The 48,655-nt window shown below is 66.5% G+C and carries 54 protein-coding genes and 1 pseudogene; 28 read left to right on the top strand and 27 right to left on the bottom strand.

All coding sequences use genetic code 11. The annotated features are described in order from the left end of the window. Positions 1 to 91: 91 nt before the first annotated feature. From ACIQCY_RS09060 to ACIQCY_RS09035, 6 genes are all read right to left on the bottom strand, one after another. Complete coding sequence (locus tag ACIQCY_RS09060) at positions 92 to 427, bottom strand: hypothetical protein (RefSeq protein ID WP_400483561.1); 336 nt, start codon at positions 425 to 427, stop codon at positions 92 to 94. A gap of 122 nt (positions 428 to 549) precedes the next feature. After that, positions 550 to 831 carry a hypothetical protein gene (locus ACIQCY_RS09055; protein WP_400483560.1) on the bottom strand — a complete coding sequence of 94 codons (282 nt, stop codon included), beginning with the start codon at positions 829 to 831 and terminating at the stop codon, positions 550 to 552. Positions 832 to 1,365: 534 nt separating this feature from the next. Continuing rightward, positions 1,366 to 3,120 (bottom strand): putative bifunctional diguanylate cyclase/phosphodiesterase, encoded by a 1,755-nt coding sequence (locus tag ACIQCY_RS09050; protein ID WP_400483559.1) that lies wholly within the window; start codon positions 3,118 to 3,120, stop codon positions 1,366 to 1,368. Further along, a complete protein-coding gene (locus ACIQCY_RS09045) occupies positions 3,117 to 3,944 on the bottom strand; it encodes an alpha/beta fold hydrolase (RefSeq protein WP_400483558.1) in 828 nt (275 codons plus the stop codon). Before ACIQCY_RS09045 ends, ACIQCY_RS09050 begins: the two co-directional genes overlap by 4 nt. 527 nt (positions 3,945 to 4,471) lie before the next feature. Then, the gene (locus tag ACIQCY_RS09040; protein WP_400483557.1) at positions 4,472 to 5,326 is read right to left on the bottom strand and encodes a DUF2382 domain-containing protein; all 855 of its coding nucleotides are present in this window, start codon (positions 5,324 to 5,326) and stop codon (positions 4,472 to 4,474) included. Positions 5,327 to 5,512: 186 nt separating this feature from the next. After that, positions 5,513 to 6,139, bottom strand: a complete 627-nt coding sequence (locus ACIQCY_RS09035) for a hypothetical protein (RefSeq protein WP_400483556.1) — start codon at positions 6,137 to 6,139, stop codon at positions 5,513 to 5,515. A gap of 238 nt (positions 6,140 to 6,377) precedes the next feature. Between ACIQCY_RS09035 and ACIQCY_RS09030 the strand changes: the two genes are divergently transcribed. The 3 genes from ACIQCY_RS09030 to ACIQCY_RS09020 all read left to right on the top strand — a co-directional run bounded on the left by ACIQCY_RS09030 (position 6,378) and on the right by ACIQCY_RS09020 (position 8,046). Beyond that, positions 6,378 to 7,145: a hypothetical protein gene (locus ACIQCY_RS09030; RefSeq protein ID WP_400483555.1), complete on the top strand. Its 768-nt coding sequence runs from the start codon at positions 6,378 to 6,380 to the stop codon at positions 7,143 to 7,145. A gap of 179 nt (positions 7,146 to 7,324) precedes the next feature. After that, positions 7,325 to 7,633 carry a DUF3040 domain-containing protein gene (locus tag ACIQCY_RS09025; protein ID WP_400483554.1) on the top strand — a complete coding sequence of 103 codons (309 nt, stop codon included), beginning with the start codon at positions 7,325 to 7,327 and terminating at the stop codon, positions 7,631 to 7,633. Next, positions 7,633 to 8,046 carry a MarR family winged helix-turn-helix transcriptional regulator gene (locus ACIQCY_RS09020; protein WP_400483576.1) on the top strand — a complete coding sequence of 138 codons (414 nt, stop codon included), beginning with the start codon at positions 7,633 to 7,635 and terminating at the stop codon, positions 8,044 to 8,046. Before ACIQCY_RS09025 ends, ACIQCY_RS09020 begins: the two co-directional genes overlap by 1 nt. Before the next feature lie 130 nt (positions 8,047 to 8,176). Here ACIQCY_RS09020 and ACIQCY_RS09015 read toward each other — a convergent pair whose 3' ends face one another. Beyond that, positions 8,177 to 8,365 carry a hypothetical protein gene (locus ACIQCY_RS09015; RefSeq protein WP_400483553.1) on the bottom strand — a complete coding sequence of 63 codons (189 nt, stop codon included), beginning with the start codon at positions 8,363 to 8,365 and terminating at the stop codon, positions 8,177 to 8,179. A 184-nt stretch (positions 8,366 to 8,549) separates the two neighbouring features. After that, the gene (locus ACIQCY_RS09010; protein WP_400483552.1) at positions 8,550 to 9,008 is read right to left on the bottom strand and encodes a hypothetical protein; all 459 of its coding nucleotides are present in this window, start codon (positions 9,006 to 9,008) and stop codon (positions 8,550 to 8,552) included. Between the two features lie 731 nt (positions 9,009 to 9,739). On the opposite strand from ACIQCY_RS09010, the gene ACIQCY_RS09005 reads away from it, so the two are divergent. After that, entirely contained in the window at positions 9,740 to 10,495 is a 756-nt protein-coding gene (locus ACIQCY_RS09005) for a GAF and ANTAR domain-containing protein (RefSeq protein ID WP_400483551.1), read from the top strand. Positions 10,496 to 10,564: 69 nt separating this feature from the next. Here ACIQCY_RS09005 and ACIQCY_RS09000 read toward each other — a convergent pair whose 3' ends face one another. Then, entirely contained in the window at positions 10,565 to 11,314 is a 750-nt protein-coding gene (locus ACIQCY_RS09000) for a GAF domain-containing protein (RefSeq protein ID WP_400483550.1), read from the bottom strand. A gap of 415 nt (positions 11,315 to 11,729) precedes the next feature. Here ACIQCY_RS09000 and ACIQCY_RS08995 point away from each other — a divergent pair, with 415 nt between their 5' ends. From ACIQCY_RS08995 to ACIQCY_RS08980, 4 genes are all read left to right on the top strand, one after another. Next, complete coding sequence (locus ACIQCY_RS08995; protein WP_400483549.1) at positions 11,730 to 11,921, top strand: helix-turn-helix transcriptional regulator; 192 nt, start codon at positions 11,730 to 11,732, stop codon at positions 11,919 to 11,921. Between the two features lie 22 nt (positions 11,922 to 11,943). Next, entirely contained in the window at positions 11,944 to 12,486 is a 543-nt protein-coding gene (locus ACIQCY_RS08990) for a hypothetical protein (protein ID WP_400483548.1), read from the top strand. A 90-nt stretch (positions 12,487 to 12,576) separates the two neighbouring features. Beyond that, positions 12,577 to 13,038 carry a MerR family transcriptional regulator gene (locus ACIQCY_RS08985; RefSeq protein WP_400483547.1) on the top strand — a complete coding sequence of 154 codons (462 nt, stop codon included), beginning with the start codon at positions 12,577 to 12,579 and terminating at the stop codon, positions 13,036 to 13,038. Between the two features lie 88 nt (positions 13,039 to 13,126). Beyond that, entirely contained in the window at positions 13,127 to 14,173 is a 1,047-nt protein-coding gene (locus ACIQCY_RS08980) for an NAD(P)-dependent alcohol dehydrogenase (RefSeq protein WP_400483546.1), read from the top strand. 32 nt (positions 14,174 to 14,205) lie between these two features. Here ACIQCY_RS08980 and ACIQCY_RS08975 read toward each other — a convergent pair whose 3' ends face one another. After that, positions 14,206 to 14,928, bottom strand: coding sequence for a LysR substrate-binding domain-containing protein (locus ACIQCY_RS08975; protein ID WP_400483575.1), 723 nt, complete (start codon positions 14,926 to 14,928; stop codon positions 14,206 to 14,208). Between the two features lie 48 nt (positions 14,929 to 14,976). Then, positions 14,977 to 15,150: pseudogene (locus ACIQCY_RS08970) on the bottom strand (LysR family transcriptional regulator); the annotation flags it as partial. A 72-nt stretch (positions 15,151 to 15,222) separates the two neighbouring features. Here ACIQCY_RS08970 and ACIQCY_RS08965 point away from each other — a divergent pair. From ACIQCY_RS08965 to ACIQCY_RS08955, 3 genes are all read left to right on the top strand, one after another. Further along, entirely contained in the window at positions 15,223 to 16,206 is a 984-nt protein-coding gene (locus tag ACIQCY_RS08965; RefSeq protein ID WP_400483545.1) for a DMT family transporter, read from the top strand. 158 nt (positions 16,207 to 16,364) lie between these two features. After that, the gene (locus ACIQCY_RS08960) at positions 16,365 to 17,597 is read left to right on the top strand and encodes a saccharopine dehydrogenase family protein (protein ID WP_400483544.1); all 1,233 of its coding nucleotides are present in this window, start codon (positions 16,365 to 16,367) and stop codon (positions 17,595 to 17,597) included. A 507-nt stretch (positions 17,598 to 18,104) separates the two neighbouring features. Further along, positions 18,105 to 18,761: a PAS and ANTAR domain-containing protein gene (locus ACIQCY_RS08955; protein ID WP_400483543.1), complete on the top strand. Its 657-nt coding sequence runs from the start codon at positions 18,105 to 18,107 to the stop codon at positions 18,759 to 18,761. Between the two features lie 17 nt (positions 18,762 to 18,778). On the opposite strand, the gene ACIQCY_RS08950 is transcribed toward ACIQCY_RS08955, so the two are convergent. The 3 genes from ACIQCY_RS08950 to ACIQCY_RS08940 form a co-directional block, all read right to left on the bottom strand. Then, a complete protein-coding gene (locus tag ACIQCY_RS08950; protein WP_400483542.1) occupies positions 18,779 to 20,086 on the bottom strand; it encodes a hemolysin family protein in 1,308 nt (435 codons plus the stop codon). A 225-nt stretch (positions 20,087 to 20,311) separates the two neighbouring features. After that, positions 20,312 to 21,250, bottom strand: a complete 939-nt coding sequence (locus ACIQCY_RS08945) for an NmrA family NAD(P)-binding protein (protein WP_400483541.1) — start codon at positions 21,248 to 21,250, stop codon at positions 20,312 to 20,314. Next, the gene (locus ACIQCY_RS08940) at positions 21,247 to 21,852 is read right to left on the bottom strand and encodes a MarR family winged helix-turn-helix transcriptional regulator (RefSeq protein ID WP_400483540.1); all 606 of its coding nucleotides are present in this window, start codon (positions 21,850 to 21,852) and stop codon (positions 21,247 to 21,249) included. The genes ACIQCY_RS08945 and ACIQCY_RS08940 overlap by 4 nt, the downstream gene beginning before the upstream one ends. Positions 21,853 to 21,930: 78 nt before the next feature. Between ACIQCY_RS08940 and ACIQCY_RS08935 the strand changes: the two genes are divergently transcribed. After that, entirely contained in the window at positions 21,931 to 23,175 is a 1,245-nt protein-coding gene (locus ACIQCY_RS08935) for an epoxide hydrolase family protein (protein ID WP_400483539.1), read from the top strand. 15 nt (positions 23,176 to 23,190) lie between these two features. Here the strand turns inward: ACIQCY_RS08935 and ACIQCY_RS08930 are convergent, their stop codons facing one another. After that, positions 23,191 to 24,552, bottom strand: a complete 1,362-nt coding sequence (locus ACIQCY_RS08930) for an MATE family efflux transporter (protein WP_400483538.1) — start codon at positions 24,550 to 24,552, stop codon at positions 23,191 to 23,193. Between the two features lie 80 nt (positions 24,553 to 24,632). Between ACIQCY_RS08930 and ACIQCY_RS08925 the strand changes: the two genes are divergently transcribed. Both ACIQCY_RS08925 and ACIQCY_RS08920 read left to right on the top strand, forming a co-directional pair. After that, positions 24,633 to 24,986, top strand: coding sequence for a hypothetical protein (locus ACIQCY_RS08925; protein WP_400483537.1), 354 nt, complete (start codon positions 24,633 to 24,635; stop codon positions 24,984 to 24,986). Between the two features lie 161 nt (positions 24,987 to 25,147). Next, positions 25,148 to 26,260 carry a S1C family serine protease gene (locus ACIQCY_RS08920; RefSeq protein WP_400483536.1) on the top strand — a complete coding sequence of 371 codons (1,113 nt, stop codon included), beginning with the start codon at positions 25,148 to 25,150 and terminating at the stop codon, positions 26,258 to 26,260. Positions 26,261 to 26,317: 57 nt separating this feature from the next. On the opposite strand, the gene ACIQCY_RS08915 is transcribed toward ACIQCY_RS08920, so the two are convergent. The 4 genes from ACIQCY_RS08915 to ACIQCY_RS08900 form a co-directional block, all read right to left on the bottom strand. Next, positions 26,318 to 26,833: a peroxiredoxin-like family protein gene (locus ACIQCY_RS08915; RefSeq protein ID WP_400483535.1), complete on the bottom strand. Its 516-nt coding sequence runs from the start codon at positions 26,831 to 26,833 to the stop codon at positions 26,318 to 26,320. 66 nt (positions 26,834 to 26,899) lie between these two features. Then, the gene (locus ACIQCY_RS08910) at positions 26,900 to 27,691 is read right to left on the bottom strand and encodes a GAF domain-containing protein (protein ID WP_400483534.1); all 792 of its coding nucleotides are present in this window, start codon (positions 27,689 to 27,691) and stop codon (positions 26,900 to 26,902) included. A gap of 38 nt (positions 27,692 to 27,729) precedes the next feature. Then, positions 27,730 to 28,467 carry an ANTAR domain-containing protein gene (locus ACIQCY_RS08905; RefSeq protein WP_400483533.1) on the bottom strand — a complete coding sequence of 246 codons (738 nt, stop codon included), beginning with the start codon at positions 28,465 to 28,467 and terminating at the stop codon, positions 27,730 to 27,732. A 434-nt stretch (positions 28,468 to 28,901) separates the two neighbouring features. Continuing rightward, positions 28,902 to 29,672 (bottom strand): metallophosphoesterase family protein, encoded by a 771-nt coding sequence (locus tag ACIQCY_RS08900; protein WP_400483532.1) that lies wholly within the window; start codon positions 29,670 to 29,672, stop codon positions 28,902 to 28,904. Between the two features lie 187 nt (positions 29,673 to 29,859). Here ACIQCY_RS08900 and ACIQCY_RS08895 point away from each other — a divergent pair, with 187 nt between their 5' ends. After that, positions 29,860 to 30,135 carry a DUF6766 family protein gene (locus ACIQCY_RS08895; RefSeq protein WP_400483531.1) on the top strand — a complete coding sequence of 92 codons (276 nt, stop codon included), beginning with the start codon at positions 29,860 to 29,862 and terminating at the stop codon, positions 30,133 to 30,135. 84 nt (positions 30,136 to 30,219) lie between these two features. Here the strand turns inward: ACIQCY_RS08895 and ACIQCY_RS08890 are convergent, their stop codons facing one another. The 3 genes from ACIQCY_RS08890 to ACIQCY_RS08880 all read right to left on the bottom strand — a co-directional run bounded on the left by ACIQCY_RS08890 (position 30,220) and on the right by ACIQCY_RS08880 (position 32,659). Next, complete coding sequence (locus ACIQCY_RS08890) at positions 30,220 to 30,564, bottom strand: hypothetical protein (protein ID WP_400483530.1); 345 nt, start codon at positions 30,562 to 30,564, stop codon at positions 30,220 to 30,222. Between the two features lie 294 nt (positions 30,565 to 30,858). Beyond that, positions 30,859 to 31,509 (bottom strand): hypothetical protein, encoded by a 651-nt coding sequence (locus ACIQCY_RS08885; RefSeq protein WP_400483529.1) that lies wholly within the window; start codon positions 31,507 to 31,509, stop codon positions 30,859 to 30,861. A gap of 127 nt (positions 31,510 to 31,636) precedes the next feature. Continuing rightward, complete coding sequence (locus ACIQCY_RS08880; protein WP_400483528.1) at positions 31,637 to 32,659, bottom strand: DUF808 domain-containing protein; 1,023 nt, start codon at positions 32,657 to 32,659, stop codon at positions 31,637 to 31,639. A 247-nt stretch (positions 32,660 to 32,906) separates the two neighbouring features. Between ACIQCY_RS08880 and ACIQCY_RS08875 the strand changes: the two genes are divergently transcribed. Then, positions 32,907 to 33,746 (top strand): SRPBCC family protein, encoded by an 840-nt coding sequence (locus ACIQCY_RS08875; protein WP_400483527.1) that lies wholly within the window; start codon positions 32,907 to 32,909, stop codon positions 33,744 to 33,746. A gap of 181 nt (positions 33,747 to 33,927) precedes the next feature. After that, complete coding sequence (locus ACIQCY_RS08870) at positions 33,928 to 34,605, top strand: histidine phosphatase family protein (protein WP_400483526.1); 678 nt, start codon at positions 33,928 to 33,930, stop codon at positions 34,603 to 34,605. Positions 34,606 to 34,649: 44 nt separating this feature from the next. Here the strand turns inward: ACIQCY_RS08870 and aztA are convergent, their stop codons facing one another. Beyond that, positions 34,650 to 35,339, bottom strand: coding sequence for a zinc ABC transporter ATP-binding protein AztA (aztA, locus tag ACIQCY_RS08865; protein ID WP_400483525.1), 690 nt, complete (start codon positions 35,337 to 35,339; stop codon positions 34,650 to 34,652). Positions 35,340 to 35,392: 53 nt separating this feature from the next. Here aztA and aztB point away from each other — a divergent pair, with 53 nt between their 5' ends. From aztB to aztD, 4 genes are read left to right on the top strand one after another with little or no spacing between them, the layout of a single operon-like run. Next, entirely contained in the window at positions 35,393 to 36,280 is an 888-nt protein-coding gene (aztB, locus tag ACIQCY_RS08860) for a zinc ABC transporter permease AztB (RefSeq protein WP_400483524.1), read from the top strand. Then, the gene (locus tag ACIQCY_RS08855; protein ID WP_400483523.1) at positions 36,267 to 37,529 is read left to right on the top strand and encodes an ABC transporter; all 1,263 of its coding nucleotides are present in this window, start codon (positions 36,267 to 36,269) and stop codon (positions 37,527 to 37,529) included. The genes aztB and ACIQCY_RS08855 overlap by 14 nt, the downstream gene beginning before the upstream one ends. Next, positions 37,526 to 38,440, top strand: a complete 915-nt coding sequence (gene aztC / locus ACIQCY_RS08850) for a zinc ABC transporter substrate-binding protein AztC (RefSeq protein WP_400483522.1) — start codon at positions 37,526 to 37,528, stop codon at positions 38,438 to 38,440. Before ACIQCY_RS08855 ends, aztC begins: the two co-directional genes overlap by 4 nt. A gap of 23 nt (positions 38,441 to 38,463) precedes the next feature. After that, positions 38,464 to 39,720 carry a zinc metallochaperone AztD gene (gene aztD, locus ACIQCY_RS08845; protein ID WP_400483521.1) on the top strand — a complete coding sequence of 419 codons (1,257 nt, stop codon included), beginning with the start codon at positions 38,464 to 38,466 and terminating at the stop codon, positions 39,718 to 39,720. 54 nt (positions 39,721 to 39,774) lie between these two features. Here aztD and ACIQCY_RS08840 read toward each other — a convergent pair whose 3' ends face one another. After that, the gene (locus tag ACIQCY_RS08840) at positions 39,775 to 40,656 is read right to left on the bottom strand and encodes a DUF4031 domain-containing protein (RefSeq protein WP_400483520.1); all 882 of its coding nucleotides are present in this window, start codon (positions 40,654 to 40,656) and stop codon (positions 39,775 to 39,777) included. 10 nt (positions 40,657 to 40,666) lie between these two features. After that, positions 40,667 to 41,224, bottom strand: coding sequence for a dihydrofolate reductase family protein (locus ACIQCY_RS08835; protein ID WP_400483519.1), 558 nt, complete (start codon positions 41,222 to 41,224; stop codon positions 40,667 to 40,669). Positions 41,225 to 41,358: 134 nt separating this feature from the next. Between ACIQCY_RS08835 and ACIQCY_RS08830 the strand changes: the two genes are divergently transcribed. The 3 genes from ACIQCY_RS08830 to ACIQCY_RS08820 all read left to right on the top strand — a co-directional run bounded on the left by ACIQCY_RS08830 (position 41,359) and on the right by ACIQCY_RS08820 (position 43,235). Further along, positions 41,359 to 42,387 carry a sigma-70 family RNA polymerase sigma factor gene (locus ACIQCY_RS08830; protein WP_400483518.1) on the top strand — a complete coding sequence of 343 codons (1,029 nt, stop codon included), beginning with the start codon at positions 41,359 to 41,361 and terminating at the stop codon, positions 42,385 to 42,387. Positions 42,388 to 42,526: 139 nt separating this feature from the next. Continuing rightward, positions 42,527 to 42,862 (top strand): Lsr2 family protein, encoded by a 336-nt coding sequence (locus ACIQCY_RS08825; RefSeq protein WP_400483517.1) that lies wholly within the window; start codon positions 42,527 to 42,529, stop codon positions 42,860 to 42,862. 67 nt (positions 42,863 to 42,929) lie between these two features. Continuing rightward, positions 42,930 to 43,235, top strand: coding sequence for an NIPSNAP family protein (locus ACIQCY_RS08820; RefSeq protein WP_400483516.1), 306 nt, complete (start codon positions 42,930 to 42,932; stop codon positions 43,233 to 43,235). A 13-nt stretch (positions 43,236 to 43,248) separates the two neighbouring features. On the opposite strand, the gene ACIQCY_RS08815 is transcribed toward ACIQCY_RS08820, so the two are convergent. Then, positions 43,249 to 43,677, bottom strand: a complete 429-nt coding sequence (locus tag ACIQCY_RS08815; protein WP_400483515.1) for a hypothetical protein — start codon at positions 43,675 to 43,677, stop codon at positions 43,249 to 43,251. Between the two features lie 199 nt (positions 43,678 to 43,876). On the opposite strand from ACIQCY_RS08815, the gene ACIQCY_RS08810 reads away from it, so the two are divergent. The 4 genes from ACIQCY_RS08810 (at position 43,877) to ACIQCY_RS08795 (ending at position 48,052) form a co-directional block, all read left to right on the top strand. After that, a complete protein-coding gene (locus ACIQCY_RS08810) occupies positions 43,877 to 44,971 on the top strand; it encodes a WD40/YVTN/BNR-like repeat-containing protein (protein ID WP_400483514.1) in 1,095 nt (364 codons plus the stop codon). A gap of 12 nt (positions 44,972 to 44,983) precedes the next feature. After that, positions 44,984 to 45,280, top strand: coding sequence for a MoaD/ThiS family protein (locus ACIQCY_RS08805; protein WP_400483513.1), 297 nt, complete (start codon positions 44,984 to 44,986; stop codon positions 45,278 to 45,280). A 173-nt stretch (positions 45,281 to 45,453) separates the two neighbouring features. Beyond that, the gene (locus tag ACIQCY_RS08800) at positions 45,454 to 46,749 is read left to right on the top strand and encodes an ammonium transporter (RefSeq protein WP_400483512.1); all 1,296 of its coding nucleotides are present in this window, start codon (positions 45,454 to 45,456) and stop codon (positions 46,747 to 46,749) included. Between the two features lie 79 nt (positions 46,750 to 46,828). Continuing rightward, positions 46,829 to 48,052, top strand: a complete 1,224-nt coding sequence (locus ACIQCY_RS08795) for an NRAMP family divalent metal transporter (protein ID WP_400483511.1) — start codon at positions 46,829 to 46,831, stop codon at positions 48,050 to 48,052. Between the two features lie 73 nt (positions 48,053 to 48,125). On the opposite strand, the gene ACIQCY_RS08790 is transcribed toward ACIQCY_RS08795, so the two are convergent. After that, the gene (locus ACIQCY_RS08790) at positions 48,126 to 48,500 is read right to left on the bottom strand and encodes a GNAT family N-acetyltransferase (protein ID WP_400483510.1); all 375 of its coding nucleotides are present in this window, start codon (positions 48,498 to 48,500) and stop codon (positions 48,126 to 48,128) included. Between the last annotated feature and the right edge of the window lie 155 nt (positions 48,501 to 48,655).

The raw sequence follows: 48,655 nt of genomic DNA, 5'->3' as shown, positions 1-48,655 counted from the left end.
AATCCGAGCCCACTGGGCGTCGGTTAGAACAGCATCACGTGACACTCAAATATCGTCCCGCACACCGCCCCACGCTATTAGGAGACACGCCCTAGTGGCGACGGTGGCCGTCGTCGCCGCCGCAATCGTCGTGGTTCTGGTTACGGTCGCCGCCGTGGTCCTCGAGCTGCCGGAGGAACGGCTCGAGCCTGAGGTGGAATGCAACGCCGATGTTCTGCGCGGATTCCTGTGCAGCCAGCGCCAGCAGGTCACGCTGGGCCTCGGACAGCATCACCATCTCAACCGCGTAGAGAGCCACGTCCTCCTCGGACGCGCTACCGGACATCGCGAAATACTCCAGCCACACATCCTGCAGGTCGAGATCCTCCTGCAGAATCATCCGCACAAACTCCCGCCGCTGCTCCTCAGCGTTCAACACCTGAACCACCCTCATCCTCGCCCGGTCCCATCAACCTTCTCGAAAACCACGGGCGAGGTACAGGAGCTGGCTTACTCAAAACGAGGTTGCAGACGGTCACCAAAACCCCTACCCCTCAACCTTCTTGAACCTCAGGCTTTTTCAACCTCAGCCTCAGCCTCAGCCACTTTCTCAGCTTCGGGCAAGCTGGTGGTATGAGCTGGTCTATCGCGGATTGCCTGACGGCGATCGAGCTCTTCTCGTAGCTCGTGGTGCTGACCGTCCGTTTCCGCCTCTACCTCGCCGTCACGGATGTACTGCAGGTCCCGTGCCCGGTGATTCCTGCTGTTGAGGATGTCCAGATCATCTCGGTCTATCACTGTCAGATCCTCCGGGAACTCCTTACCCGGGTCCAACCTGCTGCTGTCGCTCACGAAATACCTCAATCACGTGCTGGCCGAAAAAGCCCCGCTTCTAGAGGCGAAACCGACGATACCGCAGCAACCCCAGAACCGCTCGACCGTCCAGGAATACCATTGTCACAGCCAATTGAATGCCTATACGAATGCCGCCGCATCGGCAAGTAGATAGCTATAGGGACTGCTGAAGGTTTAGTTTCCAGTGACGCAAGGCTTCCTGCAGGACAACCCGCGATACCGCCAACTGATGCACGCCTCCTAATGCCTCGTATCCCCCATCGGATAGACCAGCGCGTACAACGGTTCTACCCGAGCTGTACCGGCCACGTAGCGGCCGCGCGGTCTGGTGCCCTGGACGCTAGGCGGTGGATATCTCCGCCCCTCGAGGTGCTGCGTTGTCGTGAACGTCCGTTTTCCGTCTTTTAGCTGCCCACCACGTCGAGGCATTCCCGGTCAATGATGCCGAGGCCCAGGGACCTGCACAGCATGGCGTTGGCTGCGCAATGCTCTTACTTGACGGAACGCAGGAATCGCGACGACTGATGCGCGTCAGTTGAGGTCGGGCGTGGCACGGGTATGGCTGGTGATCCAGTTTGTAAGGTGTTCCGGACTGAGGGGTCTGCTGTAGTGGTATCCCTGTGCGAGGTCGCAGCCCATGCTGAGCAGGGTGGAACGTTGCCCGTCTGTTTCGACTCCCTCGGCGACGGCTCGGATTCCTACGGCGTGAGCGAGTTGGATGCAGCTCGCAACGATCGCGCTGTCACCGTCATTGCTCCCGAGCCCGCTAACGAAAGACCTGTCGATCTTGAGTTCATCAATGGGGAAGTCTTTGAGGTAAGTCAGGCTTGCGTAGCCGGTACCGAAGTCATCGATTGCCAGTCCCACACCCAGTGCTTTGAGAGCGGTGAGCACCGTGAATGCTTCCGCAGGGTTGTCCATGAGCGCCGTTTCGGTAATTTCCAGTGTCAGCAAATTTGGCTCGAAGTCGTACCGGGCGAGAGCGGCTTCGACCATCCCTATGAGTTGAGGATCGATGAGTTGCCGGGCGGAGAGATTGACGGCGATCTCGACGGGTGTGTGCACCGCGGCCAGCCTGCTCCATTGAGTGCCCTGTCTGATGGCTTCATCAAGCACCCGCGCTCCCAGGTCCCGGATGAGTCCGGACTCCTCTGCGAGGTCGATGAAGTCGATCGGTTGCAAGAGGCCTCGAGTCGGATGTTCCCAGCGCACCAGTGCTTCGACTCCACTGATGACGCCCGTCGCAACGTTGATTCGGGGTTGGTAGTGCACACGCAGCTGACCAGCTTCGATGCCGTGGCGGAGTTCTCCCAGGAGCCGCATCCGATTCACTGCTGGGTCGGACTCGGCGGGGTCGTGGACCTCCCAGGTGTTACGACCCCGTGCTTTCGCACGGTACATCGCAATATCGGCTCGACGCAGCAGCACGTCGGGGTCGACACCTCGGTCATCAGCGAGGGCGATACCGATACTTGCCGAGCAGATGACTTCCAGACCCTCAATGATCATCGAGCTGTTCAGTGTCTCGAGCAGACGTTGGGCCAGTACTGTCGCATCGGACAGGGCGCTGACGTGTTCAACTACCACGAACTCGTCTCCGGCGGACCGCGCGACGATACCTGTATGTCGCACAGCTGAGGTGAGCCGCCGTGACACGATGCTTAGAAGCTCATCTCCCGCCTTATGTCCGAGGCTGTCATTGACCGACTTGAAGTGATCGAGGTCTACGAATAGGACGGCGACCTTCATATCGGGCAGTGTCTCGGAAATGTTTTTTTCGAGGATAGCGGCCAGACCCGCCCGATTCGGCAAACCGGTAAGGGAGTCGTGCAGAGCGAGGTGTTGCAGTCCGGCCTCGGCCCGCAGGCTTCGGGCTTCGGACTCTTCCGCGCGCCTCAGTGCCGCGACGAGTTCGAGCTCATACTGGCGACGTTCGTGAGCGCTGAAGATGATCACCCAGATCTCCGCTCCCCCGTCGGCTCGAACTGACCGGACAGCTGTAAGCAGGGCAGCCCGTCGCTGTCCTTCCACGTCGATGATCTCCAGTGACACCTCGGACACTGTCCCGATCAACTGCATTCGAGGGGCAGTGTGGGTCGAATGCAGAAGGCGATCACCTATCGGCATGAGCCGGGGAAGAGACGTGCCAACGATGTCTTCGCTGCCATACCCGGTCCAGGTCAGGAAGGTCGTGTTCGCGGCGGTAACGGTCCAGTTTTCGTCGGTGATCAGGTAGCTGGACGGTGCCTGCTGGAAAAGCTGCTCGTAGTTCGTGCCCGACGTCATCCCAGACCTTGCCTCAGGTACTGCAGGATCGCCTGTGCTGTTTCCTCTGGGGCACTGGCCTGGGGCACGTGACCGGTCGCTGCGAGTTCAACAAGTCTGCTGCCTGTCAGCTTGTCATGCAGGTAACGTCCCACTTCGGGGGGCGCAAGCATGTCATCGGTGCACTGAAGGATCAGCGCCGGAACGACCAGATCCTCCAGATCAGAGCGAATATCCGAGAGAAAAGTGACTCTCGCGAAATTACGTGCGGTGTCGGGGTTGGTGCGGCAAAAACTCGCCTCAAGTTCATTTGTTAGCTCGGGTACGTCAGGGTTTCCCATGACGATAGGGGCTAGCGAGGCTGACCAGGCGAAGTAGTTGCTGTCCAAAGATTCCAGAAGACCATCAATGTCCTGCTGCGTGAATCCACCGACATAATCCTCGAAAGGGTCATCAATGTATGAGGGCGATGGAGCTACCAACACCAGTGCGCTGAACCTACCCACATCTGCGATACCAGCCTTGATGGCCATCATGGTCGCCACACTGTGCGCTATAAGGACAACATCGTGAAGCTCCAGCTCGCGACACAACCCGAGCAGATCCTCGACATACCCTTCGAGGGTCGAATACTTCTCGGAATCATACTGATCGAGGTCGGACAGCCCTGAGCCCATATGGTCGAACGATACGATGCGGTACTGGTCTTCGAAGAACGGGATGATCCGCTGCCACATGCTCTGATCACAGCCGAACCCATGGGCGAACAACAGCACCGGACCATCGGGCGGACCACTGATTCTCACGTGATGACGTTCAATGAGATCTGAGGTGCCAAAGTGCAAGGCCAATCCGCTTTCTAGTGAGGTAAGGCAAACAGGTAATGACGAAGGGTTCACGTCCGACTGGCATCACGGATGCCCCGGCGGTTCCCCAGCGATGAATCGCACGCGTCTCCGGCTCCATCCCAGCAGCGCTGAGCATGCGCGCAAATTCACACCGACTGAAGCGACATGCGCCCGGCTAGATCAACTTGAGCGCCCCATCAGCAAGTGGACAGCACGCTTCCCACCCGAGCCTAGGACGATCACTTGTACAGCATCAAAGAACTGGGCAGAACCTGCCTCAACATTGAGCATTCGAGGTGCTTGGGACTGCCTCGTAACCCTAAAGCTCTTTTAGACAGCTGCAGCTTGGATAGCTGACCAACCGCGCCGAGCAATCGCTGAACAAGACAGAACCCCGCTCACATGCTTCATGTGTGCCACGTAACCGTGTGCCTCAACGAGTAATAAAAAATGGCAGGCACCCCCGTCCAGGGTGCCTGCCACTCCCGCTCACTTTATCGCTACGGTCTTTTGCCCTCTCGACTTTAGTGGCGGCGGCCGGTGGTGTCGGTTCCGTCGTTGGTGGTTCCGTCAATGCTGTCGTCGAGAAGTTCGATGCGCTCCTTGCGGACGTCGCTGGTGACGGTTTCCTGGGAGGTGACGGTTTCCTTGTCGAGGCGGACGCGTTCGACAGGAACGGCTTCCTTCTCGACGACGGGGCGCTCTGCGTGGAGGACTACTTCATGCTCCTCTTCGCTGATAGTGGGGCCGGCAAGGGCATCACCGCGGTTGGCGTTGGTGATGGGCTCCCGCTCGATCCGTACTTCTTCGCGGGACACGGGAACGGTCTTGGTGACATTCTCCGTGACGATGTACTTCCGCAGCCGGGCCTTGCCGACCTCGCGGCGCTCGGTGCCTACGTGGAGTTCCTCCTCGGAACGGGTCATCGCGTCATCAGTGGTCGGACCGGATGTGTCCTGACCAACCGCCCTGCGTGACCGGTCATAGTTTGTTGTGGTTCCGGTCGTGGTGGTGTCTGAGTCGAGAAAGTCCCGGCCAGTAGTCCCCGTGGTGCCAGCGTGGCCGGCGAGTCCGTAGTGGCGGTACAAGGTGTCTTCCTCTTCGGGGCTGAGGGCGCCGTCCGATTCGATGCGGGGTGCATCCTTGACTTGGTCCTTGGTGTACCCGATGGTCACGTCGTCACCGGTGACGTTCGCGCCTTGCAGGGGAGCGAAGGACTCGGAGGTGCCGAACAGGCCTGTCTTGACGGTCACCCAGCTCGGGTCACCGGTCTGGTCATCCAGGTACACCTGGCCGACGGAGCCGATCTTGGATCCATCGGATGCGAGGACCTGGCCGCGGCCGGAGAGGAGGGTGTCGATGTCATTCTGCGAGATCATGTTGAACTCCTTGTAGATGTAGGACCTATATCCAAGACAGTCAGTGCTGGTCGGTCCCCGGTAGTGATTATCAGTTGGTAGTGAGTATCAGTTCGTGCAGCGCTGTCCTCGTTGGAAAACCACCGCTGGTCATAGCTACGGTCCGGTGTTATTGAGCTGTGGAAGCGTCAGTAGCACTAGCGAGCATCAGTGGCCGGTGAGGCCTGACTGGTGGTCGATGCCGACCTGGTCGACTTTGCGATGGAAGTGCATGCCTGCCTTGCCGCCGAGGATCGCCCCGATCAGGGGAACGAGGACGGCGATGGCCAGGCCGATCAGGCCGGAGGCGGTGAGCAGGCTCCCGTCGACGGGGATGCGGGGTGCGCCGCCAATGCTGGAGAGAATGTTGAACTGGTCGCCGGCGATCGCACCAAGGATCGCGACGACAATGGCGATCACGATCCCCCACAGCCACACAGCGATACCCTGCTTCACACCGTCAAAGCGCGCCATGCGGCCTGCGACGTACCCGCCGCAGTAGTACGCAAGAAACAGGACGATGGCGAGCACGATCCCGCTGACGATTCCGATAGTGTCAGCGTTCTGGGTGACCTGGTTCGCGGCATCCTGGGCACCGGTGGTGTTCGCGGCCCCGACTCCGACGCCGATGGCTGTTGCCAGGGCTCCGAGGATGACGGTCATGCCGATGGCGGTCAGCCATCCAAAGAAGGCAGCGCCCAGCTTGATCCCACCAAAGGCTTCCTTCTCCGCGGCCACCACGTCGTGGCGCCGCTGCTTCGGGGTGCTGGCCCCGGAGGTGTTCTTGTCTGCCATGTTGTGTCCTATTCAGAAGGTATTGCGAGTCTGGTTTACCGCTGGCGTTCATACCTCGGGTAGGTGAGCCTGTGACTACCCGAGGGGAACGCCCCACAAAAACGATACCTAAGGAGGCTGATCATCAGCACCCTTGCATTCTCCTTGACAGCACCCTACGGTGAGGTTGACACGAGCTGCTGGTGCGAGATGGGGCGCCCATAACTGGCTTCTCTTCACTCATATCTAGGAGTCCTCCATGGAAGAAACACTCAGAAGCGGTCTGGCGACCGTGGTCGAGTTCGTCCCGAAACTCGTCCTGTTCCTCGTTATCCTCATCGTCGGCCTGATCATCGCAAAGGTGATTTCCAAGGCCCTCGACAAGCTCCTCGAGAAGGTCGGCTTCGACCGCGCCGTCGAACGCGGTGGCGTGAAGAAAGCACTCTCGCAGTCCAAGCTCGACGCCAGTGACATCGTGTCGAAGATCGTCTACTACTTCCTGGTCCTGTTCGTCCTGCAGTTCGCCTTCGGTGTCTTCGGACCGAACCCGGTCAGTGACCTGCTCGCCGGGATCATCGCGTTCCTGCCCAAGATCATCGTCGCGATCGTCATAGTCGTCATCGCAGCGGCCATCGCTGCAGCAGTGAAGTCGCTGATCCAGAACGCCCTCGGAGGCCTGTCCTACGGCAACATCCTCGCGAACATCGCCAGTATCTTCATCCTCGGCATCGGCATCATCGCCGCCCTGAACCAGGTCGAGATCGCCACCACGGTCACCACGCCGATCCTCATTGCCGTCCTGACATCGATCGTCGGCGTTATCGTCGTCGGCGTCGGTGGCGGCCTCATCGCACCTATGTCCCGCCGGTGGGAGACCTACCTGAACAAGGCCGAGCAGGAAGCACCCAAGATCGCCGCCCAAGCCAGCACTGCACCCTCAGCCCAACAGCAGCTCCAAGACAAGGTCCGCCAGGCCAAGTCAGGGGAGACCACCACCTGGCCCAACGACGGCGCTCACCGCATCTAGCCGTCGCACCTCTCTGCCGTCACGGACGCTCCGTGATCGTGAGGGTGAAGTCCTCCCGATACGACGGAAGAGGTACCGCCCACTCGGGGTGGTACCCCTTCCGTACCTCAAAGGCACTCGGTGACATCCACAAACATGAAGAGATCGCAGCAGAACCAAAGGTCCGGAGGGAGCACGAGGTGACTTTAGCCGCGGAGGAACGCCGTCAGTGGAGGGAGCTCGAGCGGCAACTGGCAGCCGAGGAGCCCCTCTTGGTTCAGCTCACCGGAGGTCGCGGGACGAAGCACCGTACGGCTGGTTCAACTGGAGCGTTGGTCATGGTGCTGGTCGCGTTCGTGGTCCTGATCCTCGCCGTCATGACGGAGATCCCGCTGATCGGCGTCCTCGGACTCGTCCTCATGATCGTGGGTGGATCCCGTGTCCACCTGTCCGGACACAAGGATCAGCTCGCTGAGGGCCAGCCCAAGGATTCGGGGGGCGTGGTGTGATGAAGCAAGATTACTGGTCCTCCCTGCAGCTGCTGTCTGTAGCGGCCCGGGCCCTCCAGCGGGAGTCAGCGGCCCACCTCAAAGCGCTCGGGCTGCCTCAACTGGGTTATTACATCCTGGAGTACCTTGATGAGCGAAGTCCCATGCTGCAGTCCGAACTCGCCCGCCTGGTGCGCGTCCGCCCTCAGACCATAGGCGCCGTCCTGACGACACTTGAGACCAACCAATGGATCACCCGTCAGCGCGGCCTCCCTCGAAATCAGATAGCCGTGAGCATTACCGAGCGAGGCCGGGCCCTCTTCGAGGCCGCGCGAGAACGCCTCCGGGCGCTCCACTTACCCGCTGATGTCGAAGCCCTCCGGCCTATCCTCGCCGCAATCATCAACCGCACCGCGCACTGTCCCGGGTCATAACGCAGTCTGCCAAGGCTCGAGGCACTTCTGGACACCATCGGACTGTTATGCGTGGTTACGCGGGTTCTTTCCAGCCACGGCCCTGGCAACCCAGGTCAGCTGTCGCTGCTTGTCCGGTGGGATGCGTCCATCAGGGCGCCTCGCGGGCTTCGTCGCGGTCCAAGTCGTGGCGTTCCATCAGCATCCCGCGGGCGATGACGTCCCGAACCACGTCCACCACGGCGTCGACAACCTCATGGGCGGTTCGGTCCGAGAGCAGGAAGCCCTTGGTCCTGCCGATCATCACACCGATCTCATCGACCCAGGAAGTGTCGCTCATAAGCGGAAGCCTTTTCTGAGTCTTACGGATTCCCTGGCTGCCGCGTTCGGGGCTTTCGGGGCATCGACCCACCATGGACGGTAATTCCGACAGGAAACTGCATCATGACCTTTGGCTTCGTTACCGTCCGAGCCCACCTCTCGATGGGGTGCTGCAAGCCGTACCTCTGCCTTATCTCCTGAGGTCATACGGTTCGTTCAGCTCCGGGTCTGGTCGCGAAGGGGTCGAGGTCGACGGTCAGGCTCATCGTGTGCTCGATCGGGTCCTCGCACACCAGGTCATGAATGAGGTTCAACCATTTCATAGCGGCTCCCTGGTCGGTGAAGAACTCCGAGGGGTAGACCGCGCCCTCGTACGGGGCTGACAGCATCCGGTCCATCGGGCCCCTGCCGAGCATTGCAGCAGCCAAGACATGCCTGGCCGCCATGAAGATCCTGCGGGCTTCTGGGGACACATCGTCGACCATCCTTACGTCGACCAGCACCACGTACTGCCGGTGCTCGGTGAGCTCGAAACTCTGCTCCAGGATAGCCAGGGCGTGATCAGCGGTGACGGAGACGTTGGCCAGCGGGGATACAGCGACTGCGCACCTGTCGATCCGCCGGATGCTGAACTCAGGGACGACGGTAATGTGGCTACTCACGAACAAGACTCCCGGGCACGAGGACTGGCAATACACCTGCGGCTGCAACCCGAAAAACGCCTGAGACCGGCGGGGCCGACAAGAACTATCCATCCTAAGCAGCTGCTGCCTTTTCAGGCGCCACGGAGGAGTGCACCTGACGATACGTCCGATGTCCCTGCCAGGCCGATCACCGGCGGACCCAGGGTCCTCAGCATCCACCCCCCTCCCGGACGCCGCTCGATGGAGGACACAGGTGGGCATTCAGATACACGTGCTTTAGATGACGTCCTGCTGATATGGTCAACGGTGGTTCAGAAGAGAGCCGACGTTTCATCATGCTCTCTTCACCCGGACAGGCGGCGCCATGCACACCAGACTTACTCCGTCGGAAGCGTTCCCCTAAGACCTCGCCTCGCTCCCCCTCCCCGACGTCGAGTTCCTCAACAGCAAGATCGAGCGCGAACTGTCATACGAATACGCGAACGAGGTTAAACCTGATTCGGAAACGGAATTCCTCAATGAGGAACTCATTGAGGAACTCGATCGCCGCGACACCGCCGAAACCCCGCAACCCCGCAACCACTACGTGATCCACCCAAATCCTCGAGTCCTGCACCTGGCATAGCTAGCCCCTTGTGAAGAGTCTGTAGGCCCCCCGTCGGTGGTTCTGCGTCCGCCTTTGCTCTGCCTGGCTCGATGCCGATCTGTGCTGTGATGACTCGTCCTAGAGTCGGTAAGGAATACCAGCTGTGCCCGATGAACGAGAACTTGCCGCAGAGGCTGCGGACAATGAAACGGTTGCTTTGTTACAGGACATTGTCCTGGACAGCCAGGACGTGCAGGAGTTCCTCGACGGCCTGGTCACCATCGCCTCCACTGCCTTCACCGGCGCATACGGTGAAGTGTTCTGCGGGGTTACCCTGCTGCGTCCCGGGTCGATGACAACGGTTGCCAGCAGCAGCGAACGGGCTCGGGTGATGGATGAGGTGCAGTATGGGTTCAACGACGGACCGTGTCTCCGGGCTGCCCGGGAAGGTCACACCGTGCACATACCCGATTTCCTGACCGAACCCCGGTTCCCTGAGTACCGTGAAGCCATCGCCGGCCATGGGATCCGCTCAGCGCTCGGTATTCCCATCCGCCTCGATGCCGGCGCCAGCGCGGGCCTGGACTTCTACTCCACGCAACCGAACGCTTTTACCGGCACCAGCATCGCTGTCGCCGAGGGCTTCGCCCGCGACGCATCCAAATCCCTGCGCCTTGCCGTGCGCATCGCGACCCTCAGCGACAACGCCAACAACATGAAAGCAGCCATGGAATCCCGCACAACCATTGATCTGGCCGTGGGAGCGATCATGGGCCAAAACCGGTGCAGCCAGGACGATGCAATCACGATCCTCCGCACTGCCTCCCAAGGCCGCAACCTGAAACTGCGGGACCTCGCAGCCGACCTCTTGGCGTCCCTCGGACAGACAGGGCCGGTCCGCACCCACTTCGACGGCTGACTTCCGCCCCGGCTACCGTTATGTACCCCAAGCTCGCTGAGTACGAGGAACATCAGCCTGCCCGGAGCCTTACTGCTGGTCAGGGTCCTCTGGCTCGTCGGGCAGTATTCGTGGCCCATCGATCTCGTCCTCGACCTGTCGGGCGAGCGTGCGCAGCTTCTTCCCATCGCGCATGGAGTATTCCCGTGGTTCCTGGTCGATCACGCACAACGTGCCGATCGTCCAGCCTCCGGGACCCCGCAGCGGATAGCCGGCGTAGAACCTGATGTAGGGCTCGCCCAGAACCAGCGGGTTGTGCTTGAAGCGATCATCCTTCCGGGCGTCCCGGACGATCAGCGGACCGGCATTGCGGATCGTGGCATTGCAGAAGGAGATCTCCCGCGGCATGTCCTGCCGGACCGGCCCGATCACGGACTTGAGGAACTGGCGGCGGTCATCGATGAGCGCGACGATGACGGAGCTGACCTGGAAGTAGTCCTTCGCTTCCCGGGTGATCCGGTCGAATCGCTCCTCCTGCGCGGTGTCCAGCAACCCGGTCCGGGTCACCGCGTGCAGGCGTTCCTGTTCCTGTTCCTCAGCGGTGAACAGGAAAGCTCCCGCCAGGCCCAGCGCCCGCCGGGAGTCCGCCGATGAACCCGACGGTGCATCATCGGAGCAACGGTTGATCCGGTTCTTGGCCCCCACTCCGGACAACAGCTCGTTGGTCGCATCGGCCAGGATGTCGCACTCCTGGTCCTGCAGCACCAGCAAGCCTCCCAGGTACGCCTCGAGCTCGAAGAGTGAGACCGCCCCGCCCAGGCCGTAGTAACTGACCCACACATCCTGAAGGGAGAATCCTGTCGCTGACAGGGCCTCCCTCAACTGCTGAACCTGCGCTTGTGTGCCCAAGATCTAAACCCTCCGTGTCGACAGCCCCACCCAAGCCGTTGGATCGTCGTCGCAAGACCGACCGCTAATCCCCACACTATTCATCAGCAGGCTTACTCTCCTAAGGCTAGCAACACCCTGGTGCACCCTTCATCCGTTATTGGACCTAGAAGAGATGAACCATCCAGGGCAAACAGCAAGGATGCCCTCCATCTACAGACAGCGGAAACATCCCCACACAAGCGACGAGGAACAGCGGCACGCTGGAGACCTCGTTCATCGGTACCTCGAGCGTGCAAAGGATTGACAACCACCCACGCGTAAAGGACCCTTGTCAGGACAAGCGTGTTTTACATCAAGGGGTGGCGTGGAAAACAGGATCCGCGATCTTCGCGCCGAGACCGGCATGTCGCAGCGGGAGCTGGCCGAGACCCTCGGGGTCTCCAGGCAGACCGTGAACTCGATCGAAACGGGCCGGTACGATCCGTCCCTGCCCCTGGCTATCGCCATTGCCCGCTACTTCCACCGCCCAGTAGAGGAAATCTTCCATACAGACTGACAAGCGTCTTCACCGCAACGTAGTGGCCCTCGGGATCCTGGGAGTGATCCTCGGCCTGGTGGCCATCGCCCTGGTGCTGCTCCGCGAGCACGCCCCGGGCCACATGATCCCCGGGTTCCTCGTCGGACTCGGCATCGGTATCGCAGGAGCCCTCGTCATGGCATGGAGAGTACTTCGCCGGCCAGAACGTGCCACGACCTTCGAGCGTGCGTGGACCCAGACCGGGGATGAACGCGAGGACACACTCCTGACCCGCGCACTAGCCGTCGTCGGCCTGGCATCCCTCCCCCTGATCGGCATCGCCACCCTCGCCATCGGATTCGGCGCCGAACCACCCATGGTCATGACCCTGCTCATGGGGACCCTGTTCGTCACCGGCGCTGGCTCCTTCGCCATCATCAACCACCGAAGCTGGACCCCCCCAAACATCCACCTTGTGCGTCTCGAACTGCTGCAGGGCAGTCCCGTCGCGCAATTCGGTGTCCCGCGTCGACGCTCGACCAGGTTGCTCAGATGCCGGTCTCATAGCCCGTCCAGTCAAAGCATCCTTCGCCGAGGCCAGTAGCGCTGGAGGCGGACTGTGGCGCCTCATAAGGTCGCCTCGCTGCCGAGGGCGGCTTGTCTTCAAGTACTTGAAGTTCCTATCGTTGAAGATGTGAGCGTACCGACCATCCGGAGAACCTACACGATCAAGGAAGCGGCGGCCCTGACGGGACTGCCGGCCAGTACGCTGCGCTACTACGAATCGATCGGCGTGATCGCGCCGATTTCTCGTGGCGCCAGCAGCAAGCACAGGGTCTACACGCCGGAGGATCTGGATCTGTTGACCTGGGTTTCCTGCCTGAGCGCGACGGGAATGTCCGTGAGTGACATGCGTCGCTACATCGGGAACGGGGCGCTTGGTGCTGACGCGGCCGAGCAGCAGATCGAGCTGTTGAAGGCCCAGCAGGAACAGCTGGCCGTAGAAGCGAGGTCCATCGCGCTGCGGAAACGCTACGTCGCACTGAAGATCGACTACTGGCAGGCCGTCCAGGCCGGCGACGAGTCCAGGGCCGCACAACTGTCGGATGAAGCACGCTCCCTGGCCGACGACCTCAAGAAGACCAAGAAGCAGTAGGCACCACGCGCCCCTGCCAGCGGACCGGACCGTCCGCGTACTCGGCGCGCCCGCACTGCCTGGCACACCCACCCCTAGGAGAAAACACATGACCACCACCGTTCACGCCTACGCCTCCCCCTCCCCCGACGGCGACCTCGCCCCCACCACCATCGAACGCCGGGACGTCGGTCCCCACGACGTCCTGATCGACATCAAGTACGCCGGCATCTGCCACTCCGACATCCACACCGTGCAGGGTGACTGGGGACCGCAGCCCTACCCGCTGGTGCCCGGCCACGAGATCGCGGGCATCGTCGCTGAAGTCGGCTCCGAAGTGACCAGGCACGCGGTCGGCGATCGGGTCGGCGTCGGTTGCATGGTCAACTCCTGCGGGCAGTGCAAAAACTGCACGGCGGGCGACGAGCAGTACTGCGTCAACGGGATGGTCGGCACCTACGGCGCCACCGACCGTGACGGGACCATCACCCAGGGCGGCTACTCCACCCACGTCGTCGTCACCGAGGACTTCGTCCTGAGGATCCCCGAGGGCATCGGACTCGATGCCGCCGCCCCCCTGCTCTGCGCCGGCATCACCACCTACTCACCCCTGCACCGCTGGGGAGCCGGCCCCGGTAAGAAGATCGCCGTGATCGGCCTCGGCGGGCTCGGTCACATGGCCGTCAAGATCGCGCACGCCATGGGCGCCGACGTCACCGTCCTCTCACAATCCCTCAAGAAGCAGGAGGACGGCCTCCGGCTGGGAGCGGACCACTACTACGCCACCAGCGACGAGACCACGTTCACCGATCTGGCCAGCTCATTCGATCTCATCATCAACACGGTCAGCGCCCGGATCGACATCAGCGCATTCCTGGGACTCCTGACGGTCGACGGCGCCCTGGTCAACGTCGGCGCGCCCGCCGAGCCGCTGCCGGTGAACGCCATGGCGCTCATCGGTGGTCGCCGCTCGTTCGCCGGCTCCATGATCGGCGGCATCGCAGAAACGCAGGAGATGCTCGATTTCTGCGCCCGCAACGGTATCGGCGCCGAGATCGAGGTCATCCCGGCCGAGAAGATCAATGAAGCCTACGAGCGGGTCCTCGCCTCGGACGTCCGCTACCGCTTCGTCATCGACGCCGCCACCTTCGCCTAGGAGACCAACCAGCCCGAGACATGCCGTAACCCCTACCACCACGCCGAAGCTGAACTGGAGCGTGGTGGCAGGGGTGCCCCGGTTCTGGGAACTGCAGTCTCCCTGAGCGTGGTGATGACCCGCTGGACTGCGGTCCGGTGGAGAGCCTCTGGCCGGCAGAGAATGTCAACACGCCTGGCGAGCGGTAGATCGTGGATCGGTTTGAGGACGATGCCGCTGCCAGGCGGAGGGGACGCGGTGTAGCGGGGCATCAGCGCGACGGCGGGGCTCGCGGAGACGATCGCGGCTGCGACGAAGAACTCGTTGATCCGGTGCGTGACATTCAGGGGTTTGCCGGCATGGACCGCGATCGCACACAGGGCGGAAACGAGCGGGAACCCGTCCTGAACGGACACCCACTCCTCATCGAGGAGGTCCCTGACACTGACGCTCGGAGCATTCGCGAGCCGATGCCGGCCCGACATGGCGACATCCAGGGGCTCGCGTGCCAGCGGTATGGCCGTGATAGATCCTGGCCACGGCGTACTGTGCTCGAGGCGGTGGGCGATGACCAGGTCGTAGTCGGCGGCAAGGGCAGGAAAGTCGTCCTGCCCTACATCCCGGTCGTGGCACAGCAGCCGCGGGCTTCCTTCCCCGGACAGGGCTTGGAGTAGGGGGCCGAAATAGGTCAGGCCCGCACTGCTGAAGGCGGAAATACTCACCGTCGCGGTGGGATCCTGGAGGTACCCGCTGACAGCCTGCTCGGCGGAACTCATGGCGACACTGATATCCACCGCAGCCCTGGCCAACGCCTGACCGGCACCGGTCAGCACAAGGTTCCGTCCCCGACGTTCAGTCAGGGGAACATCGACCCGACGCTGCAATGCCGTGAGTTGCTGGGACACCGCCGACGCAGAGACGTGAAGGGCTCGTGCCACAGCGGCAAGGCTGCCACGCTCGCCCAACTCCCGGAGTAACCGCAACTGGTGAAGATCCATAAGTGAACGCTAAACCAGTAGTTCACCAAGTGCCCTCTCGTCTTACCGGTCTGTAGCCATGAGACTCAGGGGGTGACCTCCCCATTACTGTTCCACCCACCGGAAACCTCATCACCTCGACGCCGCGCACTCCTTGCTTCCCTTCTTGCTGCGCGCAGAGTGGACCTGCTGCTGCTCCTGGTCGCTATCGTGTGGGGCAGCAGCTATCTGGCAGCGAAAACCCTCACCGATACGCTCGGTGTCACGGTCATCCTCTCCCTGCGTTTTCTCATTACGACCGTGGCGCTGGTGGTGATCTGGCTGGTCTGGAACCGCCACCGGGCCACACGCCGCGAAGCCATGGTCGGCGTCATACTGGGTCTCACCCAGGCGGCCGTGCTCATCCTCGAAACCCATGGGATCGCCGGCACCAGCGCCACGAACGCCGGACTGATCATCAGCCTCGTCATCGTCTTCACCCCCGTCACCGAGAGCATCGCCTTCCGGGTACGACTACCGCGCACGGTCTTCATCGCCGGCGTCATCGCAGTCGTGGGCGTCTGCCTGCTCGTCTCCGGTGACGGATTCGCCACACCCACCCCCGGAGACCTGCTCATGCTCGCCGCAGCGCTCATGCGCTCCATCCACGTCACCGCCGTCTCCACGCTCACCCGGGAGCGCGGCTACAGCGCCCTGACTCTGACCCTGATCCAGAGCGGACTCTGCGCCCTCGTCTACACTCTCGGCGACTACAAGAACGTGCTTCAGGCGGTGCGGGGCTTCGACACGGGCGAATGGATCGGCGTGCTCTACCTCGGCCTGGCGTGCAGCGTGTTCGCATTCCTCGTCCAGACCTGGGCCATCCAGCAGACATCAGCATCCCGGGCCAGCCTCCTCATGGGGACCGAACCCATCTGGGCCGTCCTCATCGGACTCACCATCGGTCAGGAAACACTCACACTCCTCGGCGTCACTGGTGCCGCACTCATCATCACCGGCACCTACCTGGGACTACGAGCCGAAACACGCCACCGAACACCACCAACACCTCACACCGATCCGCCTGACACCGCCTGACACCGCCTGACACCGCCGAAAAGGCTCGCGGTCACTGAAAGGCGCCGGTAGACGCATGACCACTGATTCCCGGTGAGGGAACCTTGGGTTCCTGCGGTGACAGGAGCGGTTGGCACTTCTCGGTGTCGGTCCGGGGGCTGCCATGGAAGACTGCCTGCATGGAAGCCCCGGCGCGCGATCACGACCTCGTCCTCTTCGGCGCTACCGGCTTCGTCGGTGAACTGATCGCCGGATACCTTGCGGACCACGCTCCGGCGGACCTGCGCGTAGGACTCGCGGGGAGGTCGAGGGTGAAGCTCGAGGCGGTGCGGTCCAGGCTGCCCGTCGCTGCACAGGGCTGGGCCCTCATCGAGGCGGACTCGGAGCACCCTGACTCGCTCGCTGCGCTGGCCGCGGGCACCCGCGTGCTCTTCACCACGGTGGGTCCCTACGCGAAGTACGGGCTGCCGGTCGTCGAGGCGTGTGCCCGCGCCGGCACCCACTACGGGGACCTGACGGGCGAGGTGTCTTTCGTCCGTCAGGCCATCGATCGCTGCGACACCCTGGCAAGGACGACCGGTGCTCGGATCGTCCATGGATGCGGCTACGACTCCGTCCCGTCGGACCTCGCGGTGCTCCTCCTGCACCAGGCCGCGGAGGCCGACGGCGCGGGCGGACTGACCGAGGTGCAGCTCGTCGCCAGGGCTAAGGGTGGCTTCAGTGGCGGCACCATCGAGTCGATGCGTGGGCAGCTCGACGGCATGCGGTCGGACCGCGTGCTGCGATCGCTCGCGGCCGATCCCTACTCCCTCAGTCCGGACCGGACGGCGGAGCCCTCGACCCGGCAGCCTGCGGACCTGGGGTGGGTCGGCCGATCGGAGGACGGCCTGTGGACCGCACCCTTCATCATGGCGTCGGTGAACACGCGGATCGTGCGTCGGAGCAACGCACTGCAGGGTTGGGCCTACGGCCGGGCCCTGCGGTACGGCGAGGTGATGGGCATGGGGCGCGGGCCCGTCGGCGCAGTCATCGCCGGAGCGACGGCGCTCGGCCTACGGGTGTTCGGAGCCGCGCTGGCCCTACCTCCCACGAGGAAACTGCTGGACCGCGTCCTTCCGTCGCCCGGGGATGGCCCGAGCGAGGCAGCGCGGCGCTCGGGCTGGTTCCGTTCCCGGGTGACCGCTTCTACGGAGAGCGGCCGGCGGTACCGGGCCGTCGCAGCCGGGCCGGGCGACCCCGGATACGCCGCCACCGCCGTCATGGCCGGGGAGACAGCGCTCTCGCTGGCCCTCGACGGCGCCCGCCTGCCGCCCACCGCAGGATCGCTGACCCCGGCAACCGCCCTCGGCGACGTCCTGGTGGAGCGGCTGCGTGCGGCCGGCCATACCTACGAGGTCGTGTCCCTCACCTGATGTGCTGGGCATGCTGATCCGACCGGCTGGAACTCCTGGTGGGCGCTGCGTGCGGCAACGCGTGGTTGATGATGTGCACGATGCGCGTCGATGTGGAGACCTCGAAACGTGATGAGGCCGTGCACGCGATCGAGCAGGTCTTCGGTTCCATGACCGCCTTCACCGGCCGAGGCACTGGACATCCTCCAGCGGGCCTCCATCACCAGGAATGTGAAACTGCGACCCGGCCACTGCGATCATCAGCAAGGCGGCCCCCTCCGATGCGCCCTGACAACGGCTGATCGGCACTTCCAGAAGCACCCAGGAGGATGATGCGGGAAGCCGTTCGGCCTCATCCCGTCCTACGGCTGTCGTGGCAGGCAAAGCTTGAGCATGAGCACGGGTGATGTTGAAAGTGTGCTGTGCATACTGGACCCACGCCTGAAGGATGTCCCGTGGTTAGTTCGCGGGCTCAGCCGGCCACACCGACGAGCCTCCTCCCCCGAAACCCCGGAATCTCCGGCTCCCATGTCTGGTGTCGAAGCTCATTCTGCTGAGACCGTCGAGTATTTCGTCAACTGCCCGACCGGCGTCGTCGAGCACTACTTCGAATCCCCTGCCCTGCACTGGTCCGATGAGCTGTATCGGATCCACGGGTACGAACGCGGCGAGATCGTCCCCACCCTCGACCTCGGCATCTCCCACTTCGAACCCGGGGATCAGAACGCGGCCAGATCCCTGTGGGAGAGCCTGTTGAGCGTCGGCGGCCCGCGTTCCGCGTACCTGTCCCTGCGGGACGTGAACGGCAAGGTCCGTAAGGTCCTGATCTCAGGCGACTACATCCTTACACGAGGCGAGCACGGCAATGAACCCATCGGCGTGTGGGCCCTGGTCGTGGATCTGACGCACTCCATCCATATGGATACCCACCGCCTGGCGAACGAAGCCGTCGCAGCATCCGCCGTGAAGCGCAGCGTGATCGAGCAGGCCAAGGGTATCCTGATGGCTCGGGGCGGACTGACAGCATCCGAGGCTTTCGACTGGATCAGCCGGCGCAGCCAGGTCTCCAACCGCAAAGTCATCGCCCTCTCCCAGGACATCATCGATCGCACCCACCAGCTCAACCAGCGGAACCAACCCGCATCCCGTGCCCTGGCCCTGCTGGAGCTTCTTCCAACTCCCTAGGAAGTCCTGCCTGCTGATCAGGGGCTTTCCTGCTCGTCATGGGGTTGCGTTCCTGCAGGTGTCACGAGGAGTTCGGCGATGCGGCGTCGATCGATGCTGACGACCTGGAGGGTCGCGCCCTCCACGTCGACCGTGTCTCCCGGTGTCGCGAGCCGGCCGAGGCGGTCGAGGACGTAACCGGCGACCGTATCCCAGGTGCCGCGGGGCAGTTCGATACCGGTGGTCTCGGCGAAGTCCTGCAAGTTCAGTCGCCCGTCCACGACGCCCCCGCCCTCGGTGAGCTTGATGGGTGCGGCATCGGTGTCGTACTCGTCGAAGATCTCGCCCACGACTTCCTCGACGAGGTCCTCCAAGGTGACGATGCCGTCGGTGCCACCGTACTCGTCGATGACGACGGCGATGTGCGTGTTCCGGGCGCGGAGTCTTGTGAGTGTGGGCAGAACACGAGCGGTAGCGGGCAGGTACGGGATCGGCCGGAGGATCTGCGCCAGGGGCGCGCTCCGGTCGTGCGCGGCGGCGTCATACAGGTCCCGCACGTGCACGAAGCCGGTGATGTCGTCGATGGACTGGTCCACGACCGGGTACCGGGAGAACGGCAGTTCCACGATGCGGGAAATCGCCTCACCGACGGTGTCGCTGCTGGGGATGGCGACGACTTCGGGACGGGGACGCATCACTTCGCTGATCTGCCGGTCGCGCAGTGAGAGGACATCGTCCAGGATGCGGCGTTCGTCCTCGGGCAGCCCTTCATGGCTGATGACGATGTCGCGGAGTTCCTCCTCGGTCATCTCTTCGCTCCTGCGGTGCGGGTCGCCTCCGAGCAGACGGACGACGGCGTTCGTCGACACGGACAGCAACCAGATGACCGGACGCATCAGTACCGCGAAACCGTTGAGCACCGGCGCCACCGCATAGGCGAACTGCGCGTTGCGTTGAATCGCCAGGCGTTTCGGCGCGAGTTCACCGAGGACGAGCGAGAGGTAGGCGACAACCAGGGTGAGCAGGATGGTGGCAAGGGTGAGGGCAGCCGGCTCGCCCAGCCCGAGCGACACCAGCAAGGGTGCGACGGAGGGGGCAATCGACGAGGCCCCGTACGCGGCCGACGCGAACCCGGCGACCGTCACTCCGATCTGCACCGCTGACAGGAAGCGGTTCGGATTGCGCGCGAGTGCGGCGACCTTCTCGCCCCGCTTCCCACGCTGTGCTATCGCATTGACCTGACTGTCCCGAAGCGTCACCAGCGCCATCTCCGTCGCGGCGAACACACCACCGATGAGGACGAACACCACGACCAGGGCGATGTTCAACGCCAGGTCACTGTTCATTCGGCCACCTCAGGGGCAGGAGGCCGGCCCGGCCTCCGCCGGGCGCCGGGTCTATCGCAGTCGGACGAGGTGTCAGGGGAACGGCTCATACCTCCACTCTAGGAAAGGGAAGTCACACCGGTCGACCCGAGGCCCGAAAAGGTGCACCGCATGCCTCGGCCGGTGGACGGGACGGACACCGCCCGACGAAGGCGGAGTACGGGTCGGGTCCGGCGGCATGCCGAGCTACATGGCCGCCGCCGTCGTCGTCAACCCGTGGTCGCCGTCCTTCACGTACGCCTCGAGGACGTCACGTGTTCCCGTCCAGGCCTGCGGCCCGTAGCGGTCGTTGTCCACGTGGCGCAGCTGGGCCTCACCACTGAACATGCTGACGAAGTACTGCATCCCCTGCCAGGCGGGGAAGGCCGCCTCCTCGTCCGCTGATACCCGGCGGCCGATCCGGGCCATGCCCGACAGCATTCCCGTGGTGCCGGCCCACTGGGTGGTGAACGGAACGCCGGTGAGCTCGGTCATGATCCGCGCGAGGCCTCGGGCCGTCACGCGGTCCCCCGCCACCTCGACGAAGCGGGGCGCGGCGTCGTCGAGTGCCACGTGCGCAACGGTGCGGGCGACGTCGTCCTTGGTGGTGAAGTCCAGGAGCTGGTCCGGCGAGGACCAGTAGAGGACCTTGTGCCGCTTGAACAGGATCATCGGAGCCTGTCCGGTCAGCATGTCCGCAAAGGCGCCGTTGAGCACGGAGGTGGCGCGGAGCGGCGCGGCATCGAGGGCGGCGGCGAACTCCCGGCGCAACTCGAAGTTGCGGTTGGTGCCGGGGGTGACACGGCGATGATCGGCCGAGTAGTCGGACGGGATGAAGCGTGCCGCGCCGGCCTCGACGGCCGCTGCCAGCAGCGCCCGCTGGGCGTCGAGGATGACGGAGCGCGCGCCGCTGACCGCGGACACGACGACGTCGGCACCGGAGAGGGCATCGACGAGGCCGGCGTGGTCCGTGTAGGCGGCCTCGCGAATCTCCACGCGGCTACGCTCCCCGTACATGGCGTGCGCGGTCCTACCGCCCGGGCGGGTCAGGACACGAACGAAGACTGCGGGGTCGGCGGCGAGCAGGTCGCGGACGATCCGGTGACCGAGGTCACCGGTGGCTCCTGCGACGAGGACGGTGGTCATGATGGGGTGCTCTTCTCTGGAGGGGTGGTGTCACGGACGTCGGCACGACGTCGGCGGGCTGAGAGGTGGGGTGAGGCCACCGGCTGCTCGGTGTCGGCGACGACCCCGATGCACGACTCCACCGCACCGGAGTCCAGGGCGACGCGGGCCATGAGGCGGCGCAGCTGCTCCTGTTCCTCCGGGCTGAGGTTCCTCATCAGCTGGCCTTCCACGCCGCGGAGTGCTGCCCGCGCCGCGCCGAGGAGCGCGCGGCCCTGATCCGTCGGGAGGACCTGACGGACGCGGCGATCCCGTGGATCGGGCCGGCGTTCGACCAGGGACGCACCCTCGAGGGCATCGACCACGTAGACCATCGCCGTCTTGTCGATGCCGAGCCGTTGCGCGAGGACGAGCTGCGACGTCGGCGCCTCGGTCGTGATGGCAACCAGCACCTGGTATCCCCGCGGCCCACCGGGTACGTCCGCGACGGCACCGGTCGCGATCCGCGCAAAACCCTGCGACATCGCCTGCAGCGACCACCCGAGTTCCGTCTCGATGCCCCCGGCATCCCAATCGATGCCGGAGGGCTCCAGGGGCTGGTCCGATGGCGGTGAAGCAGGCATGCCTCGAATCGTACCAACAACAGATCGTCTTCAACAAAAATGATCTGTGATTATGATGATCGATATCGGCTGGTCGGCGTGCCCGACCCCAACCCGAAGGTCGCCATGCCCGACATCCAGCCCTCCATGACCGCCGAACGCTCCTCCGGCGGGGCCCCCGCCATCTCGCCATTTCACCTGCACGTCCCCGAGGTCGAGCTCGAAAACCTCCGCCGCCGCATCCTGTCCACCCGCTGGCCCGACCGCGAGACCGTACCGGACACCTCACAGGGCCCTCGGCTGGAGAAGCTCCAGGCACTCGCTGACCATTGGGCTTCCGCCTACGACTGGCGCCGGGCCGAGGCACTGCTCAACACGTGGGGCCAGTTCACCACCAGCATCGACGGCCTGGACATCCACTTCCTGCACGTCCGATCATCGGTGCCCGGAGCGCGGGCGCTGCTGCTGACCCACGGCTGGCCCGGTTCCGTCCTGGAGTTCCGTCACGTCATCGGGCCCCTGTCGGATCCCGAGGCCTACGGCGGGTCCGCGGCGGACGCGTTCGACGTCGTCATCCCCAGCCTGCCCGGATTCGGCTTCTCCGGTAAGCCCACCGGGACCGGCTGGAACACCCGGCGGACAGCCAGGGCGTGGGCCGTCCTCATGGACCGCCTCGGGTACGCGCGCTGGTTCGCGCAGGGTGGCGACCTCGGGGCGTCCGTCACGGCCGAACTCGCCGCACTGCAGGAGCGTGAGGACCTGGGCCTCGCCGGCATCCACCTGAACATGGCCCTCTTCATGCCCTCCGAGGAGGAGATGCGTTCGGCCTCCGAGGAGGAGCAGGCGATGCTGCAGGAGGGCCAGTACTACTGGCAGACCCTCTCCGCGTACTCGCAGCAGATGTCCACCCGGCCCCAGACCATCGGGTACCCGCTCGCGGACTCGCCCATGGGCCTTGCGGCGTGGATCTACGCGATGTTCCAGGACGTCGGTGGCACCCACGACAGCCACGGGAACGCCGAGGCGCTCTTCAGCCTCGACGAGATGATCGACGACATCATGCTCTACTGGCTCCCCAACACGGCGGCATCGGCTGCGCGCATGTACTGGGAAGCGGGCAGGAACGGCTGGACCAATCCCGGGACGCTCGAGGAACCCCTCACCCTTCCCGTGGGACTCAGCATCATGCCCGGCGAGTACATCCGCCGCTCGCGCCGCTGGGCGGAGCGGCGATACACGAACCTGGTGCACTTCGCCGAGGTGGCGGACGGCGGCCACTTCGCCCTGCTCGAGCAACCCCGGCTCCTCGTCGACGACATCCGGGCCACCTTCCGCTCGCTCTGACGGCCACCAGGGCGGTTACGCCCCGCGGACCGCCCTGGTCCACGTCGCACCGGTCACCATCCACCGGTCGTCGCGGACACGCCACCCGAGCGTGCCTGCTCGCGCGAGCATGTAGCCGACGCCGAAGGCGAGCCACAGCCACACGATCCCCTCGCTACCCGTCAGGTCCGCCAGGCCGACCAGGACCAGCAGCGGCAGGTAGGCCACGAGGTTCACGACGCCGGCGATCGCCAGGTACCGTGCGTCACCGGCTCCGATGAGGACGCCGTCGAGCACGAAGACGAAGCCGCACACCGGCTGGGAGGCCGCGAGTACCCACAGTCCCGCCGCGAACGCCGACTGGACCGCCGGATCCGTGGTGAAGATCCAGCCGACGAAGGGCGCCACGGCGGCGAGCAGGCACCCCGTGATCACCCCGAACCCCACGCCCCGTGTGATCATGCGACGCGTGAGCGCCCTGGCGAGGGGCCGGTTCCCCGAACCCAGTTCCTTCCCGATGAGGGCCTGTGCGGCGATGGCCAGGGCATCCAGTGCGAAGGCGAGGAAGGTGAAGACGGTCATGACGAGCTGGTGCGAAGCGAGGCTCAGGGGGCCCTGTGCCGTGGCCACGAAGACGGTGGCGAGGATGGCCACGCGCAGGGACAGGGTGCGCAGCATGAGCCACGACCCTACGGTCGCAGTGCTCCGGATGCCCTGCAGTGACGGTCTGAGGGGAATCCGTTCCCGCCGGGACGAGCGCGCGATCAGAACGAGGTACACGGCCGCCATGCCCCATTGCGCGAGGCTCGTCCCCAGCGCGGAACCGGCCACCGACATCCCGGCGCCGTAGACGAGCAGGTAGTTCAGCACGATGTTGACGCCGAACCCCGCACCCGCGACAAGGAGCGGAGTGCGGGTGTCCTGCAGTCCGCGCAGCACGCCGGCCGCAGCGAGCACCACCAGCATGGCGGTGAGCCCGGGCATGGACCAGCGGAGGTAGTCGACCGCGAATGCGTGCACGGCGCCCTCGGCGCCCAGGAGCTCGGCCAGCTGGGGCGCCGTCACCCATCCCGCCGCGGACAGGAGGATCCCGAGGACGACGGCGAGGCCCACGCCGTCGCGCCCTGCTGCGAGCGCCTCGGGAAGGCGGCCGGCTCCGAGGAGGCGGGCGACAGCGGGAGTGGTGGAGTAGGCGAGGAAGACCATGAGCCCGACCGCCGTCTGCAGCACCGTGGATGCGAGGCCCACGCCCGCGAGTTCGTCGACACCGAGGTGCCCGACGATCGCCGAATCGGCGAGCAGGAAGAGCGGCTCGGCGATCAGGGCCCCCAGCGCCGGGACGGCGAGCCGCAGGATACTGCGGCTGAGCTGACGATTGCTGGGCAGGGTCTCATGCACCCGACCAGCCTAGGCGTGCCTGTGGCAGGGCCTAAGCTGGGAGGAAGCCCGAACCGCCCGCGAGGACACCCAGGGGAGTCATGAAACTCGGTGTGAAGCAGTATCTGGCAGGACTGGTCCTGCTGTTCATCAGCACCCTCTTCGTTCCACAGGCCGTCTCGGAGTTCGCGCGCGCCGAATCGACGGGTACGCCTGCGCCGGCGGAGGCACCCCTGCTGCTGGCCATCGGGATCCTGATCATCCTGGTCGCCGCGGCCTGCATCGGCTGGGGCTACTGGCTCACGCACCGCAGCGGCGCCCCGCGCAGGTCCAATCCCGAGGACGATCCCGACGAACCGCTGCTCCGTCCTGGGTACGGATCGGACACCCACGGGCGGGAGGCATGGCGCGAGCACCCCCTGCGCCGGCCCGATCACGGTGACGGGCGCTCGTAGGCGCCCCCAGATCGCCAGGGCCGGGGCCATGCGCCCTGCCCTGTCCAGCCCAGGAGGACGGTTTTTTCCTCCTTGTCCGCGGGATCGTCCGCTTCGTACGGTCGTGGGTAGGCCGGGAGGCCGCACGCCGGACAACCGGTCGCATCGAGGAGGATCCGCTCATGACATCGAACACCAGGACAAGGATCCCGGTCGGGGCGCTGGGCCTCGCGCTTCTGCTCGCGGTGGCGGGCTGCACCGACGCCGGACCCACGGATACGGCCTCGAGCGCTCCGGCGCAGGTACAGGGCGACGGGACCGGTACGTCCTCGGCGCAGTCGTCGGAATCATCGTCGGGGTCATCGTCGGGGTCATCCGGCAGCCGTCAGGGTGACATGGGCATCCCGGAGATCGTCGAGGCGGTCCAGCCGTCCGTCGTCACCATCTTCACGGAGGACGGGCTGGGCAGTGGAGTCATCTACACCGAGGACGGGCTCATCCTCACCAACGAGCACGTGATCCGGGGCAACGAGGACGTCGAAGTGGCCTTCGCGGACGGTCAGCGGGTCTCCGGGACAGTCGAAGCGGCGGATGCCGTCTCCGACCTGGCGCTCGTGCGCGCCGACCGCACCGATCTCCCCGCCGCCACCTTCCAGTCCCGCCTGCCCCGCATCGGTGAACTGGCCGTCGTCATCGGCTCCCCCCTCGGGTTCGAGAACACCGCGACGTCCGGCATCATCTCGGGCCTGCACCGCGAGATCCCGGGATCCGCCTCCACGAGCCAGTCGCTCGTCGACCTGATCCAGACCGACGCGGCGATCAGCCCGGGCAATTCCGGAGGCGCCGTCGTGAACGGACGCGGCGAGATCATCGGCATCAGCGAGGCCTACATCCCTCCCGCACAGGGAGCCGTGGCCCTCGGATTCGCCATCCCCGCCCCCACCGCCACCGAGGTGGCCGAGGAACTGCGCGAGGACGGCACGGCGGAGCACGCCTTCATGGGCCTGGCCCCGGGGGCCATCACGCCGCAGATCGCCGAGGAGCTGAACCTCGAGGACACCACGGGCGTGGTGGTCCTCTCGGTCTCGCGGGGCGGACCGGCCGACGACGCCGGGATCCGGCCGGGTGACATCATCACGCGGATCGGCGACGAGGACCTGGCGACACCCGAGGACCTCCTGTCCGCGCTGCGCCAGCGCGATCCGGGCGAGACGGTCTCCGTCGAGACGCGGCGGGGTCCGGAGACGCAGAGCGTGGATGTGCGGCTCGCGGACCGGCCGGCAGCCGAAGGCTGATCCCTTCCACGACACGCAGGCCCACGCCTCCAGGCTCGCTCCCGGTGACGCCCGGTTTCAGAGTCCCCGCGTGGCGGCCAGGATGTCCGAGACCTCGGTGCGCGCCGTGTAGTCGGTGCGGATGTCCGCGAAGCGCACCGTGGCTGCGGCATCGACGACGAGGACGGTCGGGAACGGCACCGCGGCGGTACCGTCCGCATTGCTGTCGGAGACCTCGAAGCCGAGTTCGGTGTGGGCGCGTCGCGCGTCGGGGCTCGGTGAGGTGAGGATACCGAGCGCGGTAGCGAGGGCGTTGGCGGGGTCGGAGAGCACCTCGAAGTCCAGTGCGGCACCCCGGATCGTCGCAGCGGTGCCGTCGGGGCGCTGCGGGCTCACGGCGATGAGCTTGACGCCCTGCTCCGTCAACGCGGGAAGAAGCTCGCGCTGGTACGTCCTGAGGGTGATGTTGCAGTAGGGGCACCACGCACCCCGGTAGAACACGAGCACCGCTGGCGAGGCGGACAGGACGGCCGAGAGCCGGACGTCCTCGCCGGTGGCAGTGAGCAGCATCGCATCCGGCAGTGCATCACCCACGGAGACTGCTCCGGTGGGCGCCCCGGCGGACCGCAGGTCCGGCGGAAGCCACCGTCCGCGCGAACCTCAGATGAGGCTCCACGCCCTCCAGCCCGGATAGACCTCGTGCTGCATCTCCTGCGCGAGGGCCTCGAGGTCGTCCAGATCCTGCCGGGTGAAGTGGCGCGGGTTCGTCGACATGACGCAGAGCGTCCCGACGAGCCACCCACCGGGTCCGCGCAGGGGACAGCCGGCGTAGAAGCGGATGTGCGGCTGCCCCGCCACGAAGGGATGGGCCTGGAAACGCTCGTCCTGCAGGGCGTCGGGCAGGACGAGCGAGCCCGATGACCGGATGGTCGCGTCGCAGAAGGCCTGGGCGCGCTCCAGGTCCTGGTTCGCCTCACCCACGGCCGATTTGATGAACTGCCGATCGTGGGCAATCAGGGCGAGCGTCGCTACCTCGCAGCCGAACCGTTCGGCGGCACGCCGGGTGATCCGGTCGAATCGTTGCTCGGGCTCCGTGTCGAGCAGGTGCAGTTCCCCGAGCGACCGGAGCCGCTCGGATTCTGCCACTTCAGGCTCCAGCAGCATGGTCCCGGCGGCCCCCAATTGGCGGATGGCCTCCGTGGCCGGGCCGTCCTGCAGCACCGGACCGAACGTGCCGGGTGGAACGTCCCCTCCCAGCGCTTCCCGCGCTGCCTCTGCGAGGAGTTCGCACTCGAGGGGCGGGAGGCCGGTGCGTCCCTGGAGGTAGGCGTCGACCTCAGCCTCGGAAAGAGCGCCTCCCAGCGCGAAATACTGGATCCACGCTGCAGCTGTGGTCAGGCCGGCCCGCTGCAAGGCGTCGGCGATGAGCTCGCGCTGGCTCCGCTCGTTCATTGCTCCCCGTTCCCCATGGAATGCGTCTGGAATGCGTCCTACTCGAAATGCGTCTTCGCGGGGCCCTGGCCGAGTGATTGCAGCACGGAGGCCGCCACATCCCGGAGCTTGATGTTCCGCGCACTCGACGCCGCCTTGAGGATGGACATCGCCGTGTCCTGCGAGCACCTGTTCTGTCCCATGATCACACCGACCGCGAGGTCGATGGTGGTGCGGCTCTCCATCGCGGCGCGCATGTCGGCACTCGATTCCGTCAGGCGGGCGATGCGCACGGCGAGCCGGAGCGACGCCGACACCTCCTCGGCGAACCTCTCGGCAGCGTCGATCGCCCCGTCCGCGAAGGCGTCGGTGAGCGGCGAGTAGAAGTTGAGGGCCGCCGTCGCATCACCCTCCAGCGGGATGGGCACTCCCAGTGCGGACTTGATGCCGTGCTCACTGATCGCCCGGCTGTACTCGGGGAAGCGCTCCTCGGAATCGAAGTCGGAGACGTAATGGACCATCCCCAGCCGGGCGGCACGCAGGCATGGCCCGTCGTTGTACTCGTACTGGACCTCGTCCATCTTCTGCGCGTCCGGGCTGTTGCTCGCGACCGTCGTCTTGGTCCGCGCACGGAGGAGCGTCACACCGCACAGGACCTCGTCGTCCGCCGCGGACAACGCGTGACCGGCGATCTTGACCAGCTTCGTCAGGAACTCCTCGACGTCGTCGCTGTCGAGGACCATGTCCTGGAGCATGCCCGAAACCGCCGGGCCCTTGTCTTTCTCGTGTTCAACCAACAGGCAGACCTTTGCGACAACCCACTGCCGGTCACGCGCGATGCTGGGCAGGGAGAAGGTGGGTGGCCGCCTGCTGCTAAACGACCTAGAGAATATTACCCAATCGGAGGAGCTTCCTGCGCGCTTCCCCGTGGCGGAGGGCGAGGGCTTGAGTACGCTGCTGCTCTGTGCAGGGATCGCCGGCAAGGCCGGAACCTGCTCGACGGGTCCCCTCTCCCGCATGCTCCGGTCCGGACCACCACCACGGGAGCGCCGCCGTCAACGTGAGCGGATCCTGACGCACCTCACCGCACGCGTCGAGGAGCGCGGCGCACACTGGGTATACGCAGCAAATGACCCGGACGTGTCCGCGGACTGACGTTGAATACATCGATGTGCTTGCACGGACATGGGGCGGTGGTCAGGGGTCAAGAAGCCGGCTCCTGACCGACTGCTCATGCGGGTGCCGACTCCAGCAGCCCGAGCCGGGCATGCTGGCCCCGGTAGATCGCCGTACGCAGCTCGATCGCGTAGGCCTCGAGGGCCGGCATGCCGAGATCGGCTGCGACGGCGATCTCCGCCTCGACGTCGTACGCGACCCTCACGAACTGGATGCCGAACGGATCCTCGCGCCGGCCCTCGGGCTCCCCTTCCAGGATCACGTAGGACGCCTGCGGTTCGTCCAGCGGGTTGCCCACGCTGCCCACGTTGATCAGCGTCCGGCTCCGATACGTGGAGGCGAAGGCGTCGTGGATGTCGCCGTAGCAGACCACGTCCGGTTGCGGTCCAGGGCCCGTGAGGTCCGTGGCCGCGAACATCCCCTCGAACTCGTCGTCGGTGTGCCGGGCGTGCACGCGGTGGTAGATGCTCTTCGCGGAGGCATGGAACATGCGCACGCGCCGACCACTAAGCGTGATGTCGTGGGACAGCGGGAGGGACTGCAGCCAGCGCCGGTCCTCCGGAGTCAGTTCGTTGTGCCACCACCAGCCGGCGTCGTCGCGCCACTCGGGCGTCTCGCTGGGCAGGAAGTCGTCCCAGTTGCCGCGCACCGTCACGACGCAGTGCAGGCGGCTGAGCCGCACGCACTCGGAGCCTCGCGGTCCCTTCCCTGCGACATCGCCGAGGTTGTAGACCGTGCTGATGCCGCGGCGGCCGAGGTCTTCCAGCACCGCCGCGAAGGCAGTCGCATTCCCGTGGAGGTCGGAGATCACCGCAATGCGTTCCATGCCGTCAGGCTATCGCAGGCCCCTCGGAACCACCCTGCTCGATGATCGGCGGGCCGAGGACGGCCACGGTCGGAGTCCTGACGCAACTGCGAACGGCGCCGCGGTTCCTCTTGCCGCCCGCGCGCGGCCCTTCCTAGCGTTGAGTAGGCGCAGGGTGCGCCGGGCTGATGGAAGGACGGGTGCCACCATGAAGCACTGGATCAGGGATCACGGCCTTCTGCTCGCGAATCTCCTGCTGTTCCTGGTGTCCTTCCTCGGGATGGTGCAGGCCGGCCACGGCCAGCCGGGGGTCAGCATCGCAGGCTACATGGGGACATCCCGCTTCTGGTTCGAGTCGTTCCAGAACTGGCAGAGCGAATTCATGGTCATCGCCGTGATGGTCGGGGCGTCCGTGTACCGGCGCGAACGCGGGAGCGTGGAGTCGAAACCCGTGGCGATGGCTCACAGCGACACCGACACCTGATCTGGCATCCCGGAAGGTGACGTTCTGCCGGGACGAGTAGGGGGCACGCCCCTGTTCTCCTTCAGGCCCGTCGGCTGTCCGGCGTCAGCGCCACCGGGAAGCTGCTCCGGTCCTCGAGGCCCGCCCGTTCCCGGCGCACGCGCACGGCTCGGTGGACGGGTCGCAGCGGGGATGGCCGCAGGTGTCCATGGTGCTGTACGGCGCGCGACAGCAGGCCTCGTGCCCCATCATCGCGAGGTCGTCGAGCAGTTCGTTCACCGCCTGGGTGACGCAGTCACGATCGTCGACAGGCAGGGCCATCAGTCCATGGAGGTAGGCGTCGACCTCGAACTGCCCGATCCCCCCTCCCATGTTGAGGAAGTGGTCCCAGACGAGCAGGACGGAAAGGTCCGCGTGCCTCATCGCGGTATGGGTGTGCACACCTTGCATTCGCAGCTTCCTTCGGGCGGCCCGGACGGGGGCAGGAAGCCTCCAGGAAACCACCGCCCCGCGGCGACAAGGTTCCGTCGGCGGCCGGCTTCCTGACCGCCAACGAGAAGCGCGGCACGAGCCGGGTCCTTGTTCCGTCAATTCTGGCATCCGCCCACCGGTCCACGCAGGGTTTTCTCCTCCGTGTGGACAACTGCACCCATCGTGCAGAATGCAGCCGGTCAGCACCACCGGGCTGTCGTCCTGCGGCTCGTCCGATCTCCGTGCACCTCGTCCGCAGTGGTCGCGGGCGCCTCAGCCGGTCGGCCGCAGGGCGGACAGCACGACGACGACTCCTGCCCCGTACTCCCCGTCCATCCGCGCCTGGAAGGAGCCGTCGTCGTACACCACGGTGACCGTGGCGAAGCCCCTCTCGGCCCCCGCCGTCAGGACGTAGCCGTCATGGCCCGCGACGATATCCTGCTGGATCCGCTCCAGTTCCTGCTCGTCCGTGGTTCCCTGCCTCCCCGCGAGCGGGTCCTCGAACGGCATGGCGTCGTAGAGGGACAGGGGAATCGGCGCGCCCGTCCTCGTGAAATCCCTGCCGTCCCACGTGCCCGTCAGTGCGTAGGCACCCCACGTGACTCCGGAGGCCGTCTCCCACTGGTCGGCCTGTTCCCAGTCCCAGTTCACGATCCCAGGGCCGCTGCACTGCGGCGGGTAGCTCTCCATGACCCCGCCGAGGCAGAACTGCGGCGGTGCCGTCCCCGCCTGCAGCACGGTGCCCTGGCCGATCACCTCGCCGGTCGCGGCGGGAGCACCGGTGGCGAGCGGATCGGCGGACCCGACGACGCCTGGCTCGGGCACCGGCTCACTCCCGGGATCGCCCGGGGTGGCACAGGCACCGAGGACCAGGACCGCGAGGGACACGATGGACGCGAGGGCCAGTGGTTTCAGCGGTGTCATGCCCCCATGGTCTGCTGCCCATCCACCCCTGACCATGGGCCGGCCGGATTCAGCGCCGAACCGTGACCGGGACGGGCACTGTTCGCGGACCCGATGATCCAGCCGGCCAGGACCCGATCGGCACGCGTCAGGAGGAGGAATCAGCCTCGTGTTTCGTGCGGCGGTAGCCGGCGACGGCGGCGCGGACGTCGCCTTCCTCGTGCCCGCCCTTCTTCTTGCTCGACGGCAGCATGTTCAGCAGGGGGTGCACGATGGCCATGACGACGAGGCCCCAGGCAGCGCCCAGGACGGCCGAGCACACGGTGTTCACGAGCCAGGCCAGGAAGGCGCCCACCACGGGGATCCCGGCGAAGGGGTGCTCCAGGACATGGACCAGGTCGTACGGCGCGTGCCAGCCGAGGTCGTATGCCCCCTGCAGCATGATGTGACCGCCGACCCAGAGCATGGCGATGGTCCCGACGAAGGTGATCCCAGCCAGCACCGCCGGCATCCCCTTGACGAGCAACGCGCCGAAGCGCTGGGAACCCGCGGAGTCCTTGGTGGTCAGGTGCAGGCCGATGTCGTCCATCTTCACGATGAGCGCGACGGCACCGTACACGAGGACGGTGATCGCGAGGGCTACGACGATCAGGATGAGCGCCCGCGCCCACAGTGATTCGTCTCCCACTTCGTTCATGGAGATGACCATGATCTCGCAGGAGAGGATGAAGTCGGTGGTGATGGCTCCCTTGGTGACCTTGGCCTCCGCCTCCGGGCCCCGCTCGACCGCCGGGGTCTTCTCGGCCGCGGCGTGGCCCCGGAGCTTGTGCCACACCTTCTCCGCACCCTCGTAGCAGAGGTAGGTGCCGCCCAGCATGAGGATGAATGGGATGACCGCCGGGACGAAGGCGCTGATGAGCAGCAGCGCCGGCAGGATGATCAACAGCTTGTTCCGGAGGGAGCCCCAGAAGATCCTCTTGATCATCGGCAGTTCGCGGGACGGCTCGGCTCCGGAGACGTACTGCGGGGTGACGGCGGCATCGTCGATCACCACGCCCGCGGCCTTGGTCCCCGCCTTGGCGGCCCCGGCAGCGACGTCGTCCACCGAGGCGGCCGCTATGCGGGCCAGGGCTGCGACGTCGTCGAGCAGGGCGACGAGACCACCGCTCACAGTCCGCCGCCCCGCTGCTCGAGGGCGGACCGGTGGTCGCGGGTACGTCGGTCGTGGGTCATGATCGGCATCCTCGGAGTATACGGGGGAGGCAGCCTGTCAAGGGGTGGCAGCACGGGTGGCACCTCCGATCCATCGGCGCAGGAGTCTCGCCAGCACCCGAGTCCCGACGTTATGCTAAGCGTGCTGATGAATGGCGGAACGGGTTATTCCTGGGCCATTCCGTGAACCAACCAAAGGAGATGCCATGAGCACGAAGGTTGAAAAGAGAATCCTCGTCAATGTGCCGCTGAGTGTGGCCTACAACCAGTGGACCCAGTTCGAGGAGTTCCCCCACTTCATGGGCGGGGTCAGGTCCGTCACGCAGCTCGATGACAAGCGCCTGAACTGGGTGGTGGAGATCGGTGGGGTGCGCCGTCAGTGGGATGCCACGATCCTGGAGCAGGTGCCGGACACGAAGGTGTCCTGGGCCGCGACGGAGGGTGCGACGAATGCCGGTTCCGTGTCCTTCGAGGACGTCGGAGGCGGTCAGACCCAGGTGCACCTCGTGCTCGAGTACGAGCCCGAGGGCCTGGTCGAGAAGATCGGCGACAAGCTCAACGTCGTGGAGAACCAGGCCGAAGGTGACCTGGAGCGCTTCAAGGCCTTCATCGAGGACGAGGGCTATGCAACGGGAGCCTGGCGCGGGTCCGTCGAAGGACGCACGACCGGCGGCCAGCCCGGAGTCGAGGCCGCTGCCACCTCGCGCGGAGACAGCGGAAAGGCCGGCGTGTCCGGCAAGGTCGCGGCAGGTGTCGGCCTGGCAGCCGCCGCAGCGGTCGCCGGGGTTGCCGCCGGCAGGAAGAGCCACGAATCCAGTGAGGACATCGCGCCCGACGTCACCATCACCCCCGCCGACGGTGGCGCCCCGGAGGTGTACACCGACGCCGACGAGAGTCTCTCCTCCAGCACCAGGGAAGCGCTCCTGCCGGTCGACGAGACCGGCGCCTCCACCACAGGCACCGGCGCAGGCGAACCGGGCGCGACCACCGACGTCCTGGATGATCCGCTCCTCGACAAGAACCGCACGACCGGCGGGGCTCTCTAGACCGGGCCCCCGAGCGACGCGCTCGCCGGTCCGGGTCGCTGCCGGGTGCCTCGTGGAGGTGCCCCGGTAGCGACCCGACCGCGGAGCGACAGTGCCGGCAGCATCCCGGCCGGGGGACGCGATCGTTGGACAAGCATGTTCCGGCAGGCACCGGCATCGGATCCGCCGTAGGGTCGATGGCATGCGACTGTTGCTGATTCGCCATGGGCAGACTCCGAACAACGTCACGGGGTCACTCGATACCGGCTACCCGGGTGCGGGTCTGACCGCCCTCGGGGAGACTCAGGCGGCAGCCGTCCCGGCAGCGCTGAGACACGAAGAAGTGGCGGCGATCTACGTTTCGCCACTGGTGCGGACACACCTGACCGCAGCCCCGCTCTCGGCAGCGGGCGAGCTCCCGGCCACCGTCGTCACCGGGCTTGAGGAGGTGAGCGCAGGAAACCTGGAAATGCTCAGCGACCCCTCGTCCGTCCAGGCGTACGCCTCATGCCTGAGGGGGTGGATGGAAGGGGACCTCGGCCGGCGGATGCCCGGGGGAACAACCGGTCACGAGTTCATGGAGCGCTACAGCGGTGCCATTCGCGATATCGTGCGGGCCCATGATCCGGAGGACTCCGTAGCGGTGTTCTCCCACGGTGCAGCCATCCGCGTCTTCTCCGCCCTCTCGACGGGCATGCCTCCCATGAAGGTCCGGTCCCTGGCCATCCAGAACACCGGGATGAGCGTGCTGACCGGCGGCACGGGTCGGCCGTGGGCGCTCGAGAGCTGGCACGAGGAGCCCCTGGGCGGCACGGCACTCGAAAGCGCCGCTGCCAGGGACGTCACCGGCAGCGCGCCCCGGATTCCCGACCAGGGGTAGCGCCGCCGCACACCACGTGCTGCTCCGCGACAGGACTCCCGGTCCTATCCCTGAACGGCATCCGACACCACCCGTCCGCCCTCCAGCCTGATCATCCGGTCGGCGACACCGAGGACCACCTGATCGTGGGAGACGCACACCACGGCCGCCCCGCGTGCCTTCTCGGCCACCAGGACCTCGGCGGCGACGGCGCGCGTGTCCGCGTCGAGCCCCGTGGTGGGTTCGTCGAGCAGGACGACGTCGGCACGCCGCGCCAGTCCCTGCGCGAGGAAGACCCGCTGGCGCTGGCCGCCCGAGAGGGCCCGCAGCGGGCGCCCCTCGTAGCCGGCCAGCCCGACGATCCCGATGCACTCGTCGATGGTCCTGCGGTCCGACGCCGTCAGGCGGCGCAGGAGCCCGGCCTCCGCCCAGCGACCCATCGAGACGACGTCGTGAACCGTCAGCGGCAGCCGGTCCGAGACCTCGCTGCGCTGCACCACGAGCGCGGTGCTCACCCCCTGTGGCAGCGTGGCGGTCCCCCTGCGCGGGACCAGCAGTCCCGCGAGGACCGCGAGCAGGGTGGACTTCCCTGAACCGTTCGGTCCGGAGATGGCGGTGACAGCTCCGCGGCGGACGGTGAGGGAGACGCCGCAGAGCGCGTCGACGCCGTCATGATCCAGCCACACCTCGTCGAGCACGAGCGACGCATGCTGGGTGGGCGGTATCCGGGCGGGGCGGAAACGGACGAGCGGCATCCCTCGAAGCTATCATGTTGAGAACGAGTCTCATTTACGTCTAGGGTTGCCCCGTGACCCTGCTCCTCGAACCCTTCGCCGCCGACTTCATGCTGCGCGCCTTCATCGGCGGGTCGCTCTGCGCTGCGATCTGCGCAGTGGTCGGCACCTGGGTGGTGATCCGCGGAATGGCCTTCCTCGGCGAAGCGATGGCCCACGGCATGCTGCCCGGCGTCGCCCTCGCCACACTCGCCGGCGTGCCCGTGATCCTCGGAGCAGCGGGCAGCGCGATCGTCATGAGCCTCGGCGTGAGTCTCCTCGCGCGGCGGGGTCGGCTCTCGCATGACACGAGCATCGGCCTGTTCTTCGTCGGCATGCTCGCCGCAGGGGTGATCATCATCTCCCACTCACGCAGCTTCGCCACGGATGCCACCGCCATCCTCTTCGGGGACGTCCTGGCCCTGGGACCGGGCGGGATCTGGATGCTCGCCGTCGCCCTCCTCGTGACCATCCTCGTCGCGGCCACGTTCCACCGCGCCTTCGTGGCACTCGTCTTCGACCGCCGGGTCGCGGAGGTCATGGGGCTCAAGCCGCGGCTCGCCCAGGTCCTCCTCGTGGGGCTCGTGACCCTCGCCGTCGTCGCCTCCTACCAGGCGGTCGGGGCGTTGCTCGTCATCGGACTGCTCCTGGCGCCGGCCGTCGCGGCCGCACCGTGGACTGCGCGTATACCCGGCATCATGGTGCTCGCCGCCTTCATCGGGATGCTCTCCGTGTTCCTCGGCCTCCTCGCCTCATGGCACCTGGGCTCGGCCGCCGGCGCGTCCATCGCCCTGGCCGGCATCGCCTGCGCAGCCGTCTCGAGCATCACGCGCGGTCTCACACGCCGCCCCCCAGCCACCTTCCTGCGCGGCGGCCCGACGCCCGCTGCGCCATCACAGAAAGCAGTTCGTGCACACGCCTAAGGCCCTGCTCGTCCCCGTGCCAGCCCTCGCCCTCTCCCTCTCCCTCGTCGCCTGCTCTGCGGCGACCCCTGGTGGCAGCCCTCCCGAATCCGCCACCCCGCCGAGCGTCACTCCTACCGGTGACGGCCATGGCGCGATCGCCGGCGCCGCCGAGGTGCCGGAACCACAACTGCACCTGCTGACCCTGGACCCTGAAGGCTCCGTCGACATGCTCGATCTCGCGGACGGGACGCTCGCGCATCTCACCGAGGTGGCCGGGGTCAGTTCGATCGCCACGGACGGCAGGTACGTGTTCACCTCGTCCGCCACCACCGGTTCCGTGACGGTCATCGACAGCGGCGTGTGGACCTGGGACCACGAGGACCACTTCCACTACTACCGCGGCGAACCGAAGGTCGTGGGGACCGTCGAAGGCGAGGGCGAGGCGGTCGTCACGCCCGGAGCATCGGCCACCGGGATCTTCTTCCCCCGGACAGGCAAGGTCACCGTACTGGACCATGACACGCTCGCCACCGGAGAACTGGGTGCCACCACCGTGCCGGCCGTCGAAGCCCACGCAGGGATGGCGGTCCCGTTGTCGCGATCAGTGCTCGTCACGCAGGCTGCGGCCGGCGGGACCGCCGGATCGGTGCAGCCCCGCGATGCCGGCGGTGAATCGGTGGCCGGCGCCACGGCTCCGTGCGCCGGAGCGCAGGGCACCATCACGACGTCGGTGGGTGTGGTCATCGGCTGTGACGACGGCGCCCTGCTCGCCACGGCCGACGGCGACGACGTCGCCTTCGAGCGCATCCCCTACCCGGCAGGCGTGGATGCCCCGAGGGCTACGGAGTTCCGGGCCCGGGAGGGCCGTCCCACCGTCGCCGCGGTCGCCGGCGACCAGGGCGCCTGGCTGCTCGACACCCGCGAGCGCTCCTGGCGGTTCATCGCCACGGACGTCCCGCTGCTGCGGGTGGCTGCAGTCGATGACAGGGAAGGGCACGTGGTCGCGCTCGGCCTGGACGGCCGGGTCCGCGTGCTCTCGGCCGAGACCGGCGGAACCCTGGCAACGACCGAACCGCTGCTCCCCGAGACGCTCGCCGACCCTGCACTCCTGCAAGGCGTCGAACTGATCGCGGATCAGCAGCGCGCCTACCTGAACGCACCCGCTGAACGTCGGCTCCATGAGATCGACTTCGCCGACGGCGCCCGGCTCGCCCGGTCCTTCGACACCGCGACCGTGCCCGCCCTCCTCGCGGAGACGGGACGATGAGCGGGGCTCACCGGACCCTCGCGCTGGTGCTCGCGTCGGCAGTGCTCGCCGGCACCGGGTGCTCCGCGGCTGGTACCGACAAACCGGTCATCGTCGTCACCACCAACATCCTTGGCGATGTCGTGGAGAACGTGGTGGGCGATGAAGCCGAGGTGCGTGTCCTCATGCAGCCCAACGCGGACCCGCACTCCTTCGAGGTCTCCGCGCAGGACGGCGCGATGATGCGGACGGCGGACCTGATCGTCACGAACGGCCTCGGACTCGAGGAAGGCCTGCAGCGGCACGTCGACAGCGCCCGGTCCGCGGACGTCCCTGTGCTCGTGGCGGGCGACCTGATCGAGGCGCTGGACTACGACGACGGCGAATCCGCAGGCACGCCGGATCCGCACTTCTGGACCGACCCGACCCTCGTCATCGACGTGGTCGACGAGGTGGAGGAGCGCACCGCAGCGATCGACGGCGTCGACCCGACGGCCATCGAGGCCTCGGCGGACGCCTACCGGGCCGAGCTGGCCGGGCTGGACGATGCCATGGCCGACGCCTTCGCAGCCATCCCGGCCTCGCGCCGGAACCTCGTCACCAACCACCATGTCTTCGGATACCTCGCCGCCCGCTACGACTTCCGCGTCATCGGGGCCGTCATCCCGGGCGGAACCACGCTCGCCTCGCCCAGCGCCTCGGACCTCCGCGACCTCGTCGCAGCGATCGAGGAGGCGCAGGTGGACACCATCTTCGCCGAGTCGTCCCAGCCCGACCGGCTGGTGCAGGTGCTGGCCGACGGTGCCGACATCGAGGTCGACGTCGTCGAGCTCTTCACCGAATCGCTCACGAACCCCGGTGAAGGTGCTGACACGTACCTCGCCATGATGCGCGCGAACACCGAGCGCATCTCCGCCGGACTCTCGCCCTGAGAATCCAGACACAGAAAGACACCATGACACCGAACAAACGCCCGCTGCCCCGTCGTCGGCGCCTCGCCCTCGCAGCGACCGTCGCCGGTTCCGCCCTGCTCATGACGGCATGCGGATCCTCCCCCGAACCGGCATCGGAGGCCTCCGCCGCACCCGGCACGACCGCATCGGCCGCAGCCGGATCCCCGATCCCCCGCGTCGCCCTGACCTACGACGGCGGCATCGTGGTCCTCGACGGCACCACGCTGGAACCTGAGGGGGACCTCCCGATCGCCGGGTTCACGCGCCTCAATCCTGCCGGGGACGGACGGCATGCGCTCGTCACCGTCCCCGAGGGCTTCCAGGTCCTCGACCTGGGCACCTGGACCGATTCCTCCGGGTCGCAGCAGGCAGAGCCGAAGCTCACCGACCTGATGTTCGAGGCCGACGCCGCAGGACACGTGGTCCAGCACGCCGACAAGACCATCCTCTACGCGGACGGCACGAGCGACACCACCATCTACACGACCGACGACCTCCTCGAGGATCCCGACAAGCTTCCGACGACCGAGACCATCGACGGCGACGAAGCACACCACGGCGTGTCGATCGTCCTCGAGGACGGCACCTTCCTCACCACCGTCGGCAACTCCGAGAGCCGCTCCGGCATCAAGGTCCTCGACGCCGACGGGAACGAGATCGCCACGAGCGACGAGTGCCCCTCCATCCACGGTGAAGGCACCGCCATGAACGAGGTGGTCGTCTTCGGCTGCAGCGACGGCGCACTCGTCTACGACGACGGCCGGATCACCAAGATTCCGGCACCGGACGAGTTCGGCCGCATGGGCAACGCCTACGTCAGCGAGACCAGCTCCATCGTCGCCGGGGACTACAAGTCGGACCCCGACCTCGAGGGCTACCTGCTGCACCAGCTGACCCTGGTCGACACCAAGGCGAAGACCATGAAGGTCGTCGATCTTCCCGAGGGCGTCGAGTACACCTTCCGTGACGTCGCCCGCGGGCCCGACGGCGAGATCCTGATCCTCGCCTCCGACGGTGCCCTGCACTCCATGGACCCCGAGACCGGTGAGATCACCGATTCCCTGCCGGTCATCGACGCCTGGGAAGGTCCGGTCGAGTGGCAGGATCCGCACCCTGCCCTCAAGGTCGTGGGCAGCACCGCCTACATCACCGATCCCGCGTCGAAGAAGCTGCACGCTGTCGACGTCGCCACGGGTGGGATCACCTCATCGGACGAGCTTCCGGGCGTGCCCAACGAGATCGCCGTGGTCGAGGGCTGAACCGGCTGACAGCACGAAGGACCGGCGACGCGCCGGTCCTTCGCGCTGGCCGGCCTACTCCAGTGACAGCAGTTCCTGCATGAGGTTCGTCCTGGCCCGCTCCGTCCAGCCGCCCTGCGCGGCGGCGGTACGGTACAGCGGGCGGAGGCCCAGGAGCCGCTCCAGCACGGCTCGCCGACCGGTCATGAATTCCTCTTCGGGAATATGCGCATACTCCTCCCGGATGGCGAGGGTGTAGCGGCCGTAGTCCTGGGGAGCGCCGGCGAGCACCGAGAGATCGGCGTCGCAGAGGAGCTGCCCGGCCCGGTCCCCGGGCCCCGGATCGTGGGTGACGGTCAGGAGGACGAGGCGCTCGACCTCCTGCACGACGACGGCGTCCGCCTGCCCCGTCAAGCGCTCGACGGCGAGGTCGGCAGAGCTCCGCTCGTCCTCGCCGGCGGCGCCGTCGTAGACGGCGTCATGGAACCATGCGCCGAACAGCACGGCCTTCCGCAGGGGCTCGTCCGCCGGTTCCAGCAGCTGGTCCAGGGCTTCCAGGACCGCCAGCAGGTGCGTCTGCGTGTGGTACCTCCGATGCGGCTCCGCCCAGCGGTCGAGCAGTTCCGCCCCCAGGGCGGGAGCTTCCGGCAGGAGCGACGCCCACCGCGCGGACAGGGCAGCCCGCAGTTTCGGGCCGCGCCGCCGCGCGGGGACGCGGAGACCACTGGCGATCAGCGCCCGGACCAGGTCCGCTCCGCTGACCTCCTCCGCACCCTGGTGCACGAGGTCGCGATAGCGGCGAGCCGGGACATCGTAGTGGTCCTCGTCGAAGGCACGGCGCGGGATCCCCGCAGCCACCGCGAAGGAGTGCAGTTCCTCGAGCGACGACGTCGACACCAGGTGGGAGAAGACGGTTCCGTGTGCGGGCCAGGAGGGTGGATCGATGAGCACGGCCATGACCAGCAGTCTAGGTGCGCTCCGAGCGCAGACCGTAGGAAGCCAGGACATTGCCCTTGCTCGTGGTGGTGACCTCCTGGAGCTCCAGCTTCGTCACCGGATCCGACGGCTCGAAGAGGCGGCGCCCCGCGCCGGCGACGACGGGGTGGACCATCAGGGTCAGCGCATCCAGCAACCCCGCGAACAGGAGCTGGCGCACCAGGGAGATACTCGCGCAGATACCGATGTCCCCTCCGTCGGTCTCCTTGAGCTGCCGGACGAACTCCTCGAGCGGAGCATCCATGAGGGACGCGTTGGTCCAGCCGAGATCGCCCGTGAGGGTGCGCGACGCCACGAACTTCCGGACGGGGTTGATGAAGCTGCCGAAGGGGTCGCCGGCTTCCGCGGAGGGCCAGTACTGCGCCCATTCCTCGTAGCCGTGCCGGCCCAGCAGCACGGTGTCCACCCGGCTGATCATGGCGTTCATGCCGGCGCCGAGTTCGGCGTCGAAGCTGTCGAACTGCCAGAGATGGGGTGATTCGACCACTCCGTCCACGGAGGAGAAGAGTCCTGCTGTGAGTCTGCGCATCGGTGCTCCCGGGTTCGGTCTGGAGTGGTTCTTCCACACAGTAGACGGCGCGGGTGCCGTGGAATCATCTGCACGGCGAAGAAATTCCTGCCGCCCTCCTCCCGCGGTGGCGCAGCCGTCGCTACGCTCGATGCATGCAACCTGCCGCAGCCGCTGCACGAGGGACCACGCCGGGGCCGGAGCGTGAAGCGGAGCCGTTCGAGCAGCTCCTCGAAACCTCACGGCGCGAGCTCACCGGATACTGCTACAGGATGCTCGGTGCGGCCTCGGAGGCAGAGGACGCCGTGCAGGAGACCATGATCAAGGCCTGGTCGCGGCGGGATTCGTTCGCCGGCCAGTCCTCCCTGCGCACCTGGCTGTTCCGGATAGCCCACAACGTCTGCGTGGACATGCTCCGCAGCCCGCAGCGGCGCGCACGCCCCATGGACCTCGGTCCGTCGACCCGCACGTCCGACGCCGTACTCGGAGCCCCGCTCACCGAGAACGTGTTCGTCCAGCCCATTCCCGACGACCGGGTGATCGACACCTCGGGCGACCCCGCGGTGGTCGCCGAAGCGCGCGACACCGTCCGGCTGGCCTTCGTGGCGGCCCTGCAGTACCTGCCGCCACTGCAGCGCAGTGCACTGATCCTGTGCGAGGTCCTGCGGTGGTCCGCCGCCGAGGTGGCCGCCCTGCTCGACGTCACCACTGCATCGATCAACAGCGCGCTCCAGCGCGCCCGCAAGACCATGGCCGGTTTCGAGCCGGCGGCGTCGATTCCCCTCGAGGACCCGGCCCACAAGGACCTGCTCGCCAAATACCTGAGGGCCTTCGAGGCCTACGACATGGACGTGCTCGTCTCGCTCCTGCGGGACGACGTCGTCCTCTCCATGCCGCCCTTCGGCCTCTGGCTCAGCGGCCCCGCCGACGTCCGGGCCTGGTTCGTGGGCGAGGGACGCGTCTGCGAAGGCGGGCGCCTCATTCCACTCGATCTCAACGGCTCGGGTGGGTTCGCCAACTACCATCTCGTGGAGCCGGGGCTGTGGGAGCCGTTCGCCCTCCAGGTCGTCGAGACCGACGGCGGGCGCATCGTCGGGCATCACAACTTCCTGTACCCGGGGATGTTCGAGGAGTTCGGGTTGCCGCTGGTCATCGACGAGCGGGACACGATCCGCAGTGACTGACGCGTATCTGCCCATTCCTTTCACCCGCGATGCATTCTTTGTCCACCGGAACAGCAGCAGGGTGCATTCATCGTGATAAACGGGATAGGGTCGGGAATCGGGGGCTGATCAATTCATTCGATGAGCACAGGAGAATACGGTGGCGCAGCGCGTACAGGTTCAATTGGTCGACGACCTCAGTGGCGAAGAAGCACAGGAGACGGTCCGGTTCGGACTCGACGGCACGAATTACGAGATAGACCTCACCGAGCAGAATGCGGAAGCACTGCGTACGGCCCTCGCCGAGTACGTCGGCAGGGGGCGCAAGGCCGGATCCGGCAGGCAGCCTGCCACGAGCCCGAAAACAGCCTCCTCGCGCTCGAAGCGCGAGGATACGCAGCAGATCCGCCAGTGGGCCCAGGAGAACGGTTTCAATCCGAGTTCCCGGGGCCGCATCACGCAGTCGATCATCGACGCCTACAACGAGAGCCGCTGATCCCCGGGATGTCCTCTCCCGCTCGCAGGGCGTTGCCCCGGGGCCGGTACGCGGGTGAGGGGCTTCCGTGATCACGGTCCACCTCCGCTATGAGATCGACCCCGACAGGGTGGATGATTTCGAGGAATACGGAAGGCGCTGGATACATCTCGTAGGGAAACTCGGCGGCAACCACCACGGATATTTCCTGCCGGGCGAGGGAGACAGCGATATCGCCTATGCGCTCTTCACCTTTCCCTCCCTCGCGGACTACGAGAGGTATCGCCTGGAGGCGCAGACGGACCCGGAATGCATCGAAGCGTACCGATTCGCGCAGGACACCAGGTGCATCCGCCGCTACGAGCGCCGTTTCCTCTCTCCCGTGTTCGGATGAACCGGCCCCGGCATCATTCCGGGGCATCGAGGGCCCACGCCAGCGCGGCGTCGGGCTGTTCGAAGTAGCGGGTCTCGCACATCGCCTGTTCCAGAAAGGCGGCGATGACCTGGTCCACCGGTCCGGCGCCCACAACCCCGATGCGCGAGCTGAGCGATCCTTCCAGGAGGATGGCGCGGGCTTCCGGCGTGATCCCGGCCAGGCCCTGCAGATAGACCACGAGCGGCAGGAGGTAGCCCTCGGACAGTGCACGGACGCCCTCGTAGCAGGCGAGGACATCGACTCGGTCGAGAAGCGATCCCGGCACCCACCACAGCACGAGCACGGCGGCGCGGCGCTCGATGCAGTGCTTACCGGTGCAGCACCGGCGCATCCGGATGGCATGCCCGGGACCGGGACAGGACCGCCCGGGCGCAGGTTCTTCGAGGGCTGACGAACTCAACGGGGCCTCCAGGACGAACGGATGATCCGCTCCCCAGCGACCGAACACCTCAACTCTCACACGGTTCGTCCGGCCTGATCATGATTGCGGACAAAAGCGCGTAGTGGGGCCTGTACAAAACGAGTGGCGGGTGGCATTCTCCCAAGTGATCCGCATCACAGCGGGGCAGCAGATCGCTTCTATGCCACCGGGGGCACCCATGTCAGCAGCAGGAACAACTCTCCTCGCCATCGGCACGAAGAAGGGTCTGTGGCTCGCCTCGAGCACCGACCGCGAGACATGGACGCTGTCCGAGCCGGTGTTCCTGATGGAGGAGATCCCGAGCGTCGGGATCGATACGCGCGGCGGACGGACGCGCCTCTTCGCGGGCCGGATGTCCTGGCACTTCGGACCGTGCATCGCCCATTCCGACGACCTCGGCGAGACCTGGGCGGAGCCGAAGGAGGGCAGCATCAGGTTCGGAGCCGAGGACGGCGCTGCACTGGAACGCATCTGGCAGATCCAGCCGGACGCGGACAGCCGTCCCGGCGTCGTCTGGGCCGGGTGCCAGCCGATCTCGCTGTGGAAGTCGACCGACCACGGCGAGACGTTCGAGCTCAACCGCGGGCTGTGGGACCACCCGCACCGCAGCGAGTGGGGCGCCGGGTTCGGTGGTGCCGCAGCCCACACGGTCCTGCCGAGTCCCGCCGATGACACCGTCCACGTCGCCATGAGCACGGGCGGCGTCTACCGGTCCGACGACGGCGGCGCCTCCTGGCAACCGCGCAACAGCGGCATCAGCGCCTACTTCATGCCCGATCCGGACCCCGAGTTCGGCCAGTGCGTGCACAAGGTCTCCCGTGACGCCGTCGACCCCGACCGCCTGTTCGCCCAGAACCACCACGGCGTCTACACGAGCACGGACCGGGGGGACTCCTGGCAGTCCATCGCCGAGGGTCTTCCTGCGGACTTCGGCTTCGTGATGCTCTCGCACCCGCACCGCAGCGGCACCGCCTGGGTCATCCCGCTCAAGGCGGACGGCGAACGCATCCCACCCGAGGGCCACCTGATGGTGCACAGGACGGACGACGGCGGTGCGACCTGGGAGGCCAGCGATGCCGGCCTGCCACCGGCGGAGTACAACGCCGTGCTGCGGGACGCCGCCTGTGTCGACACGGCCGACGTCCCGGGCGTCTACTTCGGGACGCGCGGCGGATCCGTCTACGCGAGCGCGGACGAGGGCCGCTCCTTCCGCGAAGTTGCGAGCCACCTGCCGGACGTGCTCTCGGTGCGCGCCGCCGTCGTACCCTCCTGAACGGAGGACGCGATGCCCACGAGCGCTCCGGTGACGGTCCTGATCCCCACGCTGCTCCGGCCCTACCTCGACGGGCGGAGCGAAATCAGCGTGAGCGTGGCGGGCCACGGCGACGTGTCGGCGCTGCTGGACGGGCTGGGCGAGGGGCGCCCCCTCCTCGATCAGCGGATCCGGGAGGAGACCGGAGCGCTGAGGCGGTACGTGAACATCTATGTCGACGGTGAGGACGTGCGCCGGCTGGACGGGCTCGGCACGGCCGTCCCGGCGGGCTCGACCGTCATGATCATCCAGTCCGTCGCGGGGGGCTAGGGCCGGGACGGGGCGTAACACAGAGTTAACGGCACCCGCAGGATGCTGAAACCTGCCGCTGCCTACCATTGCTCAGCGCGGTGTGCCATCCCCGTTCCGCACCCACCCCCAGTGCGATCCCGGGCTCAGTCCCCTCCGGCACGTGCAAGCGCTATCACGGAAATGGACTTCCCATGGATTCTGGAAATGTCGCTTGGATTCTCGCCAGCGCCGCGCTCGTCTGCCTGATGATCCCGGCACTGGCCCTGTTCTACGGAGGAATGGTCGGCTCCCGCCGCATCCTCAACATGATGATGATGTGCTTCGGCGGGGCGAGCCTCGTCGCGGTGCTGTGGGCGCTGTTCGGCTACTCGATGGCCTTCGGCAACTCGGTGGGCGGCCTCGGACTGATCGGTGACGTGGCCGAATATGCCGGCATGGGTCAGCTGCTCGCGGAGGACCCGGCCGCTTCCATCCCGCCCATCCTGTTCGCTGCCTTCCAGCTCTTCTTCGCCTGCGTCACCACGGCGTTGGTGGCGGGCGCGGCGGCGGGACGCATGAAGTTCGGCGCATGGATGATCTTCGCCGGTGTCTGGGCAACCCTGGTGTACTTCCCCATCGCGCACTGGGTGTTCGCGTTCAGTTCGGAGGACGGTTCGGTGGTCGGCGGATGGATAGCCAACAACCTGGGCGCCATCGACTTCGCCGGAGGCCTCGCAGTGCACATGAATGCGGGCATCGCGGCCCTGGCCCTGTCCCTCGTCCTCGGACGCAGCCATGGCTGGCCGAAGGTCGAGCACGCCAAACCGCACAGCCGCCCCCTCGTCCTCGTGGGTGCAGGTCTCCTGTGGGTCGGCTGGTTCGGGTTCAACTCCGGGTCGGCGCTCTCCGCAGGGCAGTCCGCCTCGGTGGTCTTCCTGAACACAGCCGTGGCGGCGTCGGCCGGGCTGCTCGCCTGGGCACTCGTCGAGCGGATCCGCAACGGCGCCGCCACCAGCATGGGAGCTGCGTCGGGCCTCATCTCGGCGCTCGTCGCCATCACCCCCGCCTGTGGAGCCGTCAGCCCCATGGGTGCGCTGGCCATCGGCGCGATCGCCGGAGCCGTCTGCTCCCTCGCGATCGAACTCAAGTTCCGGCTGGGCTTCGACGACTCGCTCGACGTCGTGGGCGTGCACCTGATCGGCGGCATCCTGGGCACGCTGCTGATCGGCTTCTTCGCCACCGAGGACGCACCGAACGGCGTCTCCGGCCTCTTCTACGGCGGCGGCTTCGAGCTGCTCGGCGTCCAGACGCTCGCGACCGCGGCGGTGCTCGTGTACTCCTTCGTGGTCACCTGGGTCATCGCACAGGTCATCCAGCGGACCGTCGGCCTCCGGATCGAGCAGGAGGACGAGCTGCGGGGCATCGACATCGCCGCGCACTCCGAGTTCGCCTACCTGACCGACGAGGACCCGGTGGATCTCGGCGCCCCCCGCGCACAGTCCTTGTAAAGATTGTTCAACAATCTGTAGACTCCCGTAGCAGGCGTGACGCCCGTCTCGCCTGACGTTCCAGGACGACGGGGATCGCATGGCAGCCAGGGCAGGAAAGAAGAGGGCACCACTGGCAGGGCGTCCCGAACGGGGCGCCCTGCTCGGCGCCATGTTCCTGATGGCCACCAGTGCGGTGGGCCCGGGGTTCATCACCCAGACCACGTCGTTCACCGTGACCCTCGGCGCCGCCTTCGCCTTCGCGATCCTCGTATCCATCCTGGTGGACATCGCCGTGCAGCTGAACGTCTGGCGCGTCATCGGGGTCACGGGCCGCCGGGCGCAGGAGCTCGGCAACCTCGTGCTGCCGGGCGTCGGCTGGGTCCTGGCCGGCCTGATCTTCCTCGGCGGCATGGTCTTCAACATCGGCAACACCGCCGGTGCCGGGCTCGGCGTGAACGCGATGCTCGGTGTCGACGCGAAGATCGGTGGCGTGGTCTCGGCAGTCGTCGCGATCGCCGTCTTCCTGATCAAGCGGGCCGGCGCCGCACTCGACCGCATCGTCGTCGTCCTCGGTGCCGTCATGATCCTCCTGACCGGCTACGTGGCGATCGTGTCGCAGCCACCGGTCGGGCTCGCGCTTCGGAACGCCGTCATCCCCGAGCAGGTCGATTTCCTGGTGATCACCACCCTGATCGGTGGCACGATCGGCGGGTACATCACCTACGCGGGTGCCCACCGCATGCTCGACTCCGGGGTTGTCGGCCCCGACAACGTCCGGCAGATCACGCGGAGTTCCATCCTCGGCATCATCGTCACCGGCATCATCCGCGTGCTGCTCTTCCTCGCGGTGCTGGGCGTCGTCGCCGGCGGCGCGGAACTCGCGAGCCAGAACCAGGCAGCCGAGGCGTTCCGGATAGCAGCAGGCGAAGTGGGCCTGCGACTCTTCGGCATCATCCTGTGGGCGGCGTCCATCACCTCCGTCATCGGAGCGGCCTACACCTCGATCTCGTTCATCACCTCGTCGGCGACCGCCCCGCGGCGGCGCAACATCTACACGTGCCTGTTCATCGCGGTCTCGGCCCTCATCTACCTGCTCGTGGGCCAGGCACCGACCACGCTGCTCATCGCGGCCGGCGCCGTCAACGGCCTCATCCTCCCGGTCGGATTCGCGGTGATCCTGTGGGTGGCCTGGCGACGCCGGGATCTCCTCGGCGGCTACGTCTACCCGGTGTGGCTCCTGGTGGCGGGCCTCGTCGCCTGGCTGCTGACGCTCTTCCTCGGATACCAGTCGCTCAGCGGCCTGGGGAAGCTGTGGGCGTGAACCGAGCCATCGGCTCGGGTGCCGCCGTCGTCGTCATGAGGGCCGGCCACGACCACCGGCTCAGGGACGGGCACTAGAGCCGTAGGGCGCTCAACTGTGCGAGGGCATCGTCCGGTCCCACCGCCGTGATGCCGTGGACCCGCGCCCAGGACGCCAATTCCTCCGTGATCGCCTGCGACACCCCCGACCAGCGTGCGTACGGCAGCACGTAGATGTAGTCGACATCCGCACGTGTGGCGTCGAGAAGCCGGAGGCCCCCGCAGCCGACCGGCTGTCCCGTCGCCAGTTCGTAGGCGATCAGGAAGACGGCGATGCCCGCCCCGTCGTCGGCCGTCGCCGTGAGGGACGCAGGCGACTGCCCCCGGTCGCTCTCCGCGCGGAGCGCCTCACGCAATCCCGTGGCCACGGGATTGGTCCAGGGGACCTGTCGAACCCTCAGCGTCTGCATGGCAGCCTCCTGTGGAAGTAGTGTGCTTCCCAACGCTACGGACGGGCGGTTTCGGCCGCATTTCCGTCCGCGAAACTTCGCGTGCACTCCTTCCACGCGTGCGTCTCCCCGTCCGCGGCCGGACCGCCCCGGACTGATCCCCGGCTACCGGTCTG

Origin of the sequence: Arthrobacter sp. NPDC092385 (assembly GCF_044755105.1) — a bacterium.
In the GTDB taxonomy this organism is placed as follows: domain Bacteria; phylum Actinomycetota; class Actinomycetes; order Actinomycetales; family Micrococcaceae; genus Arthrobacter_D.
This window is presented reverse-complemented; position numbering and strand designations above follow the sequence as displayed.

What these genes read in the sequence shown, in the direction of transcription:
- ACIQCY_RS09050 (WP_400483559.1), bottom strand. Translation starts at nt 3,120, where the DNA reads ATGACGTCGGGCACGAACTACGAGCAGCTTTTCCAGCAGGCACCGTCC.
- ACIQCY_RS09040 (WP_400483557.1), bottom strand. Translation starts at nt 5,326, where the DNA reads ATGATCTCGCAGAATGACATCGACACCCTCCTCTCCGGCCGCGGCCAG.
- ACIQCY_RS09035 (WP_400483556.1), bottom strand. Translation starts at nt 6,139, where the DNA reads ATGGCAGACAAGAACACCTCCGGGGCCAGCACCCCGAAGCAGCGGCGC.
- ACIQCY_RS09030 (WP_400483555.1), top strand. Translation starts at nt 6,378, where the DNA reads ATGGAAGAAACACTCAGAAGCGGTCTGGCGACCGTGGTCGAGTTCGTC.
- ACIQCY_RS09020 (WP_400483576.1), top strand. Translation starts at nt 7,633, where the DNA reads ATGAAGCAAGATTACTGGTCCTCCCTGCAGCTGCTGTCTGTAGCGGCC.
- ACIQCY_RS09015 (WP_400483553.1), bottom strand. Translation starts at nt 8,365, where the DNA reads ATGAGCGACACTTCCTGGGTCGATGAGATCGGTGTGATGATCGGCAGG.
- ACIQCY_RS08980 (WP_400483546.1), top strand. Translation starts at nt 13,127, where the DNA reads ATGACCACCACCGTTCACGCCTACGCCTCCCCCTCCCCCGACGGCGAC.
- ACIQCY_RS08975 (WP_400483575.1), bottom strand. Translation starts at nt 14,928, where the DNA reads ATGAGTTCCGCCGAGCAGGCTGTCAGCGGGTACCTCCAGGATCCCACC.
- ACIQCY_RS08960 (WP_400483544.1), top strand. Translation starts at nt 16,365, where the DNA reads ATGGAAGCCCCGGCGCGCGATCACGACCTCGTCCTCTTCGGCGCTACC.
- ACIQCY_RS08955 (WP_400483543.1), top strand. Translation starts at nt 18,105, where the DNA reads ATGTCTGGTGTCGAAGCTCATTCTGCTGAGACCGTCGAGTATTTCGTC.
- ACIQCY_RS08950 (WP_400483542.1), bottom strand. Translation starts at nt 20,086, where the DNA reads ATGAACAGTGACCTGGCGTTGAACATCGCCCTGGTCGTGGTGTTCGTC.
- ACIQCY_RS08945 (WP_400483541.1), bottom strand. Translation starts at nt 21,250, where the DNA reads ATGACCACCGTCCTCGTCGCAGGAGCCACCGGTGACCTCGGTCACCGG.
- ACIQCY_RS08940 (WP_400483540.1), bottom strand. Translation starts at nt 21,852, where the DNA reads ATGCCTGCTTCACCGCCATCGGACCAGCCCCTGGAGCCCTCCGGCATC.
- ACIQCY_RS08925 (WP_400483537.1), top strand. Translation starts at nt 24,633, where the DNA reads ATGAAACTCGGTGTGAAGCAGTATCTGGCAGGACTGGTCCTGCTGTTC.
- ACIQCY_RS08920 (WP_400483536.1), top strand. Translation starts at nt 25,148, where the DNA reads ATGACATCGAACACCAGGACAAGGATCCCGGTCGGGGCGCTGGGCCTC.
- ACIQCY_RS08910 (WP_400483534.1), bottom strand. Translation starts at nt 27,691, where the DNA reads ATGAACGAGCGGAGCCAGCGCGAGCTCATCGCCGACGCCTTGCAGCGG.
- ACIQCY_RS08900 (WP_400483532.1), bottom strand. Translation starts at nt 29,672, where the DNA reads ATGGAACGCATTGCGGTGATCTCCGACCTCCACGGGAATGCGACTGCC.
- ACIQCY_RS08895 (WP_400483531.1), top strand. Translation starts at nt 29,860, where the DNA reads ATGAAGCACTGGATCAGGGATCACGGCCTTCTGCTCGCGAATCTCCTG.
- ACIQCY_RS08890 (WP_400483530.1), bottom strand. Translation starts at nt 30,564, where the DNA reads ATGCAAGGTGTGCACACCCATACCGCGATGAGGCACGCGGACCTTTCC.
- ACIQCY_RS08885 (WP_400483529.1), bottom strand. Translation starts at nt 31,509, where the DNA reads ATGACACCGCTGAAACCACTGGCCCTCGCGTCCATCGTGTCCCTCGCG.
- ACIQCY_RS08875 (WP_400483527.1), top strand. Translation starts at nt 32,907, where the DNA reads ATGAGCACGAAGGTTGAAAAGAGAATCCTCGTCAATGTGCCGCTGAGT.
- ACIQCY_RS08870 (WP_400483526.1), top strand. Translation starts at nt 33,928, where the DNA reads ATGCGACTGTTGCTGATTCGCCATGGGCAGACTCCGAACAACGTCACG.
- aztA (WP_400483525.1), bottom strand. Translation starts at nt 35,339, where the DNA reads ATGCCGCTCGTCCGTTTCCGCCCCGCCCGGATACCGCCCACCCAGCAT.
- aztC (WP_400483522.1), top strand. Translation starts at nt 37,526, where the DNA reads ATGAGCGGGGCTCACCGGACCCTCGCGCTGGTGCTCGCGTCGGCAGTG.
- aztD (WP_400483521.1), top strand. Translation starts at nt 38,464, where the DNA reads ATGACACCGAACAAACGCCCGCTGCCCCGTCGTCGGCGCCTCGCCCTC.
- ACIQCY_RS08840 (WP_400483520.1), bottom strand. Translation starts at nt 40,656, where the DNA reads ATGGCCGTGCTCATCGATCCACCCTCCTGGCCCGCACACGGAACCGTC.
- ACIQCY_RS08835 (WP_400483519.1), bottom strand. Translation starts at nt 41,224, where the DNA reads ATGCGCAGACTCACAGCAGGACTCTTCTCCTCCGTGGACGGAGTGGTC.
- ACIQCY_RS08830 (WP_400483518.1), top strand. Translation starts at nt 41,359, where the DNA reads ATGCAACCTGCCGCAGCCGCTGCACGAGGGACCACGCCGGGGCCGGAG.
- ACIQCY_RS08810 (WP_400483514.1), top strand. Translation starts at nt 43,877, where the DNA reads ATGTCAGCAGCAGGAACAACTCTCCTCGCCATCGGCACGAAGAAGGGT.
- ACIQCY_RS08805 (WP_400483513.1), top strand. Translation starts at nt 44,984, where the DNA reads ATGCCCACGAGCGCTCCGGTGACGGTCCTGATCCCCACGCTGCTCCGG.
- ACIQCY_RS08800 (WP_400483512.1), top strand. Translation starts at nt 45,454, where the DNA reads ATGGATTCTGGAAATGTCGCTTGGATTCTCGCCAGCGCCGCGCTCGTC.
- ACIQCY_RS08795 (WP_400483511.1), top strand. Translation starts at nt 46,829, where the DNA reads ATGGCAGCCAGGGCAGGAAAGAAGAGGGCACCACTGGCAGGGCGTCCC.
- ACIQCY_RS08790 (WP_400483510.1), bottom strand. Translation starts at nt 48,500, where the DNA reads ATGCAGACGCTGAGGGTTCGACAGGTCCCCTGGACCAATCCCGTGGCC.